The organism is Sphingomonas sp. BK580 (assembly GCF_014194975.1).
Classification (GTDB): domain Bacteria; phylum Pseudomonadota; class Alphaproteobacteria; order Sphingomonadales; family Sphingomonadaceae; genus Sphingomonas.
This window is the reverse complement of the sequence record NZ_JACIAY010000010.1, coordinates 111,684-168,977: the sequence shown is the minus strand read 5'-3', so window position 1 is coordinate 168,977 and position 57,294 is coordinate 111,684. Positions and strand designations below refer to the sequence as shown.

Here is a 57,294-nt window from a genome sequence, read left to right as displayed (position 1 = left end):
GACATAATCACCTCGACATCGCAGTCGCACTTTGTCGCAGCGCGATGCCGTGAACAGGACGGCGAAGTTCGGTCGGGCTCGCTTCTGTCAGCTGATCCCGCCGGCGGCTCGATGCGTCAAGCGGGCGCAAGCAGACCGGTGTGCACGGGAGTCCGGCGGGTATGACCGGGGCAGCTCGTTATCGTCTCGAAGGGGAGATGCGATCGAGGGGAGGGTATCTCCGCCACACACTGGCTTCTTAGCCGATGGCTTCCGTCGGCGGAACGAGCCGCCTGATCGCCTCCAGTGCCTCTGCCGGGTTGGGCACGCCGAACAGGTCGAGCTCCGAGACTTTGGCGTGACGCACGTGGGTGAGGACAATCCACGCGCGGCGTCCATCGCCCTCGACGAGAGCGGCGCCCTTGATCTCGGCCCCGGAGATCTCCCTGTACCGATTGCCACGCGGGCTACACCAAGCGATGCGCCGATCGGTTACGACCATGTCGCCGAATACATCGTTGACGAAGGTGCGACCGGGCTTCGACATGAGTGGCGCTACCGTGGCGCCAAGTGCAAGAGTGGCAAAGAAGCTCCAGAAGAGCTTCAGAACTGACGGGTCGGCGCCTGTCCAAATGTGTACCAGCCACCAGACATACAGGGCCGGCCCGATGCACGTCAGGACCGCCACGCCCAAGCGGATCCGGTCGATGCCGCGCAACCCCTGCTTACCCTGCCACGCGATGATCTCGCCAGGCGCCACGACAAAGCCAGGCGGCTCCGCTTGCCTTGTCGCCCATAGCAAGTACGCACCGCGAACCATCCTGGCTACCACCACGCCGGCCAAGGGCACCGCGACACTCAGCACGCCGATCTGCGCGGCTAGCTTCGGCACGGAGGTGTATGGACCGCCGCGACGCCCAACCTGCACCGTCTCACCCGAGATCAACAGTACGGAGGCGATCACTGTGGCTAGGAGAAGAAAGATCGGGAGATAGGCCGCGACCGCGAGAGCGACACGGTCGCGCGGCGGAGGCAACTGGATGCCTACTCCCTCTCTCTCTTGGCTCATCGCTCTTCCATGCGAAGGTCGTCGAGCATCGGCAAGTGGCTGACAGCCGCGACCGTGAGGGAGCATCTGCAGGCTAGAACCGCGTTCTCCTTACCCTCCTTCCAACGTCGATCGGATGTCGCGTTGAGGAAGGTAGCGGATGGGGCGCTTTGGGCGGCACCCCCACCATGCTTGTGAGGCCGACCGACGTGCATCGGCTAGCGCGCTTCTGAAACCCCGTTGAATCTACTTCGTCTCAGAAGCCATCGGCCGACCAGCAAAACTGCCGCGATGCCGCAGGCCACGAGCAAGACCCGATCACCGGTGTCGACGAAGCCAGGGCTAACGGGAGCGATTATCTTTATGCCAGCCACCTTGGCCAGAGCCAACGGGAGCCACGCGAAGCGCAGGCGGCGCCACGCCTCGACCTGCCCAAAGAGATCGAGCAACAGAGCTGCCAGGATCAACGAGGACATCACTGCCGAGGTTACGTCGCCCGTCATACGGGATCGGAGCCTTGTTGCATCGCGGGGACCTTAACGGGCGTCCGAGAACGGTAAAGACCTGTTGGCTCCGATGTGACTGACTATGGACGCTTTCGGCCCCTGCCCCCTCGGGCGGAGTGACCCGCTACAGGTCACGTAGCAGTTCCTGGCCGCTCCCAGATCCTGCCGTTCGTACCGCGCGATCATGCAGCACCCCCAGCACGAAGTCGAAGGGATCCAACGCATCCGTCTGATTGGCAACGGCGAAATCGTTTGAGAAGCGGAGGTTCACGAGATTGACCACGACGCCGAGCATCAGGTCAAGCCTGGCCGCGGCATGCGAGCGGCCAGAGCGGACACCCCGCCGGTGCACGTCATGGCGTCGAGGCAGGTCTCCTGGCTCGCGGGTCGGTGCCGATGCTCGGGCCTTCCCCGCCGCGCGAGCGACCAGTGACACGGAGCAACCCCTTGCTCGCCGCTCTCAGTTGCGGCGGCAGCGCCGGCATCGCACCGGCTTCCCGTCGTAGCTCCGGCGCGACGGGTCGACCGCAGAACCTTGACCTTCAGTGCATCGGCGAGCCGCGACGGCACGCCAAGGGCATATAGACACTTTGTGTGTGCTGCGGATGAACCCGCCTGCGGCTTGGGTCAGTCACCTGTTGTCGTCCTTCCTCAGTGACATGGCCGGCGAGCCGAGGTATCCGCGAGGCGTGGAAGCGATACGGCACCTCCTCGCGCATCGCCGCTCCGCCGTGTTCCTGTGCACGCTGGCGTTGCTGCTGAAGCTGCTGGTCCCCACCGGCTACATGATCGCTGCCGATCAAGGACGGCTGTCGCTCGTAGTCTGTTCGGGCGTCGTTCCGGCCCCCGCCGCGACCGAGATGCCGGCGATGCACGGCGATATGGCCGACCATGAGCGTGGATCGGGTCACGGCAAAGCGGAGGTGCCCTGCGCCTACGCGGGCATGACCGGCGCTGCGCTCGCGGCAACCGATCCGCTCCTGCTCGCCGCCCTGATCGCCTTCGTCGTTGCCGGCGGTGTGCTCCGGCGTGCACCGGCCACACCGCGATCTGTGGCGCGCCTGAGGCCGCCGCTACGCGGACCACCAGCCTACCTCTGACCACCCACGTCGTGCCGCTCGGGTCGGCACGCATCCTTCGTGCGCCCGACGGACCAAGTCGGGCAGGTCAAAGGTACTCCCATGTTCAGATCCCTTCAGCGTGCGAGCACCGCGGCGTTCTGCCTGCTGCTCGCCGCGCCAGCCGCGGCGCTCCCCGATCCTGCCGCCAGCGACGATGGTATCCCGGGCGGGAACGGCGACGAGGTCCTCGTCACCGCTCAGAAGCGGGAGCAGGACGTCCGCGACGTGCCGGCGAGCGTCAGCATCTTGTCCGGCGGCATCCTTCGGCTACTGAACGCGACCGACTTCTCCCGTGTCGCCGACACCGTCCCGGGCCTGGCCTTCGCGACCACCGGACCCGGCAACTCGCAGTACATCATCCGCGGGATCGGCGGGGTCGGCTTCGTGCAGTCGCCCACGACGGGCGTCTATCTCGACGAGACGCCGCTGCAGACGCGCGCGCTGCGCGGCTTCTCGCAACCGGATCCACAGCTCTTCGACGTCGCGCGCGTCGAAGTCCTGCGCGGCCCGCAGGGCGTCCTGTTCGGCTCGTCATCCATGGGCGGCCTGGTACGGATCGTGACGAACCGGCCCGACGCGTCCGCCGCGGCGGGACAAGCGACCGCCAGCGTCTCGTCCGTGCGCGACGGCGGGACGAGCTCGGACGCAAAGGGCATGCTGAACCTGCCGCTGGTCGCCGACACGCTCGCGCTCCGCGTGAGCGGGAGTGTCGTGCGGCAGGGCGGATGGATCGACGATCTTCGTCCGACCACGGGTAACCTGACGGAGAACCGGGGCACCGACCGGGTGAGGGAGGACGTCAACTGGACGCGGACGGGCACGATCCGCGGCGCGCTCCGCTGGACGCCCTCGCCCGATCTGGCGATCACGCCCAGCCTCGTCTGGCAGAGTGCCTTCAGCAACGCCGATCGGCCGCACAGTGACGCGACGTTCGGCCGCCGCGCGCGCGTCAGAGCGCGATACGCGGACACGTTCGCGCGCGACCGCTTCGTGATCGGCTCGCTGCTGATCGAGACGCACGTCGACGCGCTCGGCGGTGCGGATCTCACCGCCAGCAGCTCCTACATGGATCGCCGATCGCGGCTCTCCTTCGACGTCACCGCCTTCGACTCCCCGCTCGTCGAGGAGATCGTCGGGGCAGGTCCGGGCGGACGGCTGTTCCCCACCCCCTTGCGCGACAGAGGCGCGACGACACAGTTCACGCAGGAGATCCGCCTGGTGTCGGTCGGTACCGGGCCGCTCCAGTACGTCGTGGGCGGCGTCTACCGCGACCTCGACCAGCGCTCCGGCCGCAGGATCACCGTCTCCGACCTGTTCGGCATCGTCGCGCCGGCGCCGCTCGGCGCGAGCACGCCGCCGGTGATCCAGGACACGGCCGTGCACTTCGGTGAGAGCGAACTCGCCGGCTTCGCGGAGCTGACCTACGCCGTGACCTCGACGCTCAAGGTCGCCGCGGGCGCCCGCCTCTTCGGCTACCGCCAGCGCGAGGCGAGCAGGCGGTATGGTCTGGGCGGGCCGGCAGGCGTTGACCTCGCCTACGATTACGCGGAGCGCAATCGCGAGACCGGCGTGACGCCCCGCTTCTCCGTGAGCTACGCGCCGGGCGACAGCGCGACGGTGTACGCCAGCTTCGCGCAGGGCTTTCGCACCGGCGGAGTCAACGCGCCCATCACCGACGACATCTGCTCGCCCGCGGAACGGCGCGCCGCGGGCATCCCAGACGTGCCCCCGCCATATGGCAGCGACCGGACCGACAATCTCGAGCTCGGCGCCAAGACGCGCTTCCTGGGCGGGCGTCTGCGGGTCGACGGCGCCGCGTTCGCGATCGACTGGAAGGACTATCAGCAGGCCTTCCAGGGCGCCTGCGGCGTGAACAACGCGACCACCATCTCCTTCACCGTGAACGCCGGCCGCGTCCGCAGCCGCGGCGGCGAACTTGAAGTAACCGCGACGCCGCTCGCCGGTCTGGAGCTTCATGCCGGCGGCTCGTTCACCGATGCCACCTATCGCAACGCCGTACCCAACCTGCTGCTCGCCGCGGGATCCCGGGTGCTGGACGTGCCACGCTGGGCCTGGAACGCGCGCGGCAGCTACGACTTCGCGGTCACGGGCGCCCTGCGCGGGACCCTGTTCGCGGCGGCGCGCCACGTGGGTGGCTCGAACAGCGGCTTCGGCGAGGGCGAGGTGCTGCCGCGCCCGGCCTACACCCTCGTCGACGCGACCGCGGGCGTGAGAACCGGTAACGGTATCGGCGTCGACCTCTTCGTCACCAACCTGTTCGATGCGATCCCGGTGTTCGGCCAGGAGTTCACCACGTCGCCCGGCAACACCACCGCGACGAGCTACTTTTCCTATCTCGTCGGTCCGCCGCGAACGGTCGGATTACGGGTGTCATTGGGGATCTAGCCGGGCATGCCCCAGAGACAGGGCGTATGCGGCGCCGTGGTCCCCGCGGAGAATCCAGAAGCAGTCCGTCGTGAGATCCTGACCGCTTCGTGATGTCGGGCGCTCGTTCAGCCTCATCACCGACGCTCTCAGCCCATCGAGCGATGTCTGCTCCTCGTTGGTCGACCGCCAAGGTGACGCAACAGACGGCGGCCCAACCAGCGCCGCACCGGCTCGTCGTAGAGCTTCAGGCTGGCATAGGCGATCGCCACCGCCGCGACCACGAGCGCCGCACCGACCGGGGCGCCGAGCCGCGCGGGCACCTTCCTGTCGGCCACCCAGGCGGTGTAGACGTAGATCAGCGGATAATGCGTGATGTAGAGCGGGAACGACAGGTCGCCGAAGAAGCGCGCGATCCGCACGCTCCGTCCGCTCGCGGCCTTGTCCCCGGCGCCGATCGCGACCACGAGCGGGAACAGCAGCAGCACGCAGGCAGCATCGTACAGGCCGTTCGTCCAGTGATGCGGCGTGTCGCCCATCCGCGGCAAGGCGAGCGCGACGATCAGCAGCGCGGCGCTGATCGCGAAGGCATGCCGGTGATGCAGTCGCCAACCCGAGCGCATCAGCAGCATGCCGGCGAGGAACGGGTAGCACAGCCGCGCGAGGCCGACATGCACGCCCGCGGCGTCGAGCGACCAGCCGCCGATCAGATCGCGTCGTGGCCCGAGCAGCGCGACCTCGAGCAGCAGCACCGCCGCGAGCACCGCGAGCATGGTGAGCGCGCGCGACGACAGCCGGTGCAGCACCAGCGCATAGGCGACGTTCGCGACATATTCGTAGAACAGCGACCAGGCCGGCCCGTTGAGCGGGTGGATCTCGTCCCAGCCGCGGATATCGAGCTGTTTGGGCAGCGGCAGCAGCGTGCAGCCGAGCAGCATCACCAGCAGCATCTGCCACACCGGCGTCGCCGCGATCCGGGGGAACAGCTCGCCCGCCTGGAGATAGAAGAGCGAGGCGCCCACCAGGCTGCCCAGCACCACCATCGGCTGGAGCCGGATCAGCCGGCGCAGGTAGAACTCGCGCTGCCCCATCCGCCACCAGCGATCGTCATAGGCGTAAGCGATGACGAAGCCCGACAGCAGGAAGAAGAAGTCGACCGCGAGGTAACCGTGGTTGATGATCTGCCGCGTCGGGTCACCGCCGGCGTATGCCTCGAACGTGTGGAACATGACCACCATCAGCGCCGCGACGCCGCGCAGCCCGTCGAGCACGACATAGTGGCTCTTCCCCGGCGCCGTCGCGTCGGTCGACGTCGCCGCGGCGGGATCGATGCCCGGCGTCGCTGTCAGCGATGCGCCGCTCACGGTCGACGCACCAGCGCGACGATCCCTGCCGGCGGTACCGCGACGAGGTGCGCACCGCGCGTCAGGTCGATCAGCGTGCGCGACACCGCTCGCCCCTCGGCGTCGGTGACGCGCGCCTCGTAGCGACCGAGATCGCGCGGCGCCTCCACCACGAGCCGCGACGCCGCGGTGGCATTGACCAGGTCGATCGCGCGCGTCGGCTCATCCAACACGATGGCGCGATCGGCGTAGGCGGCGACGATCTGCTTGTCCGCGGTCGTCGCGCGGACGAGCTCGTATTGCGCGTTGATCCCTTCCGGACGGAAGCGCCCGTCGAGCAGCACGGCACGGTTGGCGCGCCAGTAAGCGAGATAGTGCGTCAGCATCGCGGCGTGCCCGGGCGTCAGCGTGTCGAGCCGCATCGACACCTGCGGCACCGCGAACAGCGTGTCGAGCAGCTGGAGCGCGGCGGTGCCGCTGGGCTCTTCGGCGTGCCACACGATCGGGTCGGCGTGGACCGGGGTGGCGCCGGCGAGCAGGCGCAGGTCGACGATCCGCTGGCGGTTGAGGATCGACTCGTTCGGCGCGTCCGAGGCGCGCAGCATGTTGCCGAAGGTGCGGATCACCGGGCCGCTATAGGGCTGGCGGAACTCGATCATGACGTCGGGGCGGATCGCGCGCAGCGCCGTCATCACGTCCACCATCAGCCGGTTGACCGCCTCGTAGACGGAGGCGATGTCGCGCCCGTCGGCGCGATCGAGTACCGTGGTCTCGTCGCTGCTGAACATGTCGATGAAGTCGAGCTTGAGCCCGTCCCACCCCCAGTCGCGCACCGCGCGGCGGAAGGTCTCGACCAGATAGGCGCGTACCTCGGGGTAGCGCGGATCGAGCACGTTGGTGCGCTGGTCGGCCCATCGCCGCAGGATCTTGCCGCGGAAGCGCGGCAGCACCGCGGCCTCGTCGCCGACCAGCGGCACCGAGAACCACAGCATGCCTTTCATCCCGCGCGCGTGCAGTGCGTCGGTGACGACGCGCATGCGTCGCAGCCGCTCGGGGTGCCAGTCGCCGGCATGCGCGTAGCCGCGGCTCGTGTCGCCGGTCTGCCAGCCGTCATCGACGATCATCACCTTGAAGCCGTGCCGCGCCGCCGCTCCAGCCTCGGCCAGCACCGTCGCCTCGTCGACCGCCTGGTGATAGCTGTACCAGGTCGAGTCGAGCGGCTCGCGCGCGCTCGGCGGCGCCGGCACGGGCGCCTTGCCGGGCTGGCGCGACCACCAGTCCGCGACGTCGCCGAGCGCGTCCGCGACCGGGATCGCGCGCGTGTCGAGGCGCAGGCTAGTGGTGTAGCGCATCAAGGGCGCGTGGCGCTCGCTGAACAGCTCGACGCTGCCGTAGACGCGCACGTCCTCCTCGCGCAGCTTGGCCGCGAGCAGCACCGGGCTCACCGCCTCCTCGGCGGCGACGGTCAGCCGGTTCTGCTCGCCGCGCCCGTAGAGCGTCAGCACCGGCGCCGCGGCGGTGAGCGTCGAGCGCAGCCGCGTCGACGCGAAATCGGGCACGATCGTCCGCCCCAGGCTCGCGTCGGGGGTCCACATCCCCGCCATGTCGACCGACGGCTGCGACCAGCGGATCGTCAGCCGCGGCGGGGGCGCGGGCGTCGCGCGCGTCAGCGTCAGCACCGCGCGCGCCACCCCCGGCGCGATCGGCTCGGCGCGCACCGCGAGCGCGAAGCCGTCGAGCTCGCCCGTGACGGTCAGCTCCAGCCCGGCGACGGTGACGCTGCGCCGCGTGTTCGTCGCCGCGGGCGTTCCCGCCTGCGCCGCCGCCGGCGCGGCCAGGAGGCAGCCGGCGAGCGCGCCGGCCAGCGCCACGTTCCTCACGTCGCCCTCTCGGTCGCGGTCAGAACTTCAGCCGCGCACCGAAATTGTAGCGCGCGCCGGTCTCCTGGAGCAGCAGGAAGCGCTCCTCGATCGCGGACCATTCGTGGATCCGCTGGTTGGTGACGTTGACGCCCTGGACGTAGATCTGGACGTTGGGTGTGATGTCATAGCCGACGTTGAAGTCGAACTGGCCGTAGCTCGAGCGGTTGCGCGGCCGCCCCTGATCCGACCGGCACGAGCGCAGATAGTCGGAGCGCCAGTTGTACGAACCGCGTGCGGACAGGCCGTACTTCTCGTAGAACACGCTGCCGTTCGCCGAGTGCGGCGAGAGGCCGTTGTAGCCGCACTCATAGTCTGCCAGCGAGGCGTCGCGCTCTGCCTTGCTCTCGACATAGGTGTAGTTGCCGGCCAGGCCGAAGCCCGACAGAGGACCGGGCAGGAAGTCGAGCGAATATTGTCCGCCGACCTCGATGCCGCGGATCCAGCCGGTCTGGCCGTTGCGCGTCCGCGTGTCCTGGAAGATGCGCCCGAAGCGCTCGACCGGCAGCGTCTGAAGCTCCAGGAAGTTGCTGAGGTCCTTGTAGAAGGCGCCGGCACTCAGATAGCTGATCGAGTTGAAGTAATATTCGAGCGAGACGTCGTAGTTGGTCGACTTGAACGGCTCCAGCGTCGGGTTGCCACCGCCCGACTGCGGCACCGAGACGCGGCCGCCGTAGGAATTGTCGACGCCGAGATCGGTCAGCGTCGGCCGCGTGACGGTCTGCGAGAAGGCCGCGCGCGCGATGAACTTGTCGGTGACGTTGAACTTGATGTTCGCCGACGGCAGCGCGTTGACGTAGCTGTTGCGGATCGCGACCGGCGTCGAGTCGCCGTAGGTGAAGACCAACGTGTCGTCGCCGCGCGTGTTGGTGATGTTGATCACCGGCTGCGCGAAGCCGCGCGACACCGTCTGCGTCCGCACCACCCGCACGCCGGCGTTGGCGCTCCAGCGCTCGCCGCCGAAGGACATGGCGATATAACCGGCGAGCAACCGCTCGTTGACGTTGGCGGTGCTGCCAACATTCTCGCGCACGCCGTACGGGCCGCCCGGCAGCGCCAGCAGGCGCGCCGCCTCGGCGGCCTGCTCCGCCGCGGTCCGGCCCTGGCGGGCGCGGGCGAGGTTGGCGGGATCGGAGAGGAAGGCGATCACCGCGTCGGTGTCGTAGGTGAAGAACTGGCCAGGCGCGTTCTGCGCGCCGGAGACGCCCTTGAGGAAGTTGTCGAGCTTGTACGGCGACAGCAGCGACTGGTCGACCGGGATGTCGTAGCCGCAATAGGCGCAATTGCCGTCGGAATTGCTGAAGAAGCGGCGGATCTTGGTGCGATCCGAATAGGCCATGCCGATCCGGACCGAGCGCAGCACGCTGTCGTGGATCTTATAGTCGGTGTCGATGTGGTATTCCGAGCTGGTGTCGCGCACGCGGTTGGCATCGATGCCGGTGAAGTGCGCGCGCATCAGCGACGGGTCGGTGATGTTGCCGAAATTGGACGCGGTGGGGACGTCGTCACCGACGTTGAGGTCGAACCGCGGACTGGTCTGCGCGAGCGAGCCGACGACGACGAACTGGGTGGGATTGCGCTGGGTCGCGCGCGTCCGCGAGGCGTCGAGCCGCACCTCGACGTCCTCGGTCGGGTTCCACTTGAGGTTGCCGCCGACCTGATACGTCTCGGTGCGGCGGTCGTTGTTGTTGACGATATTGTCGTTCTGCGAGAGCGACACGCGGTCTGCCAGCAGCGGGTTGGCGGCGAGGAACTGCTGCCCGGGCCGGTTGAAGCCGATCGCGGAGGCGGTGTCGTCGAGCTCCAGGCCGATATAGGGCGCCGAGTAGAAGTTGGCGAAGATGTTCCGATGCGTGAACACGTCGAACTTGGAGTAGATGCCGTCGACGGTGAGCAGCAGCTCGTCGGTCACCTGCGCCTGGACCGCGCCGGCCAGGTTGATCCGGCGGCGCCGATCGAGCTGGCGCGCGAAGGCGAGGTTCTGCGGCACGTTGACGGTGGCGCCGGTGTTGCCCAGCGCGCCGGTGGTCAGCCCGGCCGAGGTCGCGCTGCCGTTTACGACGTTCTGCGGGCCGAACAGCCAGCCGTCCGTCTGAATATAGTCGAGCTGGCTGCGCCGGTCGGTGTAGGAGCCCGACAGGACGATGCCGAGCGTCTTGGCCTCGTTGGTCAGCGACGTCACCGCCGAGAAATCCGGGCTGAGCTTCTCGCGCAGCGTGTCGTAGATGCCGCCCGCCGAGGCGGCGACGTGGAAGCCGCTGCGACCGTCGAGCGGGCGCGCCGTGATGACGTTGACCGTGGCCCCGATGCCGCCTTCCTGCAACTCGGGCACGCTCGACTTGAACACGTCGGTGCGCTGGATCATGTTCGACGACAGCACGTCGAACGAGAACTCGCGGCCGGGATTGTCGGTCGCCATCACGCGGCCGTTGACCAGCACCGTGTTGAACTCGGGTCCGAGCCCGCGCACGGTGATGAACTGTCCCTCGCCGCCCGAGCGGTCGATCGCGACGCCGGTGATGCGCTGGAGCGACTCGGCGATATTGGCGTCGGGGAACTTGCCGACGTCCTCGGCCGAGATGGTGTCGACGATCTGCTGCGCGTCACGCTTGATCCGCGCCGACGAGGCGAGGCTGCCGCGGATGCCGGTGACGACGATCTCGTCGGCGGCGTCGCTCTCCCCCGGGCCGACCTGCGCCGCGACCGGTGTCGGCTCCTGCGCCGTGCCGGGCGGGCCGGTGACCGGCACCCCCGCCGCGGGCTGCGCGGTTTGCGGCATGTCCTGCGCCCAGGTGGGGAAAGCGACGATCATCCCGCTGGCGAGCAGCGCTGCCTTGACTGAAACCTTCATTTCGATCCTCCCCGATGTGACGGCCGATCTGTGTCGACCTATTGTTATGATCTATCTGGTAACCAGTCTTGGCAGCCTTGAGCAAGCGCTATTCTGAGACGCTGACCTTGTCAGCGCCGCTTTCATCGACATTGTAAATTTCGTCCACTCGCCGCCGCCTCGAGCGATAGAAGAGCTTGTGCGCGCATCGGCTCAGATCAGGACGCTCACTCGGCCTACGCGACCGACATCAACAGCTATACTGGCGGCTCGCCCACAAAGCGCGCGCAAGGGATCGCCTTGCCCGATGTGAGAGGATCCAGACGCAGGTACGGACATCCGACATCGCATCGCCGAGACCGAAAACCGGCCGTTCGTTCATCTCATCGCGCGGCTGGTTGCCTCACAGCGAGGCGACCTATGCGACGATGATGCGGCTTGCTTCGCGGTCGAGAGGCGCCCGATCGATCGGATCGTCGATCCCGATCTCTTCGAGGGCCAGGCGCCGCTCCACCGTCCCGACAATCGGGCGCCCACGCCGCCCGTCACCGCTCCTCCTTACCCCGCCAGCAGCGTCTGGGTGAAGCGCTGCGCATCGCCGGCCAGCAGCGACAGGGTACGGTCGAGCGTGCGCGAGGCGTCGCGGAAATGCTCCACCGAGGCGAGGTTGCGCTGCACCGAGGTGCCTATCCGCTCGCTCGCCGTCGCCAAGGCGTGGCTGCGCTCGCGCACTTCGCCGATCCGCGCGTTGAGCTGGTCGATCGAGCGGGCCTGCCCGCGCGACATCAGCGCCACTCGGCCGGCGCCATCGTCGAGCCGCGCGATCAGGGCGCCCAAGCTGTCCGTGTTCGTCACCATGGTGCCGATCGTGCCCTGCACCGCCTCGATCGTGCGGCGCACGTCGCTGGTGGAAAGGCCCGTGCGGCTCGACAGCGACTTGATCTCCGCGGCCACGACCGCGAAGCCGGCTCCCGCGCTGCCGGCGCGCGCCGCCTCGATCGTCGCGTTGAGCGCAAGCAGGTTCGTCTGCTGCGCGATCGCGTCGATGACATCGACGATCTGCTCGATCGTTGCCGCCTGCTGCTGCGACTGCGCCACCGCCGCCTGCGCTACCTGCGCGTGGCGGTTGATCGAGCGGGCGGCGCGGCTGGTGCCCTCCACCTCCTGATCGATGTCCTCGAACGCGCACGCGAGCGACCGGGTCGCCTCGCTCGCCTCGCGCATCTCCTCGCTGAACTGGTGCGCGATCGTGTCGAGCTCGGCGGCGAGCGTACGGTTGTCGCCGGCCGAGTCGGTGAGATCGCTCGCGCTTCGGTCGAGATGCGTCATCGCGGCCTGCGCCTCGCGGATCGCTCCCGCGACCTGCTCTTCGAACGTCTGCGCCAGCACGTGCAGCGTCTCGCGGCGACGCGCCTCGGCCTCGCGGGTCGCGCGCGCCACCTCCTCGCCACGACGGCTCTCCTGGCGACGCGCCTCCTCGTGCAGCCGTGCGGTCTCGGCCGCCAGCCGCTCGGCCTCGCCGCGCTGTTGGTCATAGCGTTGCAGTGCGGTCACCATCTGGCCCAGTTCGTCGCGTCGACGCAACGCGGCGAGGTCGGGCGTCTCGCCGGCGAGCACCGCCTCGGTCGCGGCGGCGATGCTCGTGATCGAGCGAACCGTCGAGCGGCTGATCACATAGGCCATCGCCACGCCGAGCGCCGCCGCGAGCGACGACACCAGCACGATCGCGAGCAAGGTCGCCCGCGTGGCGAAGACGGCGCTAGCCGCACCCTCGTCCGCGCGCGCGACCCCGGCACGAGTCATCGCACGCAGCCGCTGCTCCACCCGGTGCGCGTTCTCGCGGAACGGCGCCACCATGGCCGCGCTGCTGGCGAAGTCGATCTCGAGCATCGAGGTGATCACGCCCACGGTGGCGCGATACTCGCCGAGGTCCGCGAGCATGCCGTCGAGCGCGGCGCGCTCGCCAGGATGGCGCGAGCGATAGCGCACCAACTCGGCACGCACGCCGTCGAGCTCGCGTTCCACCGCAGCGGCGCGCGATGGCACGTCGGTAGTGGGGGCAGCGGCCTTGGCGATCAGCAGCCGGTACAGCTCGGAGTCCGCCATCTCGAAGCGCAGTGCGACCGCATTGAGCTGGCTCAGGTCGCGCATGTCGACCTGGACGACACGGTTGACGCTCCGGTCCGCCACCACCAGCGCCGTGGCGCTCAGCGCGGCGATCAGCGCGAACAGCACCAGCATCAGCAGCGGCGTCGCCGCTACCTTGGCGGTGATCGGCCGGTCGGCGAGCCGCGCACGCCGCTCGACGCGGTCCGCTAGCGCGGAGAGCAGGGTCAGCATCGCGCGGGGATCGCCATTCTAGCGCTCACAGCGTCACGCGTACGCCGCCGCGCACGCGGCGGTCGGCCGGGATCGGCGAGCCCGCCGCCCCGTCCGCCAGCGACAGGTTCTCGCCCGCGACGAACAGCTCGAGCGCGTTGCTAAGGCGATAGCCCGCGCGCGCGTCGAGCGCCGCCGCATCGTCGACGCGGTACAGCCGCAGCTGCTGCTGCGTCGAGAAGGCGAACTGCTGCGTCGCGGAGGTGTAGCGTGCCAGCGCGCTCGCATACCAGCGGCCCCCGTCGTAACCGAGCGCGACATTGGCCTTGTGCCGCGGCGTGGTCGCGCGGGGCGCGAGCGCGTAGGGGATCGGCAGCGTCGTGCCGGCGAGATCGCCGTCGGTCTCGGTCCAGGTGTAGTTGATCCGCCAGTCGAGCGAGACGACGCGTCCGCTCGCCTGCCACTCGGTGCCGTAAGTGGCATAGTCACCGACCGCGGCGAAGCGCGCCGCCAGCACCGGCGTCGGCGTGAGGAACAGGTCGAGGTTCGGCTCGAGCCCGTCTCCCGGCGAGGCGATCGCGTCGTTGGTGCGCGTGTAGAAAGCGGTCGCCTCCAGCCGCGTCGCGCCGAGCGCATGGGTATAGCCGAGCTCGCCACTCCATACCGCCACGGGGCGAATGCGCGGCGAGCCGGTGATCACGATCGGCACCGGCGTCGGCACCGCCAGCGGCAGGCGGAAGCCGAAGCTCACCAGCGAGGGCAGCTGATAGCCTCGCCCACCGTTGAGCCGCAGCCGGCCGTTCGCGCCCGTCTTCACCACGACCGCGGCGTTGAAGCTGAGCCGCGTGAACGCGCGATCGAACGCGGCCGGGTCGTCGAGCACCGGCTGCGCGATCGCGCCCGACTGCCCCAGCCAAAGCCGGTCGACCCGCGCCGCGGCGCTGACGCCGACGCGATCGAGCGGGTGGAGGTCGAGCATCGCGTCGAGCGAGGCGACGTCATAGGCGATGGTCCGCGCGAACTGGGCGGGGCCGCGCATCCGGCTGTTGCGATACTCGGCGCCGACGCGCAGCGTGTCGTCGGTGTCGAGCCGGTAGAGCGCCGCCGCCTTCACCGCGATCAGCCGGTTCTCGATCGGCGCGCTGACGCGGTTGACCCCGTCGCTGCCCTCCTCCCCATAGTCGGCGTCGAGCCAGTTGACGTAGCCGTTGAGCGTCGCGCCGCCCCACGCCGTGTCGTGCGTCAGCCCGGCGTGGACATTGCTGCTGCGATAGCGCTGATTGGAGAGCAGCTGGCTGGGCAGATATTCGATCTGCTCGTTGCTGGCATAGCCGCCGCCGAGCACCGCCTCGGTGGTGCCCCATCGCGCGCTCAGCTCGCCGGCGACCTGGTCGGCGGCGACGTCGACGATCGGCGTCGGCGCGAGCAGCCCGGGAGGCAGACGGCGCTCGTCCTCGCGCAGCCGCCCGGCGCTGACGCGCGCGCGCACGCTGCCGCCGAGCGGCAGCGACGCGGTGCCCGCCAGCCGCGAGAAACCGTGGTCGCCCGCGGACGCGGCGGCGCGCGCGCTCGCCGCGTCGCTGCCGCGCTTGGTGATGATGTTGACCACGCCGCTGGCCGCGTTGAAGCCGAACAGCGCCGCGGCGGGGCCGCGCACCAGCTCGATCTGCTGGATCTCCTCCAGCTGCACGCCGAGCAGGTTCCAGTCGGTCAGGCCGTAATGGTCGAGATAGACCTGCCGCCCGTCCACCAGCACCAGCAGCCGTGCGTTGTAGGTCTGCACGCCGCCGCGCACCGCGACGTCGCTCTGCCCCGCGGTCCAGCGGTTGACATCGACCCCGGCGAAGCCCTTGAGCAGTCCCGGCAGATCGCGCGCGGGCGATCGCGCGATCTGATCCGCGGTGATGATCGTGACCGAGGCAGCGACCTCGGAGGCGCGCTGCGGCTTGCCGATAACGCTGGTGGTGACGGGTTCGCCGACCATCGCTTCGAGCGCGGAATAATCCACCGCCTGCGCGGTCGCCGGCGCGGCGGCCGTGATCGGGAGCAGCGCGGCGCCGACGACGAGGGCGCGGCGTAGCATGAGCGCGGTCACCCTCAGATCTCCTTGACGAGCATCAGGAAGGCCGAGCCGAAGCGCGCGTTCGCGGCGCGCGCCGCGGCGCGGTTGACGGTGATCTGGACGCGCGCGCCGCTGCCGATCCCGACGACACAGCGTGCCGCCTGGACGCAGGCGTCGTCCGAGGTGATGGTCACGACCGAGCTGCGCGCGGCAGCCGCAGCGATCGCGCCCTGATCGTCGCGCGTGCCCGCAGTGACGAAGGCGACGCGGTAGCCGGCTAGCGAGTCGAGCGCAGTCACCGGCACGCGCTTGGTGCGCAGCGTCGTCTTCCCCGCGGCGGCACCACCGCCGAGCGCGCGCTCGATCGCGGCAGCGTCCGCCAGCGAGGCGGCGTTGCCCGGCGCGACCACGATCGCGGCGGGCATGATGCCGGTCGGCGGCGGTTGCAGGAACGACACTACCCGTACCGCGATCGGTACGTTCAACTCCGCCCGCAGCGGCAGTGGCGCCACGACGCTGCCCACCACCACCGCTGCCCCGATCAACTCTCTCACGTGACCTAACCCCAAAACCTGAGGCGGACCTAGGCGGACCGGGTCACCATATGATTAACGGCGCGGTGAGGATGCGATGGTGACGGCTGCGCCGAGTCACCTCTCCCGAGCGCCGAGGCGCGTCCTCAGAGCGAGCTCGGACGACCGATGGCGCCGTCCCGCGCGAGCGCCGTTACACCGACGCTCATGTCCGCGACGGAGGCACGTGGCGGTGGTTCGCCCGGCGTGCAAAGGTCATCCCGAGAGATGGCGAGCGTGAAATCCCGTCGCGGGTTCGGATTGCCCGTGTGCTGACGCTTAGGAACAGACGCCTCACGTCGCGCCCGCCGAAGGTTGGGAGCGTATGCCCAGCGGGGGCGAGGGGACGCAAATCGGGGTTGCGAGCCGCTTGGTGGTCGACTGAGATCTGATCGTTCAGCGGCAATCACCCTGATCTGAGTGAGCCGGCGCATCGATCTGAGCCTAGCCTCATTGAACGGTCATGCCACGCTTTCGCTTCACCATACGCGATGATCGGGGCGAGATCGGCAACAAGGTCGTCGATCTCCCGAGCCTAACAGCTGCCAAAACGCAGGCCGTCGAGGAAGCCAGCCGCGCGTTAGCAATCGTCGACGGGGCGTTCTGGGCGGACGGGCACCTGCAGATTGAGGTGACAGACGGGAGCGGCCTCAGCTTAGTCACGCTCATGGTCAACGGCTATGAGTCGTCAGCGAGCGGCAAGCGGTTAGACGGCTGAGCGCGCGGCCATGGACGGGGCCGATGCACGGATAATGTCATCACTCCCCCCTACCCAAGACGTAGAGACGGTAGCTTCGGGCGCCCCGCCCTCCTTTCAAGAGTGGCCGAACGTTCATCTCCTGCTCTAGGCATCTAATCGTCCAGCGGAGCTAGCCAAACGGCTTGTTTTCGAGAGTCCGAGCGATCATCGCAGTGGGTGACGCTCGATCGCGGCGGGCGGCTGCCTCATCGGCCGTTACCAAGAACGGTATCGCGGTGGGCCGACCTCGCCGCAGACCAGTCCGATCTCCTCGGACGGCTTGAGACGAGAGCCAGATCGACTTGTTTCCAACGCAACGGGACTTGATCGACGCGCGCTGGTCGGTAGTCTCGTCTCATCTCTGAGGGGGGATTAATGCTGAAATGGAACAGGCGCGTTTGCGCCCTCGTCGCTGTTGCCTTGTCTTCCGCAACGGTGCCGGTCCGCGCTGAGCCGCTGACGACCGAACAGGTGATCTCGCTCTCGTCGGCCGGCATCGGCGACGAAGCGATCATTGCCAAAATCAAGAGCTCCGGCACCAGGCTGGACCTCAGCGCGGATCAGATGGTCGCCTTGAAGGCGAAGGGGGTGTCTGGTCCGGTGCTCGCCGCGCTGCTCAACGGTGGTAATGCCGCCAGCGCCACACCGGTCCTGTCGATCGACGCCCTCGATCCGATGCTGCCGCATGCACCTGGAGTTTACGTCGTGGATGCGGCGCAGACCAAGATGGTTCGGATCGACCCGACGGTCACCAGCCAAGCCAAGACAGGAGGACTCCTAGGTTACGCGATCACGGGTGGCATCGCTTCGATGAGTATGAAGGCCAGTATCGCCAACGAAGCTGCGCGTGTGCGAACCACGGGAGCACCGACCTTCTACTTCTTCTTCGATGAGTCGAACCCCGACAGCGGCAGGCTGGTATCAACGTGGCTGGCCGGCACAGCGACTAACGCCACGTCGCCAAACGAGTTTACGCTGACGCGCTTGACAGCCAAAAAGGGCCGTCGAGAGGCGCGAGTCGGCAGCTTCAACATCGGCGGCGCCAAGACCGGTGTCATGGACAAGGACAGGCTCGCCTTCTCTTATGATCTCGTCCGACCGGGTGTATACAAGGCAGCCCTGGCCGCGCCATTACCGAAAGGCGAGTATGGCTTTGTTTACTCGCTGGCAGGCGGCGGCAGTGCCGGTGCACTGACGGCTCGAATCTTCGATTTTTCGGTACTCTAGTTCATCCGGCGGCGGGTACTGCCTTCGCTTGTTTGAGCGAGCAGCGTGCGACAGAAGGAGTCCGATGTCGCTTCGACGACGCAAGAATATTCCATACATCTTCACGACAGGGTTCAAGCATGAGTCTTCCAAAGCAAGCGTGTGTCGTGATCGGGTTGGCAGCTCTCACATTGAGCGCAACCGCAACGGCGGAACCTGTGGCCGAACTGCCGTCGGCCGTAGCCACCTTCGACAAACTCTGCCTGGTAGGAGGTCTCGATCCGGCAGCGCGACCGGCTGCGCTATCCGCGGCAGGTTGGCAAAAGGCTGCGGTCACAGACATCGACGTGCCGAAACTCGGCATATCCAAGGCGATTGATCGTAACTTCGACTTCAGCAAGCCTAGTACGACCGAGCAGTGGAACGGGACGGTCGATGGGCGTCCGGCGAGTGTGGTCCTCGCCCGCTTCGACCCGAAGCGGCGTTACTTGAACTTATGTGCTCTGACTGTAAATGGCGTACGGAACGCTATGCCGTATGGTGACGACCTCAGCTCGGCTTTTGAAGCCTTCGGGGTCAAGGGCAAGAGCGTCGATCTCGCGCACTATTATGAGTACGCGGGCAAGGTAGGGTCCGACAAGCATCCCGTTCGCGGGGAGATATTCACCCGCTCACTGGCTACAGGCGGCCGCGACGCCATGCATATCTATGTCGCATACTGAGCCATCGAGCAGCGACGGATGCCGAAACACAGACGCAACCTCGACGGCCGCCAAAAAGATGCGAACGACAACGGCCAAATTGCGGCTGACCGCTGAGCGCACTCGCGACGGTATGGCTGTGGCATGGGTCGAGGATAGGCCGCTTGGGCGTCGGCCGATCGAAGAAGACACGGTGAGCGCGGCACTCGAGCTGGTGGCAGCCCGCGTGCGACGTGCCGAGCCCACGCGGCAGCTCGGGCTCGGTAGGTCGACCATCTACCGGGAGGTGAAGCGGCTCGGCATCGCGCGCCCGGCCTAGGGATCGCTCACTATGCCACCTGGCAACCCTGTCGCTTTGAGTGAGCGTGAGCGAGAAGTGCTGCGCCTTCTTCTGGTCGGCCACGACGCCAAGTCCATCGCCCGCACGCTTGGCCTGTCGGTGCACACGGTCAACGATCGGCTGCGGGAGGCCCGCCGTAAGCTGGGCGTGTCGAGCAGCCGCGAGGCCGCTCGACGCTTCATGGAAATAGATGGCGTCGGACCCAATTTTCTCGTGCCCATGGAATTCAGGCATGCCGAGGACGCTCCAGGTCCGGAGAGAACCGACGCTCCAGCCGTGCCGCGATCCCCGCCGCACCGTCTGGCGTGGTTTACTGGAGGAATGCTCGTGATGTCCCTTGTCATCGCAGTCGTTGCGCTCTCGGCTTTGGTCGGTGGTCTGAACAGTGCGCAGGCACCTGCTCCGAGCGCTCCATCCGCTCCGCTTCCTCCTGAGACCGACGCGTCATCAGCAGCACGCAAATGGGTCGAGCTGCTCGATGCGGGAGAGTGGGATGCGAGCTGGCAAGCCGCTGCCGAGGTGTTCAAGAGCTCCATCACGCCGACACAGTGGGAGGCAAAGAGTCAGACTGTTCGTGCCCCGCTCGGGCAGGTTTCATCACGCGTCCTGCGAAGCGTCGTGCCGACCAAGACGCTGCCCGGCGCTCCGGCGGGGAATTACCAAGTGTTACAATTCCAAACACGCTACGCCACGAAGCCCGAGGGAATGGAGACCGTGGTGCTCTCGCACGAAAATGGAACCTGGCGGGTTAGCGGGTACTTCATCCGCTAATCGCGCAGGTTCGGCCACCAACAACGCGCGCGATAGCCACAGACCCGCGATCGGCAGGACCCAGTTGCGATCACCTAAGGCGTTCCGGGCGTCTCCCATTTTCGGACATTTGTTCGTCTTTCTGTGTCATGCACACGGAAGCGGGCCGAGGCGCCCGGTCCGCTTGCACGGCGCGTCCGTCCAGAGGTCCATCCGCAGAGCGGGCCCGCGCTGCTCGCAGCGTCCCCGTCGGCGTCGACAGTCAGGGACACCGCCGCCATTTCGTCGCCGCGATCGAACAGAATGGCAGCGGCATCCCCGACAGCCTCGAGAGTGGGCTCGCGGAGGCTGTCACTGCGGAGCGATCCGAGAACAGCGTCAACGCCTGGTGGGCCGACGGCGTAACGCTGCTCGCCATGAGGAATTAGCGCGCCCTTCACGCCCACGCCGCTCGTCGCCTCAGTGACTGGCGGTTCCGTCGTACGCTCAGCGAACGGGCGTGAGTGTCACCCAAACGCAGACCGGCTGCTCATCACGCTGAACGAGCTTGAACCGGAAGCTCGCCACGTAGCGCTCGACGTAGCGCCGCTCGACCGCGGAGGCACCCTCAATGCTTACGCGTTCGACGCGGCTGTCGGGAGCGACGTGCAGGCAGGCTGTCTCGCTTCCTGGTATCGCGCGGCATGATCGCGCGGGCATCCTGATCCGCGGGCGGCCGCCATGCTGGTGATCACGAGAGACTTGAGCATCGATATGCCGCCCAGAACGGCGGTACCTCGGTGATGCCAGGCGGTAGATTCGGCACCGGCGACGCGATTTTTATCAGCCACCGCAGGACGCCCCCCCCCGACAACCGCATAGCTCATATACGCCTGCGTCAGCATCACCGCGTTGAAGTGGATCGCCACGCTGTCGGCGCGCGAAAGCGGATGGCGGGGTGAGAACTCGTCTAGCGCGATGAGGCACGCACGCTGGCGCTGCCGCTCGTCGACAAAGCGGCACCACCGTTCGCGCCCGGCGCGACGGCTCACTGCCAATCGGCGCCGCCAGCGCGCTGGTCGCCGCCGTGGCGACGCTGCGCTGGTCGCCCGCGTGTAGAGAAAGGCAGTCGCGCGCGCGTTCAATCGCTGCCGCCGCCTCGGGCGTGTCGGGGCGGGGTGGCGGCGGTGGAGAAATCGCCGGCGGGGACGGGTACGGTGCTTGGGCGAGGCTCTTCACAGAGATGGTCGCGAACGCAAGAGGGATCGACGATCGACGATCGACTGATTCGCATGGCTGACTGTCTCGCGCGCCGCTGCAGGGCGCAAGCATGCCGCCGTCTACAACGGTCGGCGCCGCCGCAGCGCACGGTTGTCCTACTTCCGCCGGGTGCCATGGTGAAGCGTTTAGGTCCGGTCATCACCCCCGTGCCGCGCTGCGCTCAGGAAGTCGATTGATGTCCGTGCCAGCTCGCGAAGCGGATGCCTTACAACTCGCAGGCGTTCGAGGAGGCAGCCGCGCTAACGCAGCCTTCTACGTCGCTGCGACTAAAATAGCTTAGCCATGCGCTCGCGATCATAGTCAAGTAGCCACTCGTCAAAGCGAATGAATAGATCACGGAGCGCGGCTTCGTCCTTTGCAATCACGTCCATGCCTCGGTCATCATAGACGTACAGCATCAATGGCGTGACCGGATCAATCAGAAAAATGGAGACGTTAGCTTTTGGATAAATTGGCATCTCGAGAGCAACCGCGTGCCACAGTAAGGTATCTCGCGCGACTTTGTCTTCACCTAAATCGTAGGACCGGAAGGTTGCATCATTCGCTTCGGCATCGTCGGGATCAGAATAGAGAGGGCCGTGCCACTCAGCTGATTGAGGGACGACAAACCCTGTGGACTGCAATGCAGTGAAGCCGTTTTTTGTTCTTCGAGAAAGACCTGTGGACGACGGCCTTTGACCGCCCCATGCGACTACACCCATGCAGCCGTTTCTAAATGCCGCGTCAGCTACGGTGGATGCGCGTGAATGGGCTTGAAGGAAGCGCGGGACCTGCTCGGTGACGTTGTCGAACTGGCCTCCAAGCTGGAACCGGAGCCGGACATCTTTATCGGAAAAGCGTGTCGTCCATAGGTGCGACCAAAGGTGCTCGACGGAAGGATTGATCATACGACCTTTTACATTGGCACCGCATATGAACCAACGTCTGCTTCTGGTGAGGAAGTATCGCTGAGGGGAGGGCTACGTTTGGGCAACTGGAGCGCCTGCACCAACGGCGGCTCATGGGCGAACGCGGCCCCCTCCCCGCTCGGGGCGAGGACCCAGAACCGGACACTGACGGGCTCTTTGGAGCCACCTAACTTCGGCCATGCGTTCATCTCTGGTCAGGAGCGGCGCCGCGAGTACTCGTCGTGTCTCGTTTGAGGCGAAGCGGCGTGAGTTCTCTATCGCTCGACTTGAGCATCAGACCGCCAGGAACGCGCTAACGACCAGGTCAAGGCGCTCCGAGCGGGCCGTGGGCCTGATCCGGGCAGAACGCTCCAACTCGGCCAGGCCATGGAGGGTCGCCCAGAATGCCTCTGTCCGGGTGGCTCCCTCGTTGCCGCTCTCAGGTGAAGTGACGACCGCCGCCAGCGCCGCGAAAGCGTCGCGCAGCTCCGGCCGTGTCTCGCCATCGGCGAAGTGCAGGCCGGTCGCCATCGTGAACATCGCCTCGTAAAGGGCGGGCTGCGCCTCAGCGAAGGCGAGATAGACGTCGGCGGCGCTGCGGAGCGCAGCCCGATGATTGAATGACGTTCCGGCCTGTCGCAACGCTGCGGCCAACTCCCCAAACCCTTGGACTGCGACCGCTGCGACGATCGCCTCCCGGTTGGCGAAGTGCGAGTAAATCACGGGCTGGCTGTATTCGATCTCGTCGGCCAAGCGCCGGATCGTCACCGCCGGCCAGCCATCGCGCGCCGCTATCTCGCGTGCCGTCGCGACGATGCGCTGCTCGCGCTCCGCCCGCTCCCGGCCCTTCCTCTCCGCTACGCCCATTGCCGGCCTTCCTTTCGATCGGGAGCCATAACGAGTGTTGCAAATCTAGCAATGCTAGATTATATCCGGACCAACAAGGAGAGGCTCATGCACTGGTTCTCATACGGAGTGGCAACGCTGGCAGCGGCGGGCATCATCGGCATAGGGACAATGTACCTGACCCGACCAAGGGTTATGACGCGCAATTTCGGCCTGCCGCTGCCCGCGGAGGGGCAGAACACCACTTGGTGGCTGCGCCTCAAGGGCTCGCGCGACATCGTGTCGGGCCTGATCGTGCTGGCGCTGATGGTCTTGAGTACGCCGTTCGTGCTCGGCGTCGTCCTGCTGATCGATGCGATCACACCCTTAAGCGACATGACGACGATCCTCGCAGCCAAAGGCTCGACCGGCACGGCGCTCGGAGTTCACGGCCTGACCGCGGCGCTGATGGTCGCAGCTGCCATTGCTCTCATCATCGGAGTGGCCTGACATGCTCCACGATCATCTCACCTGGCTATGGTATGCCGTCGCGGCGCTCATGCTCGTCGACGCGCTCGCCTACACTTTCGGCGCCATCGGTCCGATCCGGCGCGCCCTGAACCAGGCCGAGCCTTATTGGCAGAAGCGGCTGCTTCTCAACCTGTTGCTCGCAAATCAGGGCCTATACCTTGGTGCCGCCATTCCGCTCGTCGGCGCGGTAATCGAGACTCGGCAGCCGGGTACCGCACACGCGCTGTTCTGGCTCACGTTGGCGACCTGCATCTACACGATGGTAACGGTGCCGGTCTTCACCCCTCGTGACAGCGGTCACGCCATCCCGCGAGCGCTCGCAGCGGCGCTGATCGTCGTTGGCTTCGTTATGGCTTGAGGTCACTGATCTGCCATGCTCGGTACTCCCGCAGTCCGCCCTTCGAGAAGAACGGCTGAGGCCCATTTGCGGACGCTCAGAGCTCCCCCGCCGCTTTCCCTTTCCGGCTATTCGTTCACCTCTGCGCCATTGCCGACCACCCGAAAGCTCGGGCGGTCGGCCGAAGGGGCTAGATCTGGGTGATGCCACCGTCGACGAACAGTTCGGCGCCGTTGATGAAGCTCGCGTCGTCCGAAGCTAGGAACAGCGCGGCCTTGGCGATCTCCTCGGGCCGGCCAACGCGGCCCACCGGGATCTGGGTAGCGAGATAATCCTTGATGCCCTGAGCCTGGTCGCCGCCGCCGAACACGTCGGTCAGCCCAGTGGTTTCGGTCGGCCCGGGGCTGACGACGTTCACGCGGATGTGGCGATCCTTGAGGTCCAGGATCCAGCTCCGCGCCAGGTTGCGCACCGCCGCCTTGCTCGCGCCATATACGCTGAACGCGGGCGTGCCCGAGGCGCCGGCGTTCGAGCTCATGAGCACGATCGACGCGCCGTTCTTCAGGAGCGGCAGCGCCTTCTGCACGGTGAAGATCGTGCCCTTCACGTTTGTGTCGAAGGTTCGCTGATACTGCTCCTCGGTGATCGCCCCGAGCGGCAGCATCGTGCCGCCGCCTGCATTGGCGACGATGACGTCGATCTGCGCGTGCTGCTGCTGGACGGCATCATAGACCCGATCGATGTCGGCAAGGTTGGACATGTCCGCGCGGACGCCGGTCACGCGGCCGCCGATCTCCCTGACCGCGGCGTCCAGCACATCCTGGCGCCGCCCAGTGATGATTACCGCGGCCCCTTCCGCGACGAACGCCTTCGCCGTCGCGAGACCGATGCCGCTGGTGCCGCCGGTCACGATCACCACCTTGTTGTTGAACCGGTCCGTCATTGTCTGTCTCCTGCTCGCTTGCGGCGAACCGCTGCTGAACGTCGTAGATGCGTGTGACACGATGTCGCTTGTAGTCGGCGATTTCGGCACCTAGCGTTCCACCAGAGGAACGATGATGCGGACGGACCTGAACGACCTCGCCTATTTTGCGGAAGTGGTGAGCCACGGCGGCTTCGCCGCAGCGGGTCGCGCGATGCGAGAGCCGAAGTCGACGCTCAGCCGGCGCATCGCCGCGCTGGAGGAGCGCCTAGGGCTGCGCCTGATCGAGCGCTCGAGTCGCCGCTTTCGCGTGACCGAAACGGGAGAGGCGTTCTACCAGCGGTGCCGCGCCATGCTCGCCGAGGCGGAGCAGGCCGAAGCGTTAGTGATGCAGGCGCAAGCCGAACCGCACGGGCGCATTCGCTTCAGCTGCCCGAGCGGCATGGTCGCGCCGATCTCGGAACTCGTTACTTCGTTCGGTGCGCGATACCCGAAGGTCCGGCTTCAACTCATCGCCACCGACCGCCCCGTCGACCTCATCGCGGAACGCGTCGACCTCGCGTTACGGGTGCGGGCGGAGCTCAGCAGCGATGCCGAACTGACGATCCGCTCGCTCGGGCGCTCGGTCCGTATTCTTGTGGCCAGTCCGCAAGTCGCGAGTGGCGTTAGGACGGTAGAGCAGCTTGCCACTCTGCCGGCCTTGTCGACGAACGATGAAGACGATGAAGTCGACTGGCGCCTCGAAACGGACGATGGTCGCAAGCAGACGGTCCGGGTGCAACCGCGCCTCGGATGCACCCAGATGGATCAGCTGCTCGACGCCGCTGCGGCGGGGCTGGGCGTGGCACTCCTACCCGATCGCGTCTGCCGCTCGGCGCTCGCTTCGGGTAAGCTGGTGCGGGTGCTGCCGGCCTGGCACGCGCAGGTCGGCATCGTCCACCTGGTGTTCACGACTCGGCGTGGTCTGCCGCCCGCCGTCCGCGCTCTGATCGACTACCTTGCGCAAGGTTTCGCGCCAGCGATCGATGCCAAGCAATTGCTGCACGCTAGCCGTTGAACTACGCGGCCCGAGTTGCTCCATTGACCAATAAGCGGTCACTCAGCGCCAACTATCCGGCTCCAAAATCCCGCCATTCGTTCAGCCGGCTCGCAACAGTCGTGCTTCGGCGTGAGTGGCCACCCTCTGGCACTGAAACAACAAGGAAAGCGGACGGCGAGTCTTCCGGTCAACCGAACGCTGCTCGATCACTTGCCAGATCCGAGCGCACGCCGTGCCTCTGGCACGACCGTGTAGACCGCCTGCCGCTTAGCGCCGCGGTTTCGATGATCGACACGGTAGCCCTGATAGTGCCGCGCGACGAGGCCGGCGCGGACGAGCTCTGACACGGCACGACTGACGTTGGTACGGCCCGACCGACGGAGACGTTCGCCCACTGTCTCGTCCACGAGGCGTTGCGCAAGCTCCGGGTCGACAGGGAGAACCCGCTCGGCCTCAAGCTCGCGACGCACCTTTTGGGAGAGATCGAGCCGCCGAGGATCGTGCTGCGCGATTGGCAACAAGGCATCGCAAAGCCAGTCGCGGATCGGGATGATTGTATCGCCTTCGTGGATATGCGGTCCCGCCGAGCCGCTGCGCGCCCCGGCCTGAGCGATAAGGTTCAGAACCATAAAGCTGTAGCGCGGTCGCTCGCAAGACGCGGTCAATCGCTCAAGGATTGCGGGTAGGTCAAGCAGTGGGCGGGAGGCGCTACGCTTGGCTTGCTCGTCGCACCGCTCGGGCGGAAACAGGTCGTGCTGGAACATGGAACATTACAAGCGCAGTCGGACTCGCGAGTGAGTCCCCTTCTTCGATCCGACGCCGTTTGACCACTCGTGGCACTTTGCCCATCGGCAAAGTGCCACGGCTGTTTCCTCCGTGTTCATGTGAAGCGTGACGCTTGGATTAGGAGATCACGCTCGCGCCCTGAGATGCTTTGGTCGCTCTCTGCGCTCTCGCCTTCTTGCCTGAGACCCGGGAGGGCGGTCGGACATCCAGGCTCCATGGCCAAGGTGCATCTTAACGTGTCGGATCGGCAGACCCTGCAAGTAACGTTGTCTGCCAGAACAACATTGACGTGTTGAAGTAATAGTCGCTGTTCTCCTTCTTGCGGAAGCCATGTCCCTCGTTCCGCGCGATCAGGTGCCAGGCCGTGCCACCGCGGCCGCGCACCGCCGCGATCATCTGGTCGGCCTCCGACTTGGGCACGCGCGGGTCGTTGCCGCCGGTCGCCACCAGCAGCGGCATGGTGATCTTGTCGACGCTGGTGAGCGGCGAGATCGCGGTGAGCTTGGCGCGCTGGCGGGGATCGCGCTCGTCGCCATATTCGACGCGGCGCAGGTCGCGGCGATAGCTCTGCGTGTTCTCGAGAAAGGTGACGAAGTTTGAGATCGCGACATAGCAGTTCGCGCCCTTGAACCGCGCCGCGTAGCGGATCGCGCTGGCGTAGCACATGTAGCCGCCATAGGAGACGCCGGTCACCGCAAAACGCGCCGGGTCCAGCGCCGGGTCACGCTCGAGCGCGTCGAGGAAGGCGCCGACGTCGCGCACCGAATTTTCGCGCAGGTCCGGGCCGTTGTCGAGATTGACGAAGCGCTTGCCGAAGCCCGACGAGCCGCGCACGTTGGGGTAGAACAGCGCCACGCCGAGCTCGTTGAGCAGGTAATTGTCGGCGCCCAGGAAGTCGGGCCGGGTCTGGCCCTCGGGGCCGCCGTGGATATCCACCACCAGCGGCCGCTTGCCCGGGAAACGACGTGCGTCGGGCCGGTAGAGGAACCCCGACACGGTCTCGCCGTCAAAGCTCTTAACTTCGACCAGCTGCGGCGCCGCGTTGTTGGCTGGATCAAGTCCGCCCGCCTCGCTGTCGGTCCAGCGTGTAACGGCCAGCGTCCTCGCATCCACCGCGAAGGCATCGCCGGGCACGCGCGCCGACCCGATACTCAGCCCGATCACACCCCAGGGGGAGATCTCCAGCGCCGGGCCGATGCTGTACGGAATGACGCCCTCGGGCAGACCGGTCACCGGCCGCACCGTCCCGCCGGCGACGTCGAGCACACGCAGCCGGCTGATCCCCGCCTCGTTGACGGCATAGGCGATCGTCGCGCCGTCGGGTGACAGCGCATAGTCGCTCACGTCCCAGCGCGGCTCGCGCGTTACCGCGGTGAAGCGGCCACGCTCGTCGAGCCGGCCGAGCCGCAGGAAGTCGGCGCCGCCAGCGTCGGACACGACCCAGATGGCGCCACCGGCGCCGTAGCGCGGATGCTCGTACGACACCTGCGCTTTCACGTCGGTGAGCGCGCGGAGGGTGCCCGAGGCGAGGTCGAGCTCGTAGAGGTCGGCCTTGTTGATCGACTGGCGGTTGAGCACCAGCGCGCGGCGCCCGTCGCTTGAGAAATCGGCGATGTTCCAGCCGCCGCCGCGCACCTGCGCGACGCGGCGGTCGCTGGCGCGGTCGCGCGGGTCGATCACGTAGAGGTCGCTGTCGGCGCCATTGCGCCGCGTCGAGGAATAGCCGACCAGCGCGCCGTCGCGGCTCCAGGCGCCGAACCAGTTCCGGCTCTTGCCGTCGGTCAGCAGCGCAAGCCGGCCATCGGCGAGGCGGTAAAGCTGATAGAATTCACCGCCGCCGACATCCTTCTGCACCACCAGCGCGTCGGCGCGGCCGGGCGCCAGCGTCGCGGCGAGGATCGGCTCATCCTCGAAGCTGAGCTGGTGCCGCGACGCGAGCGGCGCGGCGACGCGGTGCACCTGATCGGTGCTGCTGAAGCGGGTGCGGATCAGCATCGAACGGTCGGCGTCGTTCCAGCCGAGGAACTGCGCGCGCCGCGTCTGGAGATAGGGGCGGGTCGCCTCGGCGAGCGCGACCGGGATGGCCGGCACCCCGTCGGCGACGATCGCCGCCGGTTTGGCCAGGGTGGCGCCGGGCATCGCGCCGGGATCGCCCGCCTGCGCGGCGGCTGCGAGCGGGAGGAGGAGCGCGGTGGCGAACAGAACTGGGCGCAGCGGCCGCATGGCAGGTCTCCGGGAAGAGTACCGTCGCCGCCGAGGACGGCGACGGTTAGGGATCAGAAGCGGACGCGAGCGCCGACCGTGACGTAGCGGCCGATCACGTCATAGTAAGGCGAGTAGAGCGAGCCCATCGGCGGTGCCTTGTCGAACAGGTTGCTCGCGTTGGCGTAGACCTCGAGCGACGGCCCGCTCGTCACCGGTATGCGCGCGGCGAGCTGCAGGTCGACATAGGTGTAGGCGCCGATATGGCCGTTGGCGATGTCCTGAGTCAGGTTATACTCGCCCGGCGAGATGTAGCGCGCGCGCAGCTCGGCGGAGTAGGTCTTGTCGTCGTAACCGATCGCGCCGTTGACCCGCCACTTCGGCACGCCCAGCCCGAAGGAGTAGCCCTGCGAGCGGACGTACTCGATCTGGCTGACACCGTCGTCGGTGCTGAGCCCGTCGACCCAGGTGCCGAGCAGGCGGAAGCGCAGCCGCCCGCCGCTCTCGACCCCGAGCCGGCTGAGCGGCAGCAGGTACGACAGCTCGGCGTCGATCCCGTTGGTCTGGTACTGCGACAGGTTGACGAAGGTGGAGCGGGTGCGGACCAACGTGCCCGCGGCGTCGCGGTCGATCCGCGAGCACAGGTCGAGGTTGCCGGCGAAGCAGCGCGTTACCAGGTCCTGCGGCGCGATCGTGGTGATCACGTCGTCGATCCGGATATCGTAATAGTCGACCGTCAGGTTGAGCCCGGCGACCGACGCGGGCGACCAGGTTACGCCGCCAGTGAAGGTGTTCGCCACCTCCGGGCGCAGCGCGACGTTCCCGCCGCCAATGTTCTGGACGTAGACGCTCTGCCCGGTCTGCGGGTCGGTCAGGTTGTTGTAGCCGATCGTCGATTGGGTGAAGAGCTCGGACAGGCTGGCCGAGCGGATGTCGCGCGAGTAGGTCGCGCGGCCGCGCAGCCCGGGAAAGAACTCGTTGGTGCCACCCAGCTTGTACGACCAGATCGAGCCGGTCGTGCTATAGTCGCTGACGCGCACCGCGCCGTTGAGCTCGAGCCGGCGCAGCAGCGGCGTGTCGTGGATCAGCGGCACCAGCAGCTCGCCGAACGCCTCCTTCACCGTGAACGCGCCCGCCAGCGGCGAGAAGCTGAACGAGGTGAAGGCGCGCGCCAGGTCGAGCGCGCCGACGCGCGTGTCGATCTGCTCCTTGCGCGCCTCGAACCCGGCCGCGAACGAGACGTCGCCCGCGGGCAGCGCGAACGGCTCGCCGCGCAGCGAGAAGCCGGTGACGTCGAGCTTGGTGGTCGAGCGCGACATCGGCGTGCCGGTGACATAGGCCGCCGCCGCGGCGGACGGCGCGCCCTCGCCGAACAGGTTGATCGGCACGCAGGCGGTGCCCGGGTCGGTCAGCGCGACGCGGCAGATCGGCTGGCCCGTTGTCGGGCTGACGATCGAGTCGACCGCCTGGGCATAGTTCTGCGTCAGGATGAAGCCCGGCGTGTCGATGTTGTTCTGGAACGCGCCGTGGGTGTAATAGGCGCTCCAGCGCAGCCGGGTGCCGATCGTGCCGTCCAGCGCCAGCGTCGCCTGCGTGGTCTCGCGCTCGAAGTCGATCGTCGAGTAAGCGAAGTCGTTGTTGAAGCGGCCGAGGAAGAAGCTCGTCTGCCCCGCCGCCGCCATCTGCTCGCGCACCGCCGCCGGTAGGAAGGCGTTGTCGCTGCCGATCCGCAGCCCGCTCGTGGCACTGCTGCGGTTGTGATCGCCGAACCAGATGTAGTTGTTGTACATGCGCGAGTGGCGCACCTCGGCGGTCGCCTTCACCGCGTCCGATAGCTCGTAGCTGACGCGCGCCAGGCCATTGTAGCGGCGCTGCGGCGTCACCAGCGGGCTGAGGTCGTCGTTGGACGGTCCCTCGCCGCCGATCGAGTTGGTGCCGCGCACGGTGCCGCCGTCGAAGCGGCGCAGCGTGCCGTCGGGGTTGAAGGCGTCGCCGGCGAGCACCCCCGACATGATCAGCCCGCCATAGGCCGCGTTGGAGAAGCCGACGTCGGGCGCGAGCACGAAGCGTCCGGCGCCGTCGGCCACGGTGGCCCAGCGGCCGATCCGCGGCCGGCTGACCTTGGGCACCACGCCGTCATTGTCGAGATACTCGCCGCCGACCAGCACGTGGCCGCGCCCGCCCGCGAACGCGGCGCCGAACGCGCCCTCGAAGCGGCGCTCGGCGGCGTCGTTGAACGAGGAGATGCCCGCCTGCGCGCCGAGCCGCAGCCCGTTGAAACGGTCGTCGATGCTGACGTTGACCACGCCCGCGACCGCGCCCGAGCCCCACGCGGCCGAGGCGCCGCCGGTGACCACGTCGACGCTCTTGATCAGCACCGTCGGGATCGTGTTGAGGTCGTTGTCGCTGGCGAAGCGGCGCCCGTCGAGCAGCACCAGGGTGCGGCTGGTGCCGAGCCCGCGCAGGTCGACCGGGGCGGTGCCCGCGCCGGTGTTGGTGCCGGTGGTCTGCGCCGAGGTGGTGGCGCGGAACTGCGGCAGGTCGTTGAGCGCCGCGGCAACGTTGGGCCGGCCGCCGACGCTCAGGTCGGTCGCGGTGACTCGCAGCGTGGGTGTGGGCGCGTCGTAACCCGCGCGATCGATGCGCGACCCGGTGACGACGACGTCCTGCCCGGCAGCGTCGCGTTGATCTAGCGCACTCGCCTGATCGGGCGTGGCGGAGACGGAGGTGGTGGCCGGGTCGATGCCGGCATCGGCAGCGGCCGCCGCTGGCGCGGCCGACTGCGCGAGCGCCGGCGCGGCGAGCGTGGCGGACAGCGCGAGCGCGCTGCCGCCCGCCGCGAGCGCGCGGCGGAACAAACTTACGTACAACATCAACAAACCCCTTTGCGTGGCCGCTCGCGCGGCGCGTCGTCGTTCTCCCTGCGGAAAGCCCGGTGGCGGGCGGTGCGGCCGCTGGCGGCGCGCGGCCGGGCATGGTGACGGCGCGCCCGAGCGCATCGCGAGATGCCCGGGCGAGCGTATCTGTCACCGCTCCCGATCTGTGTGACACGTTCTTGCGTCGAACGGCCCGAAAGGGAAAGACTATTGTCCGATGTTATCCCGGTGGCACGCCATAGCCGCGCGCTATGGTCTTAGGTCTGCCGCGAGGCTCGCGATCAGGTGGTCGAGGAAGGTCGCCGCCAGCGCGCCGGGCGGGCGGTTCTCGGGATAGAGCGCGTAGACGTCGAACGCGATCGGGGGATCGAGCGGACGGCTCTCCAGTCCCTGCGCCACCGCCGTGCCCGCCGTGTAGCTGTCGACCACGGTCACGCCGACGCCGGCCTCGACCAGCGCGGCGGCGACGAAGAAGGTGCGCGCCGCGGCGACCTCGTCTAGCTGGACGTCGTGCTGCTCCAGCGCGGCGAGCAACATCTGCCCCTGCGGCCCGCTGTCGACGGTCGAGACGAAGGGCAGGCCGGCGAGCCGGTCGAGCGGCACGCGCGCGGGCGGGTCGCGCAGCGCCCCGGCGCGGTAGAGGAGCACCATCTCGCCGCGGCCGACGCGCAGGCTCTGCAACGCCGCACCGCGCGGGCGGTGATAGCTGATCACGATGTCGCTCTCGCCCTCGAGCAGGTTGCGCGCGATGTCGGCGGTGTGGATGGTGTGGAGCTCGAAACGCACCTCGCGGTGGCGCTCGAGGAAGCGCGCCACCGCCCGCGGGATCGCGCCCAGCCCGAGCGAGGGCAGCGTCGACAGCCGCAGCGTGGTGTCGCGGCCGCGTCGCAGGTTGCGCGCGCGCTGCTGCATGAGATGGACGCCGTCCTGGATCGCGGCGGCGTCGTCGAACAGCGCGTGCGCGTCGGCAGTGGGCACCATTTTGCCCTTGATCCGCTCGAACAGCGGGAAGCCGAGCACCTGCTCGGCGTGTTGCAGCACCTTGGTTACGGATGGCTGCGACACGTGGAGCGCACGCGCCGCTGCGCTGACCGACCTGGCCGAGTAGACCGCGTGGAAAACCTCGATATGCCGCAGGCGCATCATGCGATCATCACGTTGGCGTGGTGTTGCAGGCCTTGATCGATGTCAACGCCGGCTACCGTTAGCTTTCACAACCTGACGAGCCCGGAATGGAGTCACGAGAGCTAACGTGCTCGAACGCATTAATACGATCTCAGCTCAGGGAACTTAGAGTCGGAGGTCCACACGCGTTTGAGCGGCACCGGAAACCAGACACTCGTTCAGACTCGGCAATCACGCCCAAGCTACACCCTCGGCTGAGATCACCGGATCATCGGTTAAAACCCGATCTTGACCGACAAGGATGGCTTCGCGGCCGCCTCAAGCCGCAAGCGTCCTACCAGATCCTCCGCACCTCTGGCCGGCGCAAAGCGGAGCTGGCGGGCTACTACAGCAAAGTCGCCGGGGGTGAGACCGTCGACTTCCGCTAACGCTGCCGGAGCCGAAGTCCCGAAGAACCGCTCGAACGCGCGCGCCGCCCGCTCCCGACCGAGTGGCGCGAGGCGCAGCTTGAACACGAAGCGACGCAGCGTTGCAGGATCGAGCCGGTGTTCGTGGTTGGTCGCCGCAATCACAGGCAGTGGGTGGCGGTCGAGCCAGGTCAGCAGCTCGTTGACCTGCCCGACCTCCCAGCTCGTCCGCGCTGTGGTGCGGTCGAACAGGAGCGAGTCCGCCTCGTCGAAGAGCAGCACCGCCTCGCGCCGGCGTGCCTCGGCGAAGGCGTCGGCGATCTGCGCCTCGGTCTCTCCGACCCACTTGGACAGCAGGTCGGACGCGCGCTTGACCAGCAGCGGCCGGTCCACGGCGCGGGCGAGGTGGTGCGCGAAGGCGGTCTTGCCCGTCCCGGGCGCGCCGGTGAGGAGCAGCGACACGTCCGCCGCCTCGTTCATGCCTGCGATCAGGCGGTCGAAGGCAAGATCGGTCTCGAACAGGTCGAGGTCGAAAGCAGGCGCACCGGGCGCCGGCATCGCGCCGCCCCGGAGCGCGCGAACAAGTGCCTCCGCCGCCCGCGTGCCGCCATCCGCCTCGCCCGCAAGCCGACCTGCACGCGCGGCGACGCGAAGCACCGTCGCGGTCTCGGGCGCAGCATCCAGCAACGTGCCGAAGTGCTCACCCGGGAGCACCCGCTCGTCCGCCGCGACCCGCTCCAGCATCGCCTGTGCGGCGCGGCGCGACGGCAGGTCGAGCTTCAGGACGAAGCTCATCCGTCGCAGGATCGCGCCGTCGATGTTGCCGAGCGCGTTGGTGGTCCAGATCACCGGGACCGGGTTCGCCTCCAGCAACCGGTTGACGAACACCTTGCTGCCCTCGCGCTTGGCGAACCAGTCGCCGCCCGAGGGGCGTGCGTCGCCGATCAGGTCCTCCATCTCGTCGAACAGGAGCACCGCACCCTTGCGGCCGGCGAGCAGCCGCTGCGCCAAGCCGAGCGCGGCGACCCGCTCCCAGCGGTTCGGCTCCTCGCCGTCCTCGTCCGCCTCGCCGACCGCGTGGAGCGCCGCGCCGGCCGCCGCGGCGAGCGTGCGGGCGAGCTCGGTCTTGCCGGTGCCGGGCGGGCCGTGGATCAGGATGTTGACGCCTGCCGCTCCCTCGGCGAGCGCGCCGGCCAGCAGGCGGACGAGGAAGTCGGCGTCCGCGACATGCCCGAAGTCGGCAAGCGACAGCGTCGCCGGCTGCCGCTGGCCGACGAGCGCGTCGAGCATCGCCTCGCCGCCAGCCGGCGCGCGATCGAGCAGCCGCTCCAGCGTCCAGCGGATGTTAACCTCGACCTCGCCCTGCCGGTTCGCGACGAAGCTCGCCAGATCGAGCCGAACGGGCACGCTGCGCCGGACGGCTCGGTCCGCCTCGTGCGGCGCGGCTCCGGCGAGTTCGCCCAGCAGCAGCGGCAGGTCATGGCCGTGGCGGCTTGCCACTCGCGCGAGCGCACCGACGCGCGGGAGACGGTCGCACGCCACCATCAGCCGCAAGAGCGCGGCGTCGAACGGCGCCAGCACCAGCAACTCCGCCAGCGCATCCGCCAGTTCCAGCACCTGCGGCCGGACCGAGGCCAAGCGCGGCTCCGCCACCCCGGCCAGCAGCACGTCCCAGGTCAGTTCGTCTTCGCACGCTGGCACCAGCCATTCGGCGTGCGGCTGCGCCCATTCCAGCACCGCCCTGGCCAGCGGCGCCGTCGCGGGCACGCCGCCCGCCACCCGGAGCAGCATGCTTTGGACAATCGCATGTTCGTCCATGATAGTCCCACAATGGCATCGGACGCGCGGCAGCACCACGCGCATCCTGGTCTCGTCAGTTCTGTGTCGAGGTGCGGGGCCGGCGAAAGCCGACCTGCGCTCACGTCGTGGGACGTCTTACGCGAAGGGTCGGCAACCACCGGACCGATCACCGCGATAGGCGGTCATGTCCAGCAATGCAGTCACTCCTTGGGCGTTCGCCGATGAGGGCGAACGGCGCGGCCGATAGCAGACAATCGCTACGGCCGCAATCAGGCGAACGTAACCCGGTGCTCCCCTCCCTCTTGCTGGACGAAGCTGGTCCGCTTGCCCGTGAAGTGCTCGATCACCGCCGCCGCGGTGCGGGCATGTTCGCTCGGCTTCACTGTCGTGAACGTCCCGCCGCCCGCGACCGCCGTCGGCAGCAGCAGCTGGTCGGCGAGGTACGGCCCGGCAAAGGCGTCGCAGGCGAGATAGCCGCGCATGCGCGCGCATGCCTGACGCGCAAGGCTCTCGGCCGTTACGCCGAGCCGGCCGAAGCCGCTGACGATCTCCGTCGCATGCTCGAAGCGCGCCTCGAGCAGCAGGATGTTGCCCGGCCCCTGATCCTCGGGCAGCTCGCGGACATAGCTCTCGCGCTCGGACCAGCCGAGGTCCTTGCGGACGACGGCGATCTCCCGCTCGGCGATGGAGAACGGCAGCCCGGCGGATAGCGCGCACGCGCTCACCTCCAGCGCTGCACCCCGCGTCAGGCACTCGATCTGCCGTAGCGGCGCCGGCTCGATTACCACCTCGATCTGCCCGCCACCGCGCGGGTAGAAGCCGTGGCGCACCAACTTCGCCTCGACTCGCGGTCCCATGCGGTTGATGATCGGCAGGAAGACGCGGGCGATGAAGTCGAACGGCGGGCCCAGCATGTTGTGCGTGCCCCCCTCCAGCACCAGCCGCGAGGGTGCGCCGGCTAGCAAGAGCGGCATCAGCACCGTCTGGAGAACAAGCCCTGTTGAGCCCGCGGTGCCGACCGCGAACCGGTAGTCGCCGGGCGTGACGCGGCCCGGGCGGAAGGTGACCTCGGACGAGCCCACCGTCAGCCCCTCGCACTCGCCTCCGCCGATCGTGCATGCGGCCTCAACTGCGGTGACGTGCTGGCGCATCAGCCCCGGCTTGGACCGGCGCGCGCGGACATTGGTAATGCGGACAGGCTCGCCGGTGACGAGCGACAGCGCGCACGCGTTGCGCACCACCTGTCCCCCGCCCTCGCCTTCCGATCCGTCGATCGTGATCATGTATTCACCAGTTCCAGAAACAACTTATCGGCCTCTGCCTGTAGCCTCGGGTCGGACGTCGTCGCCCGAACTTCGCCCGCTCGCGCGAGTTCGTCACGGATGAGCGCATCGAGGTCTGGCAGCCGCCTCCCGTTCGCGCGCTCGTTGGTCCGCCGCTTGGCCTCGACCAGATCGCCGATCTGCGTCACCAGCGATGCCGGTAGATCGACCGCCGCAACCAGCTCTTGTAGGCTCATAGCCGGGCGCTCACCGGGCCGCTCCCGCAGGCAGCGAATCGCCAGCGCCGGGCGCAGCGCGTAGAAGTACTTCTTGACCGGAACCGCATCGTCGCCCGCTAGCCAGCGGTCCGCGGCATTGCGGCCGAGGCTGGCGTAGTGATGCGCCAGCGCGCGTGGATCGAGCACCGCATCCGCCAGTGCTGCCCATTGCGCCACAATCGCGTAGTCGGGCCGGTAGCGGATCGGCGAGCCGACCCATTCGCTGACAACCGCGTTCGACTTGAGCAGCAGCCCGAGCGCCTTGCGGACATCCCAGCCGTTGAGGTCGATCTCGTCCTCGATCGGTGTCTCGATCACGTCGCGGCCGGGCGTGAGCGACAGGTACCAGTCGCGCCGCCGCACATAGACGAAGCGAACGTCGTAGTCGCTGTCGAGCGACGGAAAACCCCAGGCGCGCGAACCGGACTCGACCGCGAGTAGCAGGCGCACGTCATGCTCCTCCTCGATGGCAGTCAGCCGCGCGTCGATTTCCTGGCGGATCGCGGGCGCGATCGCGTCCTCCTGCACCGTATTCATTCTTCGCTCCCGTTCCGGCTGCTTGCGCAGTCGGTGAAGCGGCGGCGACATGCCCCCGGCATGTCGCTGTTCCGCCGCCTCACCCCTTGACGCACACCACCTGCTTCAATGTGTGGACGATCTCGACCAGGTCGGCCTGCGCCGCCATCACCGCCTCGATCGGCTTGTAGGCCTTGGGCGTCTCGTCGATCACGCCCTCGTCCTTGCGGCATTCGACGCCGGCGGTGTCGGCGATGTGCTCGTCAAGCGTCACCAGCTTCTTGGCCTGCGTCCGGCTCATCACGCGGCCGGCGCCGTGCGAGCAGCTATCGAACGACTCCGGATTGCCCAGTCCGCGCACGATGAACGACTTGGCGCCCATCGAGCCCGGGATGATCCCCATCACCCCCTTGGCCGCGCGCACCGCGCCCTTGCGGGTCACCAGCACGTTCTCGCCGAAATGGTTCTCGCGCGTGACGTAGTTGTGGTGGCAGTTCACCGCCTCCAGCTCCGCCTCGAACGGCTTGGCAATCGCACCGCGAAGCGCCGCGATGACGTTGGTCATCATCATCCGCCGATTCAGCGCCGCATAGTCCTGCGCCCAGCCGACCGCCTCGACATAGTCGTCGAAATGCTCGGTCCCTTCTGGGAAGTAGGCGAGGTCCTCGTCGGGCAGGTTGACGAACCAGCGGCGCATGTCCTGCTTCGCTAGCTCGATGAAGAAGCTGCCGATCGCGTTGCCGACCCCGCGCGACCCCGAATGCAGCATCACCCACACCACGCCGGCCTCGTCGAGGCACAGCTCGATGAAGTGGTTGCCGGTGCCCAGCGTGCCGAGGTGGACCAGGTTGTTGGTCTTCGCCAGCTTCGGATATTTTTCGCAGAGCCGCTGGAAGCGCTGGGCGAGCGAGCCCCACGCCTCGACGATCGCGGGCGGGGGCGAACCCCAGGAGCCCGGATCGCGCTTGCCCTGCTTGACGTCGCGGCCGTGCGGGACGGCCCGCTCGATCGCCGAGCGCACCCCCTCCAGATTGTCAGGCAGGTCGCTCGCCATCAAGGAGGTGCGCGCCGCCATCATGCCGCAGCCGATGTCGACGCCGACCGCGGCCGGGATGATCGCGCCCTTAGTCGGGATCACCGAGCCGACGGTCGCGCCGATGCCGACATGGACGTCGGGCATGGCGGCCACGTGCTTGAACACGAACGGCATCTGCGCCGCCCGCGCGAGCTGGTCGCGCGCCTTGTCGTCGACCGGCACGCCGCGCGTCCAGCTCTTGATCGGCACGCCGCCCTGGATGGGCTGGAACTCGTAGGTCGTCGTCATGGTCCTGGTCCTTGTATCCGGTCGTGGCGACGAGTGGGTGCGAGACAGCCTGATGCTCTAACCGCTGAGCTACGGGGCCGAAGCCCCGGCCGGAGTCGAACCGGCGACACTCAAGTTCATGTAGTCCCGCGGGCATTCGCCACGGTTGTTGTGTTCGCTGCCGGCGACGAGGTTCGGCGAGACCGTGTCTTCTGAGCTATCCGGTGAACCGGAGGCGGGATCGAACCGCCGACCTCCCGTGGCAAGCACGGGTGCTCTCCCATGTAGTCCCACCAGCATTCGCCGGCGTAGTTTTCGGTACTGGCGACGAGAGTGGCGAGACTTCCGGGTTGCCCGGGGGCGGAGTCGAACCGCCTATACCGATGTAGTCCCGCCGGCATTCGGCAGCTTGATGGTGGTCACGGCGACGAGGTGGTGACCGGACGTTCCTGCTCTACCGCTGAGCTACCCGGCCACATGATGGCCGGGGCGGGACTCGAACCCGCGACACGGGGTTTATCAGACCATGTAGTCCGGTCGGCATTCGCTGTGTGTTGATGGGCCGTGGCGACGAGAAGTAGCGAGAGCGTCCTTTGAGCTACGGTGTCTGCCGGGGGCCTCGAACCCCATCTTCCGGTTTCCCGGCTGCTCTACTCTGGACGTGCGGGTTTCCCCTGGTGACATGTACTCCCGCCGGCATTCGCCACGGCCTTGTTCCTATACCTCCGTATCGTTGACCATTTTGACCCAGTCGCGCGTCTGCCCTTCGGCGAACCGCGCCACCGTCTCGAACACGGCGTCGGAGAAGCCCCCGACGTTCAGGATGTCTGCCCGACCTGCCGCCTGGGTGGTCCCGTGCGGCTGGATGTCGACGCAGACGAGCTTCGCGCTCGGGTCACGACGCTTCAGCCGCTCCCACTCCTGCATCGTCGCCGTTGCCCCGGAGCCCCGCGCGTCGACCCAGGACTGGTTGTCCGAGACGATCACCACCAGGTCCACCGCCGCCCGCTCGCTGTTGAGCAGTGCGAGCGGCGCCGACACGTTGGTCCCGCCCCCGCCGACCGCCGCCAGCTTCGCCGCGTTAACGGCGAGGCGGGCGTTGGGATCGAGCGCCACGTCGACCACACCGACCTCAAACGGCAGCACGCGGGCGTGCCGGTTGGTTCGGAGCATCGCCGCCGCGATCAACGCCGCGACATCGATGCACCGCACGGTCGAGCTCGCCCCCTTGCGGATGCCGGTCGCCGGCGAGCTCATCGACCCGGACACGTCCGGGCAGACGACCACGTTGCCCGCGACCTGCGGCACCTTGGCGAGCGAAGCCTCGAGCGCCGTCTCCAGCGCTGCCTGCACGGCGAGCGGCACCCCTTCCCCCACCGACCGCAACGCGACCAGCAGCTGGTAAGGCAGCACGCCACTCACGGGTATGGCCAGCCGGCCCGCGACCGTCTCGGTCACCCCCGCCACGCCGAACGCGCCGTTGCGCGCCAGCGTGTTGAGATTGATCCGAAGCGCCTGCCAGCCCATCCGCCCCGCCAGCTCGCCGCACTGCTCCGCCGTCAGCGGATGCGCGGTGAGCCACTCGAACGGCACGGGCGCCAGCGGCAGCGTCGCGTCGCGCTTCCACGCCTCGAAGGCGACGATCTCGGCGGGCAGCGCGGCCGTGTCGTACGGCTTGCCGATCAGCCAGCCGTAAAACGCCCGCCGCTCCGCATCCGCGGGCTTCGGGTGCACCATCCGCACGATGTCGGCGAGGCTCGGGGACGTACCCGTCGCCGCGGCCATCAGGTCGCGGATCGAGGCGCGCTCCAGCCACAGCGTCACCAGCCGCTTGGGCCGCGAGCCGAGCGACGTCCGCCCGACCTGGCCCGAGCGCAGGATTTGCACATAGCTGCGCAGCATCCGCCCGGTATCGACCACCCGCCCAAAGACGCGGACCGCGAGGTCGGGATCGGCGACCGTGAGATACGCCGCCAGCAGCGCCGGCATGTCCTTCATCGCGCCCGCCTGACGAGCGTAGACCGCCGCCTTCGCTACGAACAGCGGATCGCACCCGCGCGCCGCCTCCAGCGCCTCGGCGAGGTGCTGCTGCGCGGTCGCGTAGAAGCTGTCGGCGAGCGTGCCCGTCGCGGCGAGCTGCGCGAGCTTCGCCTCCGGCCCATAGCCATAGGCCGGCGCCGCCTCGCGGTTCACCGCATCGGTCTTGGGCAGCAGCTCCGCCACCGCGTTTGCGAACAATCCCTTGTTGGCCATCGTCCAACTCCCTCGTAATCTGGTCAGGACGGCAGGATTTGAACCTGCGACCTTCCGCTCCCACGGCGGACGCTCTGCACTAACTGAGCTACGCCCTGCTTCGCTTCGGGGGCGGCCGGCCCATTCCGGCCGCCCCTGCCGCGCTGTCGCCGGACCGCTTCCGATCCGACGTGATCAACATTGCAGAGGGTGTGCCAACTCGCCGGCATCAGGATCAGAAATCTTCTAAGCCGCTGTTCGCAGGTCAGTATTCCGCGTCTTGCGGCGATAGTCCGCCTCTGAGCCTTCACCAGGCCAGCTCAGAAAGCCTATCGACCAGTATCTCTGCTTATCCTAACGTATCAGCATGAAACCGCTCGTCGTCCTCGGCTTCCTCGGCTCCACCCTTGACGCCAGCAAGTTTGGCCCGTCGCGCTGGAACAAGTGGCGCCCATCCGTCGGGCTGACGATGCACGAGGACCTGCGCGTCGACCGCTTCGTGCTGCTCCACGGCGCGCAGCACACCCGCCTCGCCACCTACATTACCGAGGACATTGCGGCCGTCTCGCCCGAGACGCGGGTCGAGCCGCACGTGATCGACTTCGCCAACCCGTGGGACTTCGAGGAGGTCTACGGCAAGCTCCTCGATTTCGCCCGCGCCTACCCGTTCGACCCGGAGGCGGAGGACTATCTCGTCCACATCACGACCGGAACGCACGTCGCGCAGATCTGCCTCTTCCTGCTGACCGAGGCGCACTATCTCCCCGGCCGCCTGCTCCAGACCCAGCCCCGGCGCGGGAGCACCGAAGCCGCCGGCACCTGGACCGCGATCGACCTCGACCTGTCGCGCTACGACAGCATCGCCACCCGCTTCGCGGCCGCGACGGCAGAGAGCACCAGCTTCCTGAAATCCGGCATCGAGACCCGCAACGCGGCCTTCAACCGCATGATCGAGGAGATCGAGCAGGTCGCGATCCGGTCCAGGGCGCCGCTGCTGCTGATGGGGCCGACCGGCGCCGGCAAGAGCCAGCTCGCGCGCCGCATCACCGAGCTGAAGCGGGCGCGCCGGCAGGTGAAGGGGCCGCTGGTCGAGGTGAACTGCGCCACGCTGAAGGGCGACGGCGCGATGTCGGCGCTGTTCGGCCACCGCAAGGGCGCCTTCACCGGCGCGGTCGCCGACCGGCCCGGGCTGCTCCGCTCGGCCGATACGGGCATGCTGTTCCTCGACGAGATCGGCGAGCTCGGCCTCGACGAGCAGGCGATGATCCTGCGCGCGATCGAGGACAAGCGCTTCCTCCCCGTCGGCTCGGACAGGGAGGTGGAGAGCGACTTCCAGCTGATCGCCGGCACCAACCGCGACCTCGCCGCCTGCGTGGCGCAGGGCACCTTCCGCGACGACCTCTACGCGCGCCTGAACCTGTGGACCTTCGCGCTCCCCGGCCTCGCCGACCGGCGCGAGGACATCGCCCCCAACCTCGACTATGAACTCGACCGCCATGCCGAGCGCGAGGTCGACCGGGTGACGTTCAACAAGGAGGCCCGCGAGCGATACCTCGCCTTCGCGACCGGCCCCGAGGCGCGCTGGCCCGGCAACTTCCGCGATCTTGCCGCGAGCGTCACCCGCATGGCGACCTTCAGCCCCAAGGGCCGCATCGATCTCGCCTGCGTGGAGAGCGAGATCGCGCGGCTGAGGCGGCTCTGGACCGGCAGTCAAGTCGAGCCTGACCAACTCGAAGGCCTGCTGCCCGAAGCGGCACTGGCCACCCTCGACCCGTTCGACCGCGTCCAGCTCGCGCACGTCGTCGCAACGTGCCGATCGAGCCGTTCGCTGTCCGAAGCAGGCCGCGTGCTGTTCGCGGCCTCCCGCACGCAGAAGAGCTCGTCGAACGACGCGGATCGGCTGCGCAAATACCTCGCCCGCTTCGACCTAAACTGGCTACAGCTGACCTGACGTTGAGACCCAGACCCAGAACCAGTCATCCAGATGCCCCTCCCCGCTTCTCGACTGCGGCCGCTCGTTCATCTCGCCGCTCGAGCCTTCCGGGCGCTCTTCGTCGCGGTTCGTCTGGCCTGATTAGAGACTGACAGGTAACCCGCGCCACAGCTAAGCGGGTTCGGGCTAGCGTCCAGGCTGTGTCGAGCATAGCGTGTGCGTGTGATCGATCTCCGCGCCGCTCTGGGGACGTCAATCGTGCATGTCATGCTGTGCGGGACGCTGGTCGGCGTCTTCTCGCCCATTCCGCTCGTCTACGTGGATCCCGACTTTGCTTTCATCGACCGGAACATCGTGACGCCGCCTGCCGTCTACTCGATTGACGCGCCGCTCGTGGCGGGCGTCTCCCCCGAAATCGCCACTCTCGCCATCGCGTTAAGCGGTTGCCGCCATCGAGCGCGGCTCGACCGTTTCCCACGCCTGCTCGGGTCGGTTCGGGTTGCGGTACCCCGCAACGAGACAGCCTGCCTGCGCGTCGCTCCCAATGGCCGCGTGGATCGGGTACGCATTGAGGGTGCTTCCGCTGCCGAGCGGCGCTACGTCGAGCGCTACGTGGCGGACTTTCGGTTCGAGCCCGCTTTGCGCGGTGGGCAGCCCGTCGGCGCATGGGTGACGCTCACACCTCGTCGCTAAGCGTGCAACGGGAGCGCCGGCCGGTGACGAGACAAGCGGCGTCATCGATACGGGGCCGTGCTACTCCCGCTTGGCGAGCAGCGGTACGACGTTCGACCACCAGGCGCGGACGCTGTTCTCAGAACGCCTGGTGGCGGCAGCCTCCGCTAAGCTGTTCGAGAGGCTGTCCGGGATACCGCGCCCGTTCCGCTCGATCGTGGCAACGAGAGTGGCGGCGGTTTCCCGGACCGTCGCAGCCGACGGAGATGCGGCGAGCAGCTCGGGCACGCTGTACGGGTCGGACTCTACGACCGCCCACAATGCCTCGGCGCACGCGTTCGCCGGGATAAGCTCGTCGTCGAACAGCCAGAAATCCCTACCTTGAAGAGGATCGTCATAGAGCTCGATGTGGATCAGCACGATGTTCCCGGCCCACTGGATCCAGTCGCCGTCGAAACCCGCGCCTGCGAAGACACGCGCCGCCAGGTAGAGATCGTGACGTTCGGGGTGAAGCCATGCGTACGTGCCCATGGCTCGTTGTGATGAGCTGCCGCCATCCTGGCAAGCGAACCGCCGGCACATCGATCCGTGCCGATGCGCACATCTGGGAACCTCCCCCCCCATGATCGAACCTTGGCGGCAGAGCCACCGCATTCACCTCTGCAGCCCCTAGCATCCTCGACGATAGACCGCATTCGGCTCATCCGCATGGCACGCCTCTAAGCAACTCGAAAGCGACGGAGAAAGTGTAATCGTGGCCCCTTTCCCGCTCGTGGCGACCCAATAGCGTTGGGTTGGACGCCCCCTGACGGCATCGATGTGCCAGAAGCGGAAGTGTTGAAACACCACTGCAGGAGGCGTCCGTGAGTGAGGTTAGCACAGTCGGCATCGATCTGGCGAAGTCGGTTTTTCAGGTGGACGGTGCGGATGCGAGCGGCGGGGTCGTGTTCCGCAAGAAGCTACGGTGGAATCAGGTACTGCCCTTTTTCTCGTCCTTGCCGCGGTGCGTCGTCGCGATGGAGGCGTGCGCGAGTTCGCATTACTGGGCGCGTGAGCTCGCTGCGATCGGGCACGACACCAGGCTGATCCCGCCGGCGTACGTGAAGCCGTTCGTCAAACGGCAGAAGAACGACATGGCCGACGCGGAGGCGATCTGCGAGGCCGCGCAGCGACCGACGATGCGGTTTGTTCAAGGTAAGAGCGCTGAAGCGCAGGCTTCGGCGGTTGTGTTCCGAACGCGCGACCTGCTCGTGCGCCAGCGAACCCAGCTGATCAATGCCCTGCGCGGGCACCTCAACGAGTTCGGCTACATCGTTCGGCAGGGTGTCGGGCACGTCGGCAAGCTCGTCGAGATCGTCGCCGACCCGGCGTCCGACGTACCGGCAGTGGCGCGGCCAGTACTGGCCGTCATGGCACAGGGCTTACAGGCGCTACAGGAGCAGATCGCCCTTCTAGACCGTGAGATCGTTAGCCGGGCAAAGGCGGACGCGGTCGCGAAGCGGCTGATGACGATCCCCGGTGTCGGCCCCGTGACAGCGACCGCGCTGGTGGCGCTGGCGCCGGCCGCCAGCACTTTTCGTCGCGGGCGCGACTTCGCCGCCTGGCTCGGTCTCGTTCCTCGACAGCACTCGAGCGGCGGCAAGGAACGGCTTGGGCGCACGACCAGGATGGGCGAGCGCAGCTTGCGGCGCCTGCTGATCCTGGGGGCAAGCTCGGCAACAAAGGTCGCGGCGCGCGAGCCCGAGACGGCCAGCGCGTGGTTGGCAGGCATGCTCGCGCGCAAGCCGCGCATGCTGGTCACCGTCGCGTTCGCGAATAAGATGGCACGGATCGTCTGGGCGCTGATGGCGCACGGCGGCACCTACAGAGCTCCGGCCGCGGCGTAACCGGCAAGGCTTGAGGCGTCAGGTACGCAGAGAAGGTCAGCAGAGAGGAATGGCGCAACGGTCAGAAGACGGGGTCGGGAAAACCAGTGAAATGACCAGGCGCCCTGAGCGCGCAAAAGCGATCTGGACCCGATCCGCGATCTCCATTCAGGCCAGCAGCCGTGATGAAGGCTGCATCGACAGGCCGGACACACGGAAGCACCTGAACCCGCGCTAAAATCTCTTCAACACCCTCTTGCATCCGAAGGGGCGTCCACACACGGTCACTCAGGCCGAACCGCGGACCGAAACAGCCGGGCAGCTTTCGCGGTCGTTGCGCGGGGCACCGGCGTACCGGCGTGATTTGGGCCGAGCTCGATGGCCGCAGATCACCTTCGTAGACGGCACCCCTAACCCGTGTGGGACGGGTACTCTCAGATTGCACTCGGGGGGCGCGACTACATCAGGATGGAACCGCTTTAAGCGACGGCGGCTTTCGCCTCACCACGTCCCCACCTTCGGGGGTAGCCTTTTGACAGCTTTGTCAGTGAAGCGCGTAGCGCGTCATTGATGAAGCTATCACCGAAGCACGTGGATGAGATGGGATACAAAGCGTCCATGCTGCACACGCAGGGCTTGCGACATCGGAGGCTTGGCCTCTCAGTTCAGCGTTCGTAGCGGTTCATCGCTGATCGCCCGTATCCGCATCGAAGTGTGGGAATAATCGTGGGAACGAAGCGACGGCCTCAGCAAAAACGCCAGCTTTTCTGCCAATTTCGACGGCAGCCTTGGCGGAGACGGAGGGATTCGAACCCTCGATACGGTTTCCCGTATGACGCTTTAGCAAAGCGTTGGTTTCAGCCACTCACCCACGTCTCCGGGCCGGCGTGAGGCGCGGCTATAGCGAGCGTCGTCGGCGTGATCAATGGGCTCGCGGCGATTCGGTGCGGCGCGTCACGGAGTCGGGTCGTCGCGGCGTTCATTGCCCCGACAGCACCGCTACCGCTATGCTGCGACACCGGTGTGGGGACAGTGACGATGCGAACGATATGGCGCGGCGCGCGGGGCGCGATGATGGTGGCAGCGCTCGCGCTCAGCGGACCAGCGGCGGTGGGCGCGCAGGTGCGCACGATCGATCCCAATGCCGCGATCGACCAGGACGTCGGCGGCCAGCCCGCGGTACGCACACCGCGCGCGCCGCAGACGAGCCCCGCGCCGAACCAGCGCGACGACGAGCCGCTGCCGCCCGCCGAGGTGCCGACGCCGCAGGGCGACGCGCGCGCCAACGCCACCACCAACGCGGCGGAGACCTACAAGCGCGACGACCTGATCGCCGCGGGTGAGGGCGTGTTCGGCAAGGGCGCCGAGGGCTTCGCGCAGATCATCGAGAAGATCCTCAAGGACCAGGGCGAACCCAACGCCTATATCGCCGGGCGCGAGGCGTCGGGCGCGTTCGTCGTCGGGCTGCGCTACGGCTCCGGGATCATGACGCACAAGGTCGAAGGGCAGCGCCCGGTCTACTGGACCGGGCCGTCGGTCGGCTTCGACGTCGGCGGCGACGCCAACAAGGTCTTCGTGCTGGTCTACAACCTCTACGACACGCACGACCTGTTCAAGCGCTTCCCCGGCGCCGAGGGCCGGCTGTACTTCGTCGGCGGCTTCGCGGCGACCTACCTGCGCAGCGGCAACGTCGTGCTGATCCCGGTGCGCCTCGGCGTCGGGTGGCGCGCCGGCGTCAACGTCGGCTACATGAAGTTCAGCGAGACCGCCAAATGGCTGCCGTTCTGAGCGGCTGAACCGCCTGTCCCTTGCCTCCCGCGGCACCCGGGTGCGACCTGCCGAGGCCGTTATCGCGCCGCTCGCTGCGGTCGGTGGCTCCTCGACGGGGTTCCTCTTTGCCGCCTGTTCCGGAGGGGAGCCCCGATCCTCCCGTTCGACCCGCCGTCCGGGTGGAGGCCCGCCGGCGCCACGGAGGCGACGATCGCCGCCAGCCCGGTCGAACGCGGGAGCGAAGATGATCGGCAGAGCAACGCCGGCGTTCGCCCCGCCCCGGTCTGCCGACGTCGAGCGGGACGCGCCGACGGATCGTTAAGGCGAGGCGGCTCGACCGCCGCGGTCACCTCGCCACGCCTTCGTTACCGCCCGCCGGGGAACTGCGTCGCCTCGAAGCGCAGCGGCTGACCCAGCGGTCCGGCGCCGAGCTCGTCCTCCCACATCGCCACCTCGCCGCGGATGATCGTGCCGATCGGCTTGCCGGTCAGCGCCATGCCCGTGAACGGCGACCAGCCCGCGCGCGACGCCAGCCAGCGGTCCTCGATCGTCCAGCGCTTGCGCAGGTCCACCACGGTGAAGTCGGCGTCATAGCCGCGCGCGATCCGTCCCTTGCCGACCAGCCCGAAGATGCGCTGCGCGCCCGCGCTGGTCAGCTCGATCACGCGCTGGAGCGACAGGCGGCCGTTGGCGGCATGGTCGAGCAGCAGCGGCAGCAGCGTCTGGACGCCGGGCATGCCGCTCGGGCTCGCGGGATAATCCTTGCCCTTCTCCTCCAGCGTGTGCGGCGCGTGGTCGGAGCCGATCACGTCGGGCACACCCTGGTTGAGCCAGTGCCACAGCCCGTCGCGGTGCGCGCCCGAGCGGATCGGCGGGTTCATCTGCGCCAGCGTGCCGAGCCGCGGATAGGCCTCCTCGCCCGCGAGCGTGAGATGCTGCGGCGTCACCTCGCACGTGGCGATGTCCTTGTTGCGGCCGAGCAGCTCGAGCTCGGCCGGCGTGGTGACGTGGAGCACGTGGATGCGCCGCCGCGCCGCGCGCGCGAGCCGCAGGATCCGCGTCGTCGCCAGCATCGCGCTCTCGTCGTCGCGCCACACCGGGTGCGACGAGGGATCGCCCGCGACGCGCTCGCCGGCGCGCGCGTTCATGCGGTCCTCGTCCTCGGCGTGGATCGCGACGCGGCGGACGCCGTGCGCCAGCACCTCGGCGAGGCGCGAGTCCTCGCTCACCAGCAGGTCGCCGGTGGAGGCGCCCATGAAGATCTTCACGCCCGCGGTGCCGGGCAGCCGCTCCAGCTCGGCCAGCTCGCGCGCGTTGTGGTTGGTGGCGCCGACGTAGAAGGCGTGGTCGCACCACATCCGCCCCTGCGCGCGCGCCAGCTTGTCGGCGATCGCATCGGCCGAGTCGGTGTTGGGCTTGGTGTTGGGCATCTCGAACACCGCGACCACGCCGCCGCGCACCGCGGCCTCGCTGCCGCTCGCGAGATCCTCCTTATGCTCCAGCCCGGGCTCGCGGAAATGCACCTGGGTGTCGATCACGCCCGGCAGGATGTCGAGCCCGGTGCAGTCGATCCGCCGCCCCGCATCGCCGCTCGCGCCGATCGCGACGATGCGGCCGTCGCTCACGCCCACGTCGGCCCGCACCGGGCCGCCCGGGGTATGGACGGTGCCGCCGCTCAGCAGGAGATCGTAGCTCGCCATGGTCCGTCCTTTCCGGGTCTTTCACCGTGTGTGGCGCCTCCCTACCTTGCCGACATGACCGATACCAGACCGGCCACCACGCTCGCCGACCGCGCGCTGCTGCGGCTCTCCGGGGACGACCCGCGCGGCTTCCTCCAGGGGCTCGTCACCAACGACATGGCGGGCGCGCTGCCGTGCTGGGCGGGGCTGCTGTCGCCGCAGGGCAAGGCCCTGTTCGACTTCCTCGTCTGGGCGGATGGCACCGACGTGCTGCTCGACGTCGAGCGCGACGCGCGCGACGCGCTGGCGCGGCGGCTGACGATGTACCGGCTGCGCCGTGCGATCACGATCGCGCCGGAGGACGGGCGCGCGGTGCACTGGTCGCCGGAGCGGCCCACGGACGCCGATGCGGTGCCCGACCCGCGGCTCGCCGCGCTGGGCTGGCGCTGGCTCGCGCCGCCCGGCGACGGGGACGCGTCGGCGCCGTGGCGCGCGCATCGTCTGGCGCTCGGCGTACCCGAGGGCCGCGCCGAGCTGGGCGACGGCGAGACCCTGTGGCTGGAGGCCAACGCGCGCGAGCTGGGCGGGGTGAGCTTCGCCAAGGGCTGCTACGTCGGCCAGGAGAATACCGCGCGGATGCACCACCGCAGCAAGGTCAACCGCCGGCTGGTGGTGGCGCCGCTCGCGCCGGACGAGGCCAAGGCGCGCGCGCTCTACCCCGAGCTGGGGCTGATGGTGGCGCTGCGCCGCGTCGAGGCGCTCGGCGACGCGCTGCGGCCGACGTGGCTCGCCGCGGCGCTCGACGCGGAGGCCTGAGGTTCAGGCGCTCACAGCCGATCGAAGTCGATCGCGCCGTGGCGGTCGAGCCGCTGCTCGGCCGGCGGCAGCGGGTATTTCAGCCCGGTCGCGCAGTTGAACAGCACCACCTCCTCGTCCTCGTCGACCTCGCCGTCGCGCAGCGCCTGGTGGTAGGCCGCGAGCGTCGCCCCGCCCTCGGGGCAGAGCAGCAGACCGTCCTGCCGCGCGCAGGCGTCCACCGCCGCCAGGATCGCGGGGTCGCCCACCGCCAGCGCCTTGCCGCCGCTCTCGCGCACCGCGCGCAGGATGAGGAAGTCGCCCACCGCGCGCGGCACGCGGATGCCCGCGGCGACGGTGTGCGCGTCTTCCCAGCGCTCGGCATGTTCCTCGCCCGCCTCGAAGGCGCGGACGATCGGCGCGCAGCCCGACGCCTGCACCGCGTACATGCGCGGGCGCTCGCTGCCGATCCAGCCGAGCCGCTCGAGCTCGTCGAACGCCTTCCACATGCCGATCAGCCCGGTGCCGCCGCCGGTCGGGTAGAAGATCGCCCGGGGCAGCCGCCAGCCGAGCTGCGCCGCCAGCTCCAGCCCCATCGTCTTCTTGCCCTCGATCCGATAGGGCTCCTTGAGCGTCGAGAAATCGAACCAGCGCCCCTCCGCCGCCCCCTTGCCGACGATCGCGCCGCAATCGTCGATCAGCCCGTTGACGCGCCACACGCGCGCGCCCTGCGCCGCGATCTCGCGCACGTTCACCTCGGGCGTGTCCTCGGGGCAGAAGACGATCGTCTCGAGGCCGACGCGCGACGCATAGGCCGCCAGCGCGGCCCCGGCGTTGCCGTTGGTCGGCATCGCGATCCGCGTGACGCCGAGCTCCTTCGCCATCGCCACCGCCATCACCAGCCCGCGCGCCTTGAAGCTGCCGGTCGGCAGGCGGCCCTCGTCCTTGACCCAGACGTTCGCGCCGCCGCTCCGCGCGATCGGGACCAGCGGCGTCTCGATCTCGCCCAGGCTGACGACGTTGTCGGTGCGGCGCACCGGTAGCAGCTCGCGCCAGCGCCACAGGTCGGTGTCGCGCGCCGCCAGCGTCTCCCGCGGCAATTCGGCGCGGACCGCGTCGAGGTCGTAGCGGACCAGCAGCGGCCGCCCGGCGCGCGAGAGGTTGTGGAGCTGGTCCGCCGCGTAGCGCTCGCCGGTCAGCGAACACTCCAGATGGGTCACGAAGGTGGCGCGCTCGGCGGTGAGATTATCGTTCATGCCTTTAGCCTTAGCGGGTGGTTCCGCGGCGTCCAGCGGGGCGATGCGGCGGGCCGTTACGATAAGCGCCGCCCTGCCTCAACCGGCGGGGCAAGCGCTAACCCGTGCTCCCACGCTCTCCGTGTCCCGGACCTAGTCCGGGATCGTCGGTGCCGCACATCCCGCCCGCGTTTCTCCCGCGAAGCGCCGAATCCCGGACAAGTCCGGGATGGCGGCAGGGTAACCCGCTCGCCCGCGCCGGGCCCCACCGACCTCAGGAGCCTGGGAGATCAATACCGTGCCGCGGAGAGGCCGCCACGCGGCCGCCCCCGCCCTCGCCTCACTCCGGCTTCTTCGCCACCCCGACCAGCGCGGGGCGCAGCAGCCGGTCCTTGATCATCCAGCCCGACTGCATCTCCTGCACCACCGTGCCCGGCTCGGCGTCGCTGGGCATCTCGACCATCGCCTGGTGGCGGTTGGGGTCGAGCGGCTGGCCCATCGCCTCGATCTTGGTCAGCCCGTGGCGGGCGAAGACGTTGGTCAGCTCGCGGCCGGTCGCCTCCAGCCCGGTGACGAGACCCTTGAACTTGTCGTCGGCGCGCAGCTCGGCCGGGATCGCGGCCAGCGCGCGCTCGAGATTGTCGTTCACCGAGAGCACGTCGCGCGCGAAATTGGTGGCGGCGTAGGCGCGCGCGTCGGCAGCGTCCTTCTCGGCGCGGCGGCGCACGTTCTGGATGTCGGCCTGGGCGTACAGCGTCTCCTGCCGCGCGGCGGCGAGCTGGTCCTCCAGCTCGGCGATGCGCTGCGCCTGGGAATCATGCTCGGCCACCTCGGGGGCAGCCTCGGCGGTGGCCTCGCGCAGGTCGTCGGCGGAAGTCGGTTGGTCGCTCATTCTGTCCCTGTCTAATCAAGCGTCTCGAACGGGTGCGCGCGCGTCACCCGAGCAGGCGGGCGAGCGTCGCGGCGGTGAAATCCACCATGGGCACGACCCGCGCATAGTTCAACCGCGTCGGGCCGATCACCCCGACCACGCCGACCACGCGCCCGTCGTGCCCGCGAAACGGTTTCGCGATCACCGAGGATCCCGACAGCGCGAACAGCTTGTTCTCCGCGCCAATGAAGATCCGCGTCGCGTCGCCCGCGCGCGCCGAGTCGAGCAGCGCGGCGATCTCCTGCTTGCCCTCGAGGTCGTCGAGCAGGCCGCGGACTCGCTCCAGGTCGGCGGTGGCGGCGTCGTCGAGCAGCCGCCCCTGCCCGCGCACGATCAGCACCGGGCGGCGCGCGCCGTCCTCGCTCCACACCGCCAGCCCGCGCTCGACCAGCGCGCGCGCGGCGGCGTCGAGCGCGCTGCGCCCGTCGGCCAGCTCGCGCTCGAGCCGCTGCCGCGCCTCGGCCAGCGTCAGCCCGCCCAGCGTCGCGGTCATGTAATTGCCCGCCTCCACCAGTGCGGAGGGATCGAGCGCGGCGGGCAGGTCGATGACGCGATTCTCCACCGCGCCGTCCTCGCCGACCAGCACCGCCAGCGCCTGAGCGGGCCCGAGCGGGACGAACCCGATCGAGCGCAGCACCGCCTCGCGCTTGGGCACCATCACCAGCCCGGCGCAGGCGGACAGCCCGGACAGCGCCGCGGTGGTGGCGGCGAGCGCCTCCTCCACCGGGCCGGCGGCGGCGGCGCGCGCCTCGATCTGCGCGCGCTCCTCGATCGAAGGCTCGCGCGCCTGCATCATGCCGTCGACGAACAGCCGCAGCCCCCGTTCGGTCGGCATCCGCCCCGCCGAGGTATGCGGCGCCGCGAGCAGCCCCGCCGCCTCGAGCTGGGCGAGGACGTTGCGGATCGACGCAGGCGAGAGGTTGAGCCCCGCCTGCGCCAGCGCCTTCGAGCCGACCGGCTGGCCGCTGTGGAGATAACCGTCGACGACGCGGCGGAAGATGTCGCGCGCGCGGTCGGTCAGCTCGGCGATCGGGGGCGAGGGCGTCACGCGCGCAATGTAGGCGGCGGCGGGGGCCGGCTCAACCGGGCGCGCGGTGGTCGGCGACGGGCGTCGAGTGCGAATGTTGCGAATGTTGAGTCGCTGGCGCGTGTCGGCGCGAACGTTGAGTCGCGGGTTGGAGCAGTGCGGAGCGAGGATGAAGGCAGCGGTCATGTGCGCGATCTAGCGCGACGCGGGTGGCGTAGGACAGCGCTGCCCCGCGCCGATCCTCCCCGCTCGCGGGAAGGGGGACCAGCCGCAGGCTGGTGGGGGGTGTCCGCAGGCGCTGTGCTGCGTGGCGAGCCCCCTCCATCCCTCGCTTCGCGAGCGGTCCCCCTCCCCGCCACGCGGGGAGCATCTTCAACTCACTGATCGAACAGCCCGTCCTGGCTCCCCGCCGGCGGGTTGAGCCCCAGATGCTTCCACCCGCCGGCGTTGAGCACGCGCCCGCGCGCGGTGCGCGCCACCAGACCGAGTTGGATCAGATAGGGCTCGATCACCTCCTCGATCGTGTCGCGCGGCTCGCTCAGCCCGGCGGCGAGCGTCTCCACCCCGACCGGGCCGCCGCGGTACACGTCCGCGATCATCGTGAGATAGCGCCGGTCCATCGCGTCGAGCCCGAGCTTGTCGACCTCGAGCCGGTTGAGCGCGCGATCCGCCACCCCCGCGTCCACCGTCGCCGCGCCGGCGACATTGGCGAAGTCGCGCACGCGGCGCAGCAGCCGCCCCGCGATCCGCGGCGTGCCGCGCGCGCGCCGCGCGATCTCGGCGGCGCCGTCGGGCGCGATGCCGAGCTCGAGCAGCCCCGCCGCGCGCGCGACCACGCGGGTGAGCTCCTCCACCGTGTAGAATTGCAGCCGCACCGGTATGCCGAAGCGGTCGCGCAGCGGCGTGGTGAGCAGCCCCTGCCGCGTCGTCGCGCCCACCAGCGTGAAGCGCGGCAGGTCGATCCGCACCGAGCGCGCCGACGGCCCCTCGCCGATCATCAGATCGAGCGCGCGGTCCTCCATCGCCGGGTAGAGCACTTCCTCCACCGCGGGCTGGAGCCGGTGGATCTCGTCGATGAACAGCACGTCGCCGTCCTCGAGGTTGGTCAGCAGCGCGGCGAGGTCGCCGGACTTGGCGATCACCGGGCCGGAGGTGGCACGGAAGCCCACCCCCATCTCGCGCGCGATGATCTGCGCCAGCGTGGTCTTGCCCAGCCCGGGTGGGCCGAAGAACAGGACATGGTCGAGCGCGTCGCCGCGGCCGCGCGCGGCATCGATGAAGACTCGGAGGTTCTCGCGCGCGGCCTTCTGCCCGACGAAATCGTCGAGCGTCTTGGGGCGCAAGGCGGCGTCGACGTCCTCGACGCGGCGCGTGGGCGAGATCAGGCGGTCGGCGTCGGTCACGCTTCGTTCCGTAGCGCGCGGCACGGCCGGGGCAAAGCCCCGGCGGGTGGTGGGCGGCCGGCGATGAGAACGCGCCGCCCATGATCGTCATCCCCGCAAAGGCGGGGATCCAGACGCGTTGCGGTTTCTGGAAGAGCGGGGAGCGCGGCTCCTCTCTCCTCCCGCTGCCGAGCTGCGACCGCGCACCGGGCTCAGGGAAAGCACCGCGATGTCAGCGTGTCTGGATCTCCCCCTGCGCGGGGATGACGGAAGGAAGGAGCGGGGTGACGTGAAAGAGGAGTGCGGATGATGCGAGAAGGACAGGGCTGACGAGAAGGAAGCGTGTGGCTGACCGGGGGCGAAGGACAGCGCGCGGCCGCGTCGGGATCGCGTGGCAGACCGCTGCTCCTCAAGCAGGACCAGCCCCGCTGGCTCACGCCAGCCGGTCGACCACCATCCCGCTGCTGCCCGGCGCGGCACCGCCGTAGGTGGCGCCGTTGCCGAGGCTGGCGCGCAACTTGTCGAGCACGCGGTCGAACTGGTCGAGCTGTGCGCCGGCGCGGCGGATCAGGCTGCCGGTCGACCCCGCGCCAGTCTCGCCGAAGAAGTCCTTGAGCGACGCGCCCGCGTCCGCGCTGAGCGCGCCGCCCGCCACCTGCGAATCGACGCGCGCGCCGATCGAGCGGTCCGGCGCCGGCGCCGCGGGCGGCGTGACCGCCGCCGGGAGCGTCGCGCGCGTCGTCGGCGCGGCCGCGGGGGCCAGCGACGAGGAGGACAACAGCGGCGTCAATGCGGTCACGAACAACTCCCTGCGGCACCGGTGGCGCCTCGACCGACGGATTAGGCCGACAATGGTTGCTCAAAGGTGACCGACTCGCCGCTGGTTCGACTCGGCTCGTCGCAGAACGGGTGAAAGTTCAGTTTCGTCAGCGGGTTGCGTTATATTTGAGCTGGTCGGGCGTGAGCTGGAAGCCGACCAGCGCCTCGAAGCTGGCCGAGGCCACCGCGGTGCGCACCTGCGGGTCGGCGAGCGGGTCGAGCGCGGCGTCCTCGTCGCCCGCCTTGCGCTTCTTGGTCAGCCGGTCGCGCACCTCGGACGGCAGCGTCGCGGCCGACCGCGCCACCGCGCTGGTCGCCTCGGCCGAGGCGGTCGCCACCGGCTGGCCGGCGTCGAAGTGCAGCGCGACCTGGCCGAGGCGCTTGGCCACCACCGAGCTGCCGCCGCGCGTGATCGCGATGAAATAGGGCAGGGTCACGTCGCGCGGCGAGTCGGCGCGGACACGGCGCGCGCGCACGTCGAAGGTGACTCGCGTGACCACGTCGCTGCCCTGGTCGTCGCAGGTGGAGCGCACGTTGCTGATCGTCGCCACGGTGTCGATCGCGCTGGCGGTGCGGCTGGCGGGCGGGTCGAACAGGGTGACGTCGCCGGTGCCCGCGGGGACCGCCACGATCGGGCAGGCCGAGCGCACCGCGGTGATGCCCGCGCCGCCGCGCGAGACGTCGATCTCGCCGGTGCGCGCGCAGCCCGCCGCGAGCAGGAGGACGAGCGACGCGGCGAGCGGGCGGTGGAGAGTCACGCGGGGAGGAGTCACTGGGTAATCCCGACAATCAGCACATGCGACAACGGGGCCGCGCGAACGGCCCCGGTCACGCCCGCAGCATAGGAACCGACTATCGCCGGAGCAAGCATTGGCGTAGACGCGGGCGCATGGCCGAACCCCTTCCCGTCCGCCGCCCGCTCGAGCTGCTGATCGCCGCGCCGCGCGGCTTCTGCGCCGGCGTCGACCGTGCGATCCGCATCGTCGAGCTCGCGATCGAGAAGCACGGCGCGCCCGTCTACGTCCGCCACGAGATCGTCCACAACAAGTTCGTGGTCGATTCCCTCAAGGCGAAGGGCGCGATCTTCGTCGAGGAACTGGACGAGGTGCCCGACGGCGCGCCGGTGGTCTTCTCCGCGCACGGCGTGCCCAAGTCGGTGCCCGCGGCGGCGCAGGACCGCGGGCTCGACTATCTCGACGCCACCTGCCCGCTGGTCTCCAAGGTCCACCGCCAGGCCGAGCGGCTGGTCGCGATGGGGCGGCACATCCTGTTCATCGGCCACGCCGGCCACCCCGAGGTGATCGGCACCTTCGGCCAGGTCCCCCCCGGCGCGATGACGTTGATCGAGACGGTGGAGGACGTGGAGCGGCTGCAGCCGGCGGACCCCGCCAACCTCGCCTTCCTGACCCAGACGACGCTGTCGGTCGACGACACCGCCGCGGTGGTCGCGGCCCTGCACGCGCGCTTCCCGCTGGTGCAGGCGCCGCGCGGCGAGGACATCTGCTACGCCACGTCCAACCGCCAGGCCGCGGTGAAGGCGATCGCGGCGGCGTGCGACGCGGTGCTGGTGATCGGCGCGCCCAACTCGTCCAACTCGCTGCGGCTGGTCGAGGTGGCGGAGCGCCAGGGCATCCGCTCGGCGCTGATCCAGCGCGCCGCCGACCTCGACTGGGCGTTCCTCGACGGCGTCGGCACGCTGGGGGTGACGGCGGGGGCCTCGGCGCCCGAGCTGCTGGTGCGCGAGCTGGTCGACCGGCTGGCGACCCGCTTCGACGTGACCGAGCGCGAGGAGGAGACCACGCGCGAGACGATCGCCTTCAAGCTGCCGCGCGGGCTGGAGGCGGAGGCGGCATAGGGGAGGCGCCGGCGGGAGCGATCTTTCCTGCGCGCCTCTCGGCCGTCATGCCGGACGCGTGCCTAGCCCACGGTAAACCTCATCCTTCCCTGCAGGGGAATGGCAGGCCGCAGACCTGAGTGTGATGGTCAACCTTCTGGGCTGGCCTTCCTGCACCGGATCATCCGCGCCGGCGCGGGCGCGCCTCCCCTTTTCCGTCGTCCCGGGCTTGACCCGGCCTGCCCTCTTCCGCGAACGAACCCGCCGCGGGCGCTCGGACGGCCGCCACGGGGGGGCGACAGGTGGCAGTCTACACGCAGGTATCCGCCGAGGCGCTCGCCGCCTTCCTCGCGCGCTACGACGTCGGCGCGTTGGTCTCGGCCAAGGGCATCGCCGAGGGGGTGGAGAACTCCAACTATCTCGTCGACACCACCGCGGCGCGCTTCATCCTCACGCTCTACGAGAAGCGTGTCGCCGCCGACGACCTGCCCTTCTTCCTCGCTCTGCTCGATCATCTCGCCGCGCGGGGCCTGCCCGTGCCGCCCGCGATCGCCGACCGCGAGGGTGTCGCGATCCAGCGGCTCGCCGAGCGCCCCGCCTGCCTGATCCGCTTCCTCCCCGGCGTCTCGGTGTCGCACCCCAGCCCGGCGCAGGCGCACGCCGCGGCGGCGGCGATGGGGGCGATGCACGTCGCGCTCGCCGATTTCGCGCCGACCCGCGCCAACTCGATGGGGCTGGCGACGTGGCGTCCCCTGCTCGAGCGCTGCGGGCGCGACGTCGACACGATCCGGCCCGGCCTGTTCGACCGAGTCGCGCGCGCACTCGACGCGATCGAGCGCGACTGGCCGCGCGACCTGCCCAGCGGCGCGATCCACGCCGACCTCTTCCCCGACAACGTGCTGATGCTCGGCGACGCGGTCGCCGGGCTGATCGACTTCTACTTC

The 57,294-nt window shown here is 68.7% G+C and carries 47 protein-coding genes, 3 tRNA genes and 1 riboswitch (1 of these 51 cut by a window edge); of the genes, 17 read left to right on the top strand and 33 right to left on the bottom strand.

The features are described 5' to 3' along the window. Positions 1-238: 238 nt before the first annotated feature. The 3 genes from FHY05_RS16955 to FHY05_RS16945 all read right to left on the bottom strand — a co-directional run bounded on the left by FHY05_RS16955 (position 239) and on the right by FHY05_RS16945 (position 1,828). Positions 239-1,048 (bottom strand): hypothetical protein, encoded by an 810-nt coding sequence (locus tag FHY05_RS16955; RefSeq protein WP_183945624.1) that lies wholly within the window; start codon positions 1,046-1,048, stop codon positions 239-241. A 197-nt stretch (positions 1,049-1,245) separates the two neighbouring features. Then, positions 1,246-1,503 (bottom strand): hypothetical protein, encoded by a 258-nt coding sequence (locus FHY05_RS16950; protein WP_183945623.1) that lies wholly within the window; start codon positions 1,501-1,503, stop codon positions 1,246-1,248. A 154-nt stretch (positions 1,504-1,657) separates the two neighbouring features. Further along, entirely contained in the window at positions 1,658-1,828 is a 171-nt protein-coding gene (locus tag FHY05_RS16945; RefSeq protein WP_183945622.1) for a hypothetical protein, read from the bottom strand. Between the two features lie 52 nt (positions 1,829-1,880). Then, positions 1,881-2,086: riboswitch (cobalamin riboswitch) on the bottom strand. A gap of 52 nt (positions 2,087-2,138) precedes the next feature. Between FHY05_RS16945 and FHY05_RS16940 the strand changes: the two genes are divergently transcribed. Together FHY05_RS16940 and FHY05_RS16935 are read left to right on the top strand one after the other, a co-directional pair. Continuing rightward, entirely contained in the window at positions 2,139-2,633 is a 495-nt protein-coding gene (locus tag FHY05_RS16940) for a DUF2946 family protein (protein ID WP_260181662.1), read from the top strand. Positions 2,634-2,714: 81 nt separating this feature from the next. Further along, positions 2,715-5,060 (top strand): TonB-dependent receptor, encoded by a 2,346-nt coding sequence (locus FHY05_RS16935; protein WP_183945621.1) that lies wholly within the window; start codon positions 2,715-2,717, stop codon positions 5,058-5,060. A gap of 128 nt (positions 5,061-5,188) precedes the next feature. On the opposite strand, the gene FHY05_RS16930 is transcribed toward FHY05_RS16935, so the two are convergent. The 6 genes from FHY05_RS16930 to FHY05_RS16905 all read right to left on the bottom strand — a co-directional run bounded on the left by FHY05_RS16930 (position 5,189) and on the right by FHY05_RS16905 (position 16,066). Then, entirely contained in the window at positions 5,189-6,403 is a 1,215-nt protein-coding gene (locus tag FHY05_RS16930; protein WP_183945620.1) for an acyltransferase, read from the bottom strand. Continuing rightward, positions 6,400-8,262: a glycoside hydrolase family 36 protein gene (locus tag FHY05_RS16925; RefSeq protein ID WP_183945619.1), complete on the bottom strand. Its 1,863-nt coding sequence runs from the start codon at positions 8,260-8,262 to the stop codon at positions 6,400-6,402. The genes FHY05_RS16930 and FHY05_RS16925 overlap by 4 nt, the downstream gene beginning before the upstream one ends. A gap of 19 nt (positions 8,263-8,281) precedes the next feature. Next, entirely contained in the window at positions 8,282-11,152 is a 2,871-nt protein-coding gene (locus FHY05_RS16920; protein WP_183945618.1) for a TonB-dependent receptor, read from the bottom strand. Between the two features lie 537 nt (positions 11,153-11,689). Next, positions 11,690-13,471 (bottom strand): methyl-accepting chemotaxis protein, encoded by a 1,782-nt coding sequence (locus FHY05_RS16915; protein ID WP_183945617.1) that lies wholly within the window; start codon positions 13,469-13,471, stop codon positions 11,690-11,692. Positions 13,472-13,496: 25 nt separating this feature from the next. Next, a complete protein-coding gene (locus FHY05_RS16910) occupies positions 13,497-15,545 on the bottom strand; it encodes a TonB-dependent receptor domain-containing protein (protein WP_183945616.1) in 2,049 nt (682 codons plus the stop codon). A gap of 2 nt (positions 15,546-15,547) precedes the next feature. Next, positions 15,548-16,066: a YfiR/HmsC family protein gene (locus FHY05_RS16905; protein ID WP_183945615.1), complete on the bottom strand. Its 519-nt coding sequence runs from the start codon at positions 16,064-16,066 to the stop codon at positions 15,548-15,550. 481 nt (positions 16,067-16,547) lie between these two features. On the opposite strand from FHY05_RS16905, the gene FHY05_RS16900 reads away from it, so the two are divergent. The 5 genes from FHY05_RS16900 to FHY05_RS16880 all read left to right on the top strand — a co-directional run bounded on the left by FHY05_RS16900 (position 16,548) and on the right by FHY05_RS16880 (position 19,841). Next, complete coding sequence (locus tag FHY05_RS16900) at positions 16,548-16,802, top strand: DUF6894 family protein (protein ID WP_183945614.1); 255 nt, start codon at positions 16,548-16,550, stop codon at positions 16,800-16,802. Positions 16,803-17,198: 396 nt separating this feature from the next. Next, positions 17,199-18,050, top strand: coding sequence for a hypothetical protein (locus tag FHY05_RS16895; protein WP_183945613.1), 852 nt, complete (start codon positions 17,199-17,201; stop codon positions 18,048-18,050). A gap of 197 nt (positions 18,051-18,247) precedes the next feature. Beyond that, entirely contained in the window at positions 18,248-18,751 is a 504-nt protein-coding gene (locus FHY05_RS16890) for a hypothetical protein (RefSeq protein ID WP_183945612.1), read from the top strand. Positions 18,752-18,923: 172 nt separating this feature from the next. Then, complete coding sequence (locus tag FHY05_RS22635; RefSeq protein WP_183945611.1) at positions 18,924-19,049, top strand: resolvase; 126 nt, start codon at positions 18,924-18,926, stop codon at positions 19,047-19,049. Between the two features lie 12 nt (positions 19,050-19,061). Continuing rightward, on the top strand, positions 19,062-19,841 hold the full coding sequence (locus FHY05_RS16880) for a DUF4019 domain-containing protein (protein ID WP_183945610.1): 780 nt from the start codon (positions 19,062-19,064) through the stop codon (positions 19,839-19,841). A 593-nt stretch (positions 19,842-20,434) separates the two neighbouring features. Here the strand turns inward: FHY05_RS16880 and FHY05_RS16875 are convergent. From FHY05_RS16875 to FHY05_RS16865, 3 genes are all read right to left on the bottom strand, one after another. Continuing rightward, a complete protein-coding gene (locus FHY05_RS16875; RefSeq protein WP_183945609.1) occupies positions 20,435-20,851 on the bottom strand; it encodes a hypothetical protein in 417 nt (138 codons plus the stop codon). 495 nt (positions 20,852-21,346) lie between these two features. Continuing rightward, positions 21,347-21,967: a DUF3885 domain-containing protein gene (locus FHY05_RS16870; protein WP_183945608.1), complete on the bottom strand. Its 621-nt coding sequence runs from the start codon at positions 21,965-21,967 to the stop codon at positions 21,347-21,349. 294 nt (positions 21,968-22,261) lie between these two features. Next, positions 22,262-22,834: a TetR/AcrR family transcriptional regulator gene (locus FHY05_RS16865; protein ID WP_183945607.1), complete on the bottom strand. Its 573-nt coding sequence runs from the start codon at positions 22,832-22,834 to the stop codon at positions 22,262-22,264. An 87-nt stretch (positions 22,835-22,921) separates the two neighbouring features. Here FHY05_RS16865 and FHY05_RS16860 point away from each other — a divergent pair, with 87 nt between their 5' ends. After that, positions 22,922-23,302 (top strand): DUF4267 domain-containing protein, encoded by a 381-nt coding sequence (locus FHY05_RS16860; protein WP_183945606.1) that lies wholly within the window; start codon positions 22,922-22,924, stop codon positions 23,300-23,302. 1 nt (position 23,303) lies between these two features. Next, positions 23,304-23,681 carry a hypothetical protein gene (locus FHY05_RS16855; RefSeq protein WP_183945605.1) on the top strand — a complete coding sequence of 126 codons (378 nt, stop codon included), beginning with the start codon at positions 23,304-23,306 and terminating at the stop codon, positions 23,679-23,681. A 169-nt stretch (positions 23,682-23,850) separates the two neighbouring features. On the opposite strand, the gene FHY05_RS16850 is transcribed toward FHY05_RS16855, so the two are convergent. Further along, positions 23,851-24,603, bottom strand: a complete 753-nt coding sequence (locus tag FHY05_RS16850) for an SDR family NAD(P)-dependent oxidoreductase (RefSeq protein ID WP_183945645.1) — start codon at positions 24,601-24,603, stop codon at positions 23,851-23,853. A gap of 115 nt (positions 24,604-24,718) precedes the next feature. On the opposite strand from FHY05_RS16850, the gene FHY05_RS16845 reads away from it, so the two are divergent. Continuing rightward, on the top strand, positions 24,719-25,639 hold the full coding sequence (locus tag FHY05_RS16845; RefSeq protein ID WP_183945604.1) for a LysR substrate-binding domain-containing protein: 921 nt from the start codon (positions 24,719-24,721) through the stop codon (positions 25,637-25,639). Between the two features lie 188 nt (positions 25,640-25,827). Here the strand turns inward: FHY05_RS16845 and FHY05_RS16840 are convergent, their stop codons facing one another. The 11 genes from FHY05_RS16840 to FHY05_RS16790 all read right to left on the bottom strand — a co-directional run bounded on the left by FHY05_RS16840 (position 25,828) and on the right by FHY05_RS16790 (position 40,527). Next, positions 25,828-26,385, bottom strand: a complete 558-nt coding sequence (locus tag FHY05_RS16840) for a hypothetical protein (protein WP_183945603.1) — start codon at positions 26,383-26,385, stop codon at positions 25,828-25,830. Positions 26,386-26,638: 253 nt separating this feature from the next. Continuing rightward, positions 26,639-28,630, bottom strand: coding sequence for a prolyl oligopeptidase family serine peptidase (locus tag FHY05_RS16835; protein ID WP_183945602.1), 1,992 nt, complete (start codon positions 28,628-28,630; stop codon positions 26,639-26,641). Between the two features lie 53 nt (positions 28,631-28,683). Further along, on the bottom strand, positions 28,684-31,482 hold the full coding sequence (locus tag FHY05_RS16830) for a TonB-dependent siderophore receptor (protein WP_183945601.1): 2,799 nt from the start codon (positions 31,480-31,482) through the stop codon (positions 28,684-28,686). A gap of 252 nt (positions 31,483-31,734) precedes the next feature. Further along, positions 31,735-32,628, bottom strand: a complete 894-nt coding sequence (locus FHY05_RS16825; RefSeq protein ID WP_183945600.1) for a LysR family transcriptional regulator — start codon at positions 32,626-32,628, stop codon at positions 31,735-31,737. 257 nt (positions 32,629-32,885) lie between these two features. Then, a complete protein-coding gene (locus FHY05_RS16820) occupies positions 32,886-34,808 on the bottom strand; it encodes an ATP-binding protein (protein ID WP_260181646.1) in 1,923 nt (640 codons plus the stop codon). A 278-nt stretch (positions 34,809-35,086) separates the two neighbouring features. Further along, on the bottom strand, positions 35,087-36,100 hold the full coding sequence (gene rtcA / locus FHY05_RS16815) for an RNA 3'-terminal phosphate cyclase (protein ID WP_183945598.1): 1,014 nt from the start codon (positions 36,098-36,100) through the stop codon (positions 35,087-35,089). After that, on the bottom strand, positions 36,097-36,894 hold the full coding sequence (locus tag FHY05_RS16810) for a nucleotidyltransferase domain-containing protein (protein ID WP_183945597.1): 798 nt from the start codon (positions 36,892-36,894) through the stop codon (positions 36,097-36,099). Before FHY05_RS16810 ends, rtcA begins: the two co-directional genes overlap by 4 nt. Before the next feature lie 79 nt (positions 36,895-36,973). Then, the gene (locus tag FHY05_RS16805) at positions 36,974-38,197 is read right to left on the bottom strand and encodes an RtcB family protein (protein ID WP_183945596.1); all 1,224 of its coding nucleotides are present in this window, start codon (positions 38,195-38,197) and stop codon (positions 36,974-36,976) included. Between the two features lie 330 nt (positions 38,198-38,527). Continuing rightward, positions 38,528-38,651: transfer RNA gene (locus FHY05_RS16800), tRNA-OTHER, on the bottom strand. Positions 38,652-38,893: 242 nt separating this feature from the next. Continuing rightward, complete coding sequence (locus FHY05_RS16795; RefSeq protein WP_183945595.1) at positions 38,894-40,429, bottom strand: RNA-binding protein; 1,536 nt, start codon at positions 40,427-40,429, stop codon at positions 38,894-38,896. 20 nt (positions 40,430-40,449) lie between these two features. Further along, positions 40,450-40,527, bottom strand: a tRNA-Pro gene (locus FHY05_RS16790). Between the two features lie 248 nt (positions 40,528-40,775). Here FHY05_RS16790 and rtcR point away from each other — a divergent pair. Beyond that, positions 40,776-42,359: an RNA repair transcriptional activator RtcR gene (gene rtcR / locus FHY05_RS16785; RefSeq protein WP_183945594.1), complete on the top strand. Its 1,584-nt coding sequence runs from the start codon at positions 40,776-40,778 to the stop codon at positions 42,357-42,359. A 204-nt stretch (positions 42,360-42,563) separates the two neighbouring features. Then, entirely contained in the window at positions 42,564-43,034 is a 471-nt protein-coding gene (locus tag FHY05_RS16780) for a hypothetical protein (protein WP_183945593.1), read from the top strand. A gap of 60 nt (positions 43,035-43,094) precedes the next feature. On the opposite strand, the gene FHY05_RS16775 is transcribed toward FHY05_RS16780, so the two are convergent. Further along, the gene (locus FHY05_RS16775; protein WP_183945592.1) at positions 43,095-43,544 is read right to left on the bottom strand and encodes a hypothetical protein; all 450 of its coding nucleotides are present in this window, start codon (positions 43,542-43,544) and stop codon (positions 43,095-43,097) included. A 332-nt stretch (positions 43,545-43,876) separates the two neighbouring features. On the opposite strand from FHY05_RS16775, the gene FHY05_RS16770 reads away from it, so the two are divergent. Further along, positions 43,877-44,899: an IS110 family transposase gene (locus tag FHY05_RS16770; protein ID WP_183945591.1), complete on the top strand. Its 1,023-nt coding sequence runs from the start codon at positions 43,877-43,879 to the stop codon at positions 44,897-44,899. Between the two features lie 768 nt (positions 44,900-45,667). Here the strand turns inward: FHY05_RS16770 and FHY05_RS16765 are convergent. Further along, positions 45,668-45,757, bottom strand: a tRNA-Ser gene (locus FHY05_RS16765). Positions 45,758-45,916: 159 nt separating this feature from the next. On the opposite strand from FHY05_RS16765, the gene FHY05_RS16760 reads away from it, so the two are divergent. After that, positions 45,917-46,666, top strand: coding sequence for a DUF1134 domain-containing protein (locus FHY05_RS16760; protein ID WP_183945590.1), 750 nt, complete (start codon positions 45,917-45,919; stop codon positions 46,664-46,666). Between the two features lie 347 nt (positions 46,667-47,013). Here FHY05_RS16760 and FHY05_RS16755 read toward each other — a convergent pair whose 3' ends face one another. Further along, entirely contained in the window at positions 47,014-48,348 is a 1,335-nt protein-coding gene (locus FHY05_RS16755; protein WP_183945589.1) for a dihydroorotase, read from the bottom strand. A 54-nt stretch (positions 48,349-48,402) separates the two neighbouring features. Here FHY05_RS16755 and FHY05_RS16750 point away from each other — a divergent pair, with 54 nt between their 5' ends. Then, positions 48,403-49,143, top strand: coding sequence for a folate-binding protein YgfZ (locus FHY05_RS16750; protein ID WP_183945588.1), 741 nt, complete (start codon positions 48,403-48,405; stop codon positions 49,141-49,143). A gap of 11 nt (positions 49,144-49,154) precedes the next feature. Here the strand turns inward: FHY05_RS16750 and FHY05_RS16745 are convergent, their stop codons facing one another. The 6 genes from FHY05_RS16745 to FHY05_RS16720 form a co-directional block, all read right to left on the bottom strand. After that, the gene (locus FHY05_RS16745; RefSeq protein WP_183945587.1) at positions 49,155-50,378 is read right to left on the bottom strand and encodes a threonine synthase; all 1,224 of its coding nucleotides are present in this window, start codon (positions 50,376-50,378) and stop codon (positions 49,155-49,157) included. A gap of 319 nt (positions 50,379-50,697) precedes the next feature. Further along, positions 50,698-51,249: a nucleotide exchange factor GrpE gene (grpE, locus tag FHY05_RS16740; protein WP_183945586.1), complete on the bottom strand. Its 552-nt coding sequence runs from the start codon at positions 51,247-51,249 to the stop codon at positions 50,698-50,700. A 43-nt stretch (positions 51,250-51,292) separates the two neighbouring features. Beyond that, positions 51,293-52,501: a heat-inducible transcriptional repressor HrcA gene (gene hrcA / locus FHY05_RS16735; protein WP_183945585.1), complete on the bottom strand. Its 1,209-nt coding sequence runs from the start codon at positions 52,499-52,501 to the stop codon at positions 51,293-51,295. A gap of 191 nt (positions 52,502-52,692) precedes the next feature. After that, positions 52,693-53,718, bottom strand: coding sequence for a Holliday junction branch migration DNA helicase RuvB (gene ruvB, locus FHY05_RS16730; protein WP_183945584.1), 1,026 nt, complete (start codon positions 53,716-53,718; stop codon positions 52,693-52,695). 412 nt (positions 53,719-54,130) lie between these two features. Beyond that, a complete protein-coding gene (locus FHY05_RS16725) occupies positions 54,131-54,496 on the bottom strand; it encodes a hypothetical protein (RefSeq protein ID WP_183945583.1) in 366 nt (121 codons plus the stop codon). Between the two features lie 127 nt (positions 54,497-54,623). Beyond that, the gene (locus tag FHY05_RS16720) at positions 54,624-55,289 is read right to left on the bottom strand and encodes a hypothetical protein (RefSeq protein WP_311732510.1); all 666 of its coding nucleotides are present in this window, start codon (positions 55,287-55,289) and stop codon (positions 54,624-54,626) included. 116 nt (positions 55,290-55,405) lie between these two features. Between FHY05_RS16720 and ispH the strand changes: the two genes are divergently transcribed. Beyond that, positions 55,406-56,371: a 4-hydroxy-3-methylbut-2-enyl diphosphate reductase gene (gene ispH / locus FHY05_RS16715; RefSeq protein ID WP_183945582.1), complete on the top strand. Its 966-nt coding sequence runs from the start codon at positions 55,406-55,408 to the stop codon at positions 56,369-56,371. A 281-nt stretch (positions 56,372-56,652) separates the two neighbouring features. After that, positions 56,653-57,294: the 5' portion of a homoserine kinase gene (gene thrB / locus FHY05_RS16710; RefSeq protein ID WP_183945581.1), read on the top strand. 312 nt of this gene lie beyond the right edge of the window; only the first 642 of its 954 coding nucleotides appear in the window; the start codon lies at positions 56,653-56,655; its stop codon lies off the right edge, out of view.

What these genes read in the sequence shown, in the direction of transcription:
- FHY05_RS16895 (WP_183945613.1), top strand. Translation starts at nt 17,199, where the DNA reads ATGCTGAAATGGAACAGGCGCGTTTGCGCCCTCGTCGCTGTTGCCTTG.
- FHY05_RS16840 (WP_183945603.1), bottom strand. Translation starts at nt 26,385, where the DNA reads ATGTTCCAGCACGACCTGTTTCCGCCCGAGCGGTGCGACGAGCAAGCC.
- FHY05_RS16935 (WP_183945621.1), top strand. Translation starts at nt 2,715, where the DNA reads ATGTTCAGATCCCTTCAGCGTGCGAGCACCGCGGCGTTCTGCCTGCTG.
- FHY05_RS16820 (WP_260181646.1), bottom strand. Translation starts at nt 34,808, where the DNA reads ATGCTGCTCCGGGTGGCGGGCGGCGTGCCCGCGACGGCGCCGCTGGCC.
- FHY05_RS16745 (WP_183945587.1), bottom strand. Translation starts at nt 50,378, where the DNA reads ATGAACGATAATCTCACCGCCGAGCGCGCCACCTTCGTGACCCATCTG.
- FHY05_RS16950 (WP_183945623.1), bottom strand. Translation starts at nt 1,503, where the DNA reads ATGTCCTCGTTGATCCTGGCAGCTCTGTTGCTCGATCTCTTTGGGCAG.
- FHY05_RS16835 (WP_183945602.1), bottom strand. Translation starts at nt 28,630, where the DNA reads ATGCGGCCGCTGCGCCCAGTTCTGTTCGCCACCGCGCTCCTCCTCCCG.
- FHY05_RS16880 (WP_183945610.1), top strand. Translation starts at nt 19,062, where the DNA reads ATGCCACCTGGCAACCCTGTCGCTTTGAGTGAGCGTGAGCGAGAAGTG.
- FHY05_RS16940 (WP_260181662.1), top strand. Translation starts at nt 2,139, where the DNA reads ATGAACCCGCCTGCGGCTTGGGTCAGTCACCTGTTGTCGTCCTTCCTC.
- FHY05_RS16855 (WP_183945605.1), top strand. Translation starts at nt 23,304, where the DNA reads ATGCTCCACGATCATCTCACCTGGCTATGGTATGCCGTCGCGGCGCTC.
- FHY05_RS16945 (WP_183945622.1), bottom strand. Translation starts at nt 1,828, where the DNA reads ATGCTCGGCGTCGTGGTCAATCTCGTGAACCTCCGCTTCTCAAACGAT.
- FHY05_RS16845 (WP_183945604.1), top strand. Translation starts at nt 24,719, where the DNA reads ATGCGGACGGACCTGAACGACCTCGCCTATTTTGCGGAAGTGGTGAGC.
- FHY05_RS16955 (WP_183945624.1), bottom strand. Translation starts at nt 1,048, where the DNA reads ATGAGCCAAGAGAGAGAGGGAGTAGGCATCCAGTTGCCTCCGCCGCGC.
- FHY05_RS16915 (WP_183945617.1), bottom strand. Translation starts at nt 13,471, where the DNA reads ATGCTGACCCTGCTCTCCGCGCTAGCGGACCGCGTCGAGCGGCGTGCG.
- FHY05_RS16775 (WP_183945592.1), bottom strand. Translation starts at nt 43,544, where the DNA reads ATGGGCACGTACGCATGGCTTCACCCCGAACGTCACGATCTCTACCTG.
- rtcR (WP_183945594.1), top strand. Translation starts at nt 40,776, where the DNA reads ATGAAACCGCTCGTCGTCCTCGGCTTCCTCGGCTCCACCCTTGACGCC.
- FHY05_RS16755 (WP_183945589.1), bottom strand. Translation starts at nt 48,348, where the DNA reads ATGGCGAGCTACGATCTCCTGCTGAGCGGCGGCACCGTCCATACCCCG.
- FHY05_RS16805 (WP_183945596.1), bottom strand. Translation starts at nt 38,197, where the DNA reads ATGACGACGACCTACGAGTTCCAGCCCATCCAGGGCGGCGTGCCGATC.
- FHY05_RS16760 (WP_183945590.1), top strand. Translation starts at nt 45,917, where the DNA reads ATGCGAACGATATGGCGCGGCGCGCGGGGCGCGATGATGGTGGCAGCG.
- FHY05_RS16850 (WP_183945645.1), bottom strand. Translation starts at nt 24,603, where the DNA reads ATGACGGACCGGTTCAACAACAAGGTGGTGATCGTGACCGGCGGCACC.
- FHY05_RS16795 (WP_183945595.1), bottom strand. Translation starts at nt 40,429, where the DNA reads ATGGCCAACAAGGGATTGTTCGCAAACGCGGTGGCGGAGCTGCTGCCC.
- FHY05_RS16810 (WP_183945597.1), bottom strand. Translation starts at nt 36,894, where the DNA reads ATGAATACGGTGCAGGAGGACGCGATCGCGCCCGCGATCCGCCAGGAA.
- FHY05_RS16900 (WP_183945614.1), top strand. Translation starts at nt 16,548, where the DNA reads ATGCCACGCTTTCGCTTCACCATACGCGATGATCGGGGCGAGATCGGC.
- FHY05_RS16750 (WP_183945588.1), top strand. Translation starts at nt 48,403, where the DNA reads ATGACCGATACCAGACCGGCCACCACGCTCGCCGACCGCGCGCTGCTG.
- rtcA (WP_183945598.1), bottom strand. Translation starts at nt 36,100, where the DNA reads ATGATCACGATCGACGGATCGGAAGGCGAGGGCGGGGGACAGGTGGTG.
- FHY05_RS16860 (WP_183945606.1), top strand. Translation starts at nt 22,922, where the DNA reads ATGCACTGGTTCTCATACGGAGTGGCAACGCTGGCAGCGGCGGGCATC.
- hrcA (WP_183945585.1), bottom strand. Translation starts at nt 52,501, where the DNA reads ATGACCGCTGCCTTCATCCTCGCTCCGCACTGCTCCAACCCGCGACTC.
- FHY05_RS16920 (WP_183945618.1), bottom strand. Translation starts at nt 11,152, where the DNA reads ATGAAGGTTTCAGTCAAGGCAGCGCTGCTCGCCAGCGGGATGATCGTC.
- FHY05_RS16825 (WP_183945600.1), bottom strand. Translation starts at nt 32,628, where the DNA reads ATGCGCCTGCGGCATATCGAGGTTTTCCACGCGGTCTACTCGGCCAGG.
- grpE (WP_183945586.1), bottom strand. Translation starts at nt 51,249, where the DNA reads ATGAGCGACCAACCGACTTCCGCCGACGACCTGCGCGAGGCCACCGCC.
- ispH (WP_183945582.1), top strand. Translation starts at nt 55,406, where the DNA reads ATGGCCGAACCCCTTCCCGTCCGCCGCCCGCTCGAGCTGCTGATCGCC.
- FHY05_RS16870 (WP_183945608.1), bottom strand. Translation starts at nt 21,967, where the DNA reads ATGATCAATCCTTCCGTCGAGCACCTTTGGTCGCACCTATGGACGACA.
- FHY05_RS16865 (WP_183945607.1), bottom strand. Translation starts at nt 22,834, where the DNA reads ATGGGCGTAGCGGAGAGGAAGGGCCGGGAGCGGGCGGAGCGCGAGCAG.
- FHY05_RS16830 (WP_183945601.1), bottom strand. Translation starts at nt 31,482, where the DNA reads ATGTTGTACGTAAGTTTGTTCCGCCGCGCGCTCGCGGCGGGCGGCAGC.